Source organism: uncultured Streptococcus sp., assembly GCF_902463925.1.
Classification (GTDB): Bacteria; Bacillota; Bacilli; order Lactobacillales; family Streptococcaceae; genus Streptococcus.
Genome location: NZ_CABQHE010000003.1, coordinates 115,343 through 173,013 on the forward strand (window position 1 = coordinate 115,343; position 57,671 = coordinate 173,013).

51 protein-coding genes and 5 pseudogenes (2 of these 56 running past the window's edge) are annotated in these 57,671 nt (G+C 40.1%); 11 read left to right on the forward strand and 45 right to left on the reverse strand.

Going from position 1 to position 57,671, the window contains the following annotated elements:
- Positions 1–1,907, forward strand: partial view of a penicillin-binding protein PBP1A gene (gene pbp1a / locus RDY04_RS03475; RefSeq protein ID WP_303952148.1) — the 3' portion only. The gene continues 385 nt to the left of window position 1, outside the view; only the last 1,907 of its 2,292 coding nucleotides appear in the window; the start codon falls outside the window, past its left edge; its stop codon occupies positions 1,905–1,907.
- A 108-nt stretch (positions 1,908–2,015) separates the two neighbouring features.
- Here pbp1a and pepC read toward each other — a convergent pair whose 3' ends face one another.
- From pepC to RDY04_RS03495, 4 genes are all read right to left on the reverse strand, one after another.
- Positions 2,016–3,353 carry an aminopeptidase C gene (gene pepC, locus RDY04_RS03480; protein ID WP_303952149.1) on the reverse strand — a complete coding sequence of 446 codons (1,338 nt, stop codon included), beginning with the start codon at positions 3,351–3,353 and terminating at the stop codon, positions 2,016–2,018.
- Positions 3,354–3,454: 101 nt separating this feature from the next.
- Complete coding sequence (locus tag RDY04_RS03485) at positions 3,455–3,895, reverse strand: DUF805 domain-containing protein (protein ID WP_048788635.1); 441 nt, start codon at positions 3,893–3,895, stop codon at positions 3,455–3,457.
- A gap of 15 nt (positions 3,896–3,910) precedes the next feature.
- Positions 3,911–4,732 (reverse strand): ammonia-dependent NAD(+) synthetase, encoded by an 822-nt coding sequence (gene nadE / locus RDY04_RS03490; RefSeq protein ID WP_303952152.1) that lies wholly within the window; start codon positions 4,730–4,732, stop codon positions 3,911–3,913.
- An 11-nt stretch (positions 4,733–4,743) separates the two neighbouring features.
- Complete coding sequence (locus RDY04_RS03495; protein ID WP_303952153.1) at positions 4,744–6,198, reverse strand: nicotinate phosphoribosyltransferase; 1,455 nt, start codon at positions 6,196–6,198, stop codon at positions 4,744–4,746.
- Between the two features lie 234 nt (positions 6,199–6,432).
- Here RDY04_RS03495 and RDY04_RS03500 point away from each other — a divergent pair.
- Positions 6,433–7,270 (forward strand): annotated as a pseudogene (locus RDY04_RS03500) (IS30 family transposase); the annotation flags it as partial.
- Positions 7,271–7,600: 330 nt separating this feature from the next.
- Here the strand turns inward: RDY04_RS03500 and ldcB are convergent.
- From ldcB to RDY04_RS09590, 8 genes and pseudogenes are all read right to left on the reverse strand, one after another.
- Positions 7,601–9,337 (reverse strand): LD-carboxypeptidase LdcB/DacB, encoded by a 1,737-nt coding sequence (gene ldcB, locus RDY04_RS09580; protein ID WP_374110363.1) that lies wholly within the window; start codon positions 9,335–9,337, stop codon positions 7,601–7,603.
- Positions 9,338–9,343: 6 nt separating this feature from the next.
- A pseudogene (locus RDY04_RS09585) lies at positions 9,344–10,558 on the reverse strand (SH3 domain-containing protein); the annotation flags it as partial.
- Between the two features lie 54 nt (positions 10,559–10,612).
- Entirely contained in the window at positions 10,613–11,236 is a 624-nt protein-coding gene (locus tag RDY04_RS03510; RefSeq protein WP_126428969.1) for a hypothetical protein, read from the reverse strand.
- A gap of 13 nt (positions 11,237–11,249) precedes the next feature.
- Positions 11,250–13,388 (reverse strand): SH3 domain-containing protein, encoded by a 2,139-nt coding sequence (locus RDY04_RS03515; protein WP_303952158.1) that lies wholly within the window; start codon positions 13,386–13,388, stop codon positions 11,250–11,252.
- Positions 13,389–13,597: 209 nt separating this feature from the next.
- Positions 13,598–14,962 (reverse strand): S8 family serine peptidase, encoded by a 1,365-nt coding sequence (locus tag RDY04_RS03520; protein WP_303952159.1) that lies wholly within the window; start codon positions 14,960–14,962, stop codon positions 13,598–13,600.
- 9 nt (positions 14,963–14,971) lie between these two features.
- Positions 14,972–15,273, reverse strand: a pseudogene (locus RDY04_RS03525) (ATP-binding cassette domain-containing protein); the annotation flags it as partial.
- A 260-nt stretch (positions 15,274–15,533) separates the two neighbouring features.
- A pseudogene (locus RDY04_RS03530) lies at positions 15,534–15,623 on the reverse strand (type A2 lanthipeptide); the annotation flags it as partial.
- A 197-nt stretch (positions 15,624–15,820) separates the two neighbouring features.
- Complete coding sequence (locus RDY04_RS09590) at positions 15,821–16,075, reverse strand: lacticin 481 family lantibiotic (RefSeq protein ID WP_374110361.1); 255 nt, start codon at positions 16,073–16,075, stop codon at positions 15,821–15,823.
- 197 nt (positions 16,076–16,272) lie between these two features.
- Between RDY04_RS09590 and RDY04_RS03540 the strand changes: the two genes are divergently transcribed.
- Both RDY04_RS03540 and RDY04_RS03545 read left to right on the forward strand, forming a co-directional pair.
- Positions 16,273–16,971 carry a response regulator transcription factor gene (locus RDY04_RS03540; protein ID WP_303952160.1) on the forward strand — a complete coding sequence of 233 codons (699 nt, stop codon included), beginning with the start codon at positions 16,273–16,275 and terminating at the stop codon, positions 16,969–16,971.
- Between the two features lie 17 nt (positions 16,972–16,988).
- Positions 16,989–18,341 (forward strand): sensor histidine kinase KdpD, encoded by a 1,353-nt coding sequence (locus RDY04_RS03545; RefSeq protein ID WP_126428967.1) that lies wholly within the window; start codon positions 16,989–16,991, stop codon positions 18,339–18,341.
- A gap of 176 nt (positions 18,342–18,517) precedes the next feature.
- Here the strand turns inward: RDY04_RS03545 and RDY04_RS09595 are convergent, their stop codons facing one another.
- Positions 18,518–18,736 (reverse strand): integrase core domain-containing protein, encoded by a 219-nt coding sequence (locus RDY04_RS09595; RefSeq protein ID WP_154863795.1) that lies wholly within the window; start codon positions 18,734–18,736, stop codon positions 18,518–18,520.
- Between the two features lie 8 nt (positions 18,737–18,744).
- On the opposite strand from RDY04_RS09595, the pseudogene RDY04_RS03550 reads away from it, so the two are divergent.
- A pseudogene (locus tag RDY04_RS03550) lies at positions 18,745–18,876 on the forward strand (GTP cyclohydrolase); the annotation flags it as partial.
- Between the two features lie 99 nt (positions 18,877–18,975).
- Here the strand turns inward: RDY04_RS03550 and RDY04_RS03555 are convergent.
- Together RDY04_RS03555 and leuS are read right to left on the reverse strand one after the other, a co-directional pair.
- Positions 18,976–19,389 carry a YjdF family protein gene (locus RDY04_RS03555; RefSeq protein ID WP_003098080.1) on the reverse strand — a complete coding sequence of 138 codons (414 nt, stop codon included), beginning with the start codon at positions 19,387–19,389 and terminating at the stop codon, positions 18,976–18,978.
- A gap of 260 nt (positions 19,390–19,649) precedes the next feature.
- Positions 19,650–22,151, reverse strand: a complete 2,502-nt coding sequence (gene leuS, locus RDY04_RS03560; RefSeq protein ID WP_303952163.1) for a leucine--tRNA ligase — start codon at positions 22,149–22,151, stop codon at positions 19,650–19,652.
- Between the two features lie 193 nt (positions 22,152–22,344).
- Between leuS and RDY04_RS03565 the strand changes: the two genes are divergently transcribed.
- Positions 22,345–23,112: a DeoR/GlpR family DNA-binding transcription regulator gene (locus RDY04_RS03565; protein WP_303952165.1), complete on the forward strand. Its 768-nt coding sequence runs from the start codon at positions 22,345–22,347 to the stop codon at positions 23,110–23,112.
- Positions 23,105–23,914, forward strand: a complete 810-nt coding sequence (locus RDY04_RS03570) for a Cof-type HAD-IIB family hydrolase (protein WP_303952167.1) — start codon at positions 23,105–23,107, stop codon at positions 23,912–23,914. The genes RDY04_RS03565 and RDY04_RS03570 overlap by 8 nt, the downstream gene beginning before the upstream one ends.
- 131 nt (positions 23,915–24,045) lie before the next feature.
- Here RDY04_RS03570 and RDY04_RS03575 read toward each other — a convergent pair whose 3' ends face one another.
- The 5 genes from RDY04_RS03575 to pbp2a form a co-directional block, all read right to left on the reverse strand.
- Positions 24,046–24,534, reverse strand: a complete 489-nt coding sequence (locus RDY04_RS03575) for a phosphatase PAP2 family protein (protein ID WP_308000822.1) — start codon at positions 24,532–24,534, stop codon at positions 24,046–24,048.
- Positions 24,535–24,663: 129 nt separating this feature from the next.
- On the reverse strand, positions 24,664–25,203 hold the full coding sequence (gene nusG, locus RDY04_RS03580; RefSeq protein WP_002883644.1) for a transcription termination/antitermination protein NusG: 540 nt from the start codon (positions 25,201–25,203) through the stop codon (positions 24,664–24,666).
- 200 nt (positions 25,204–25,403) lie between these two features.
- Positions 25,404–25,580 carry a preprotein translocase subunit SecE gene (secE, locus tag RDY04_RS03585; RefSeq protein ID WP_003095130.1) on the reverse strand — a complete coding sequence of 59 codons (177 nt, stop codon included), beginning with the start codon at positions 25,578–25,580 and terminating at the stop codon, positions 25,404–25,406.
- A gap of 8 nt (positions 25,581–25,588) precedes the next feature.
- Positions 25,589–25,741, reverse strand: a complete 153-nt coding sequence (rpmG, locus tag RDY04_RS03590; protein WP_247918593.1) for a 50S ribosomal protein L33 — start codon at positions 25,739–25,741, stop codon at positions 25,589–25,591.
- Between the two features lie 47 nt (positions 25,742–25,788).
- Complete coding sequence (pbp2a, locus tag RDY04_RS03595) at positions 25,789–28,116, reverse strand: penicillin-binding protein PBP2A (protein ID WP_295493722.1); 2,328 nt, start codon at positions 28,114–28,116, stop codon at positions 25,789–25,791.
- A 65-nt stretch (positions 28,117–28,181) separates the two neighbouring features.
- Here pbp2a and RDY04_RS03600 point away from each other — a divergent pair, with 65 nt between their 5' ends.
- The 4 genes from RDY04_RS03600 to RDY04_RS03615 all read left to right on the forward strand — a co-directional run bounded on the left by RDY04_RS03600 (position 28,182) and on the right by RDY04_RS03615 (position 30,830).
- Positions 28,182–29,051, forward strand: coding sequence for an RluA family pseudouridine synthase (locus RDY04_RS03600; protein WP_303952180.1), 870 nt, complete (start codon positions 28,182–28,184; stop codon positions 29,049–29,051).
- 184 nt (positions 29,052–29,235) lie between these two features.
- Positions 29,236–29,568, forward strand: a complete 333-nt coding sequence (locus tag RDY04_RS03605; protein ID WP_211180816.1) for a TM2 domain-containing protein — start codon at positions 29,236–29,238, stop codon at positions 29,566–29,568.
- On the forward strand, positions 29,568–29,873 hold the full coding sequence (locus RDY04_RS03610) for a DUF2752 domain-containing protein (RefSeq protein ID WP_247914121.1): 306 nt from the start codon (positions 29,568–29,570) through the stop codon (positions 29,871–29,873). The genes RDY04_RS03605 and RDY04_RS03610 overlap by 1 nt, the downstream gene beginning before the upstream one ends.
- Positions 29,874–29,966: 93 nt before the next feature.
- Positions 29,967–30,830 carry a superinfection immunity protein gene (locus tag RDY04_RS03615; protein ID WP_303952183.1) on the forward strand — a complete coding sequence of 288 codons (864 nt, stop codon included), beginning with the start codon at positions 29,967–29,969 and terminating at the stop codon, positions 30,828–30,830.
- A 78-nt stretch (positions 30,831–30,908) separates the two neighbouring features.
- On the opposite strand, the gene groL is transcribed toward RDY04_RS03615, so the two are convergent.
- From groL to RDY04_RS03740, 25 genes are all read right to left on the reverse strand, one after another.
- Entirely contained in the window at positions 30,909–32,528 is a 1,620-nt protein-coding gene (groL, locus tag RDY04_RS03620) for a chaperonin GroEL (protein ID WP_303952185.1), read from the reverse strand.
- A gap of 44 nt (positions 32,529–32,572) precedes the next feature.
- The gene (gene groES, locus RDY04_RS03625) at positions 32,573–32,860 is read right to left on the reverse strand and encodes a co-chaperone GroES (RefSeq protein WP_002883604.1); all 288 of its coding nucleotides are present in this window, start codon (positions 32,858–32,860) and stop codon (positions 32,573–32,575) included.
- A 165-nt stretch (positions 32,861–33,025) separates the two neighbouring features.
- Complete coding sequence (locus tag RDY04_RS03630; RefSeq protein ID WP_303952188.1) at positions 33,026–33,829, reverse strand: ABC transporter ATP-binding protein; 804 nt, start codon at positions 33,827–33,829, stop codon at positions 33,026–33,028.
- Positions 33,829–35,769 carry an ABC transporter substrate binding protein gene (locus tag RDY04_RS03635; protein ID WP_303952190.1) on the reverse strand — a complete coding sequence of 647 codons (1,941 nt, stop codon included), beginning with the start codon at positions 35,767–35,769 and terminating at the stop codon, positions 33,829–33,831. Before RDY04_RS03635 ends, RDY04_RS03630 begins: the two co-directional genes overlap by 1 nt.
- A 616-nt stretch (positions 35,770–36,385) precedes the next feature.
- A complete protein-coding gene (locus tag RDY04_RS03640; protein WP_303952192.1) occupies positions 36,386–38,248 on the reverse strand; it encodes a proline--tRNA ligase in 1,863 nt (620 codons plus the stop codon).
- Positions 38,249–38,318: 70 nt separating this feature from the next.
- Positions 38,319–39,581 (reverse strand): RIP metalloprotease RseP, encoded by a 1,263-nt coding sequence (gene rseP / locus RDY04_RS03645; protein WP_303952194.1) that lies wholly within the window; start codon positions 39,579–39,581, stop codon positions 38,319–38,321.
- Positions 39,582–39,597: 16 nt separating this feature from the next.
- Entirely contained in the window at positions 39,598–40,392 is a 795-nt protein-coding gene (locus RDY04_RS03650; protein ID WP_303952195.1) for a phosphatidate cytidylyltransferase, read from the reverse strand.
- A gap of 12 nt (positions 40,393–40,404) precedes the next feature.
- Positions 40,405–41,154, reverse strand: a complete 750-nt coding sequence (locus RDY04_RS03655; protein ID WP_002886457.1) for an isoprenyl transferase — start codon at positions 41,152–41,154, stop codon at positions 40,405–40,407.
- A gap of 128 nt (positions 41,155–41,282) precedes the next feature.
- Complete coding sequence (locus RDY04_RS03660; RefSeq protein WP_303952198.1) at positions 41,283–41,612, reverse strand: preprotein translocase subunit YajC; 330 nt, start codon at positions 41,610–41,612, stop codon at positions 41,283–41,285.
- Between the two features lie 125 nt (positions 41,613–41,737).
- Positions 41,738–42,454 carry a YebC/PmpR family DNA-binding transcriptional regulator gene (locus tag RDY04_RS03665; protein WP_303952199.1) on the reverse strand — a complete coding sequence of 239 codons (717 nt, stop codon included), beginning with the start codon at positions 42,452–42,454 and terminating at the stop codon, positions 41,738–41,740.
- Between the two features lie 187 nt (positions 42,455–42,641).
- Positions 42,642–43,991, reverse strand: a complete 1,350-nt coding sequence (locus tag RDY04_RS03670) for a glucose-6-phosphate isomerase (RefSeq protein WP_303952201.1) — start codon at positions 43,989–43,991, stop codon at positions 42,642–42,644.
- A gap of 104 nt (positions 43,992–44,095) precedes the next feature.
- Entirely contained in the window at positions 44,096–44,911 is an 816-nt protein-coding gene (locus RDY04_RS03675) for an endonuclease/exonuclease/phosphatase family protein (RefSeq protein WP_303952203.1), read from the reverse strand.
- A 98-nt stretch (positions 44,912–45,009) separates the two neighbouring features.
- Entirely contained in the window at positions 45,010–47,196 is a 2,187-nt protein-coding gene (locus RDY04_RS03680; RefSeq protein ID WP_303952204.1) for a PTS transporter subunit IIBC, read from the reverse strand.
- Between the two features lie 153 nt (positions 47,197–47,349).
- Positions 47,350–48,288 (reverse strand): AEC family transporter, encoded by a 939-nt coding sequence (locus RDY04_RS03685; protein ID WP_303952205.1) that lies wholly within the window; start codon positions 48,286–48,288, stop codon positions 47,350–47,352.
- A gap of 162 nt (positions 48,289–48,450) precedes the next feature.
- Complete coding sequence (locus RDY04_RS03690) at positions 48,451–49,263, reverse strand: metal ABC transporter permease (protein ID WP_295494424.1); 813 nt, start codon at positions 49,261–49,263, stop codon at positions 48,451–48,453.
- A complete protein-coding gene (locus RDY04_RS03695; protein ID WP_303952209.1) occupies positions 49,256–49,963 on the reverse strand; it encodes a metal ABC transporter ATP-binding protein in 708 nt (235 codons plus the stop codon). The genes RDY04_RS03690 and RDY04_RS03695 overlap by 8 nt, the downstream gene beginning before the upstream one ends.
- Position 49,964: 1 nt before the next feature.
- Positions 49,965–50,408 (reverse strand): zinc-dependent MarR family transcriptional regulator, encoded by a 444-nt coding sequence (locus RDY04_RS03700; RefSeq protein ID WP_303952211.1) that lies wholly within the window; start codon positions 50,406–50,408, stop codon positions 49,965–49,967.
- 105 nt (positions 50,409–50,513) lie between these two features.
- Positions 50,514–51,782 (reverse strand): MFS transporter, encoded by a 1,269-nt coding sequence (locus tag RDY04_RS03705; protein ID WP_303952213.1) that lies wholly within the window; start codon positions 51,780–51,782, stop codon positions 50,514–50,516.
- Positions 51,783–52,010: 228 nt separating this feature from the next.
- Entirely contained in the window at positions 52,011–52,988 is a 978-nt protein-coding gene (dusB, locus tag RDY04_RS03710) for a tRNA dihydrouridine synthase DusB (protein WP_303952215.1), read from the reverse strand.
- Positions 52,981–53,847 (reverse strand): Hsp33 family molecular chaperone HslO, encoded by an 867-nt coding sequence (hslO, locus tag RDY04_RS03715; RefSeq protein WP_303952217.1) that lies wholly within the window; start codon positions 53,845–53,847, stop codon positions 52,981–52,983. Before hslO ends, dusB begins: the two co-directional genes overlap by 8 nt.
- Positions 53,848–53,926: 79 nt before the next feature.
- Complete coding sequence (locus RDY04_RS03720; protein ID WP_303952219.1) at positions 53,927–54,286, reverse strand: hypothetical protein; 360 nt, start codon at positions 54,284–54,286, stop codon at positions 53,927–53,929.
- Positions 54,287–54,408: 122 nt separating this feature from the next.
- Entirely contained in the window at positions 54,409–55,347 is a 939-nt protein-coding gene (locus RDY04_RS03725) for an ABC transporter ATP-binding protein (protein ID WP_303952221.1), read from the reverse strand.
- Between the two features lies 1 nt (position 55,348).
- Positions 55,349–56,389, reverse strand: a complete 1,041-nt coding sequence (locus RDY04_RS03730; RefSeq protein WP_303952223.1) for an ABC transporter ATP-binding protein — start codon at positions 56,387–56,389, stop codon at positions 55,349–55,351.
- 13 nt (positions 56,390–56,402) lie between these two features.
- A complete protein-coding gene (locus tag RDY04_RS03735) occupies positions 56,403–57,434 on the reverse strand; it encodes an ABC transporter permease (RefSeq protein ID WP_374110362.1) in 1,032 nt (343 codons plus the stop codon).
- Positions 57,435–57,444: 10 nt separating this feature from the next.
- Positions 57,445–57,671: the final stretch of an ABC transporter permease gene (locus RDY04_RS03740; protein ID WP_003098119.1), read on the reverse strand. 688 nt of this gene lie beyond the right edge of the window; 227 of the gene's 915 nt are visible here — the last part of the coding sequence; its start codon lies off the right edge, out of view; it ends in the stop codon at positions 57,445–57,447.

A 57,671-nucleotide genomic window follows, 5' to 3' on the forward strand; every position in this document is an offset into this window, starting at 1 on the left:
CCTCTATCGAGGATAAGCGTTTCTTTACCCATCGCGGCATTGACGTTTATCGTATTATGGGAGCCGCTGTTAACAACCTTCGTCATAACAGCACTCAAGGGGGATCTACACTTGACCAACAGTTGATTAAGTTAGCTTACTTCTCAACTAATACCTCAGACCAAACCCTTAAACGTAAGTCACAAGAAATATGGTTATCTCTCCAAATGGAGCGTCAGTTTACTAAACAAGAAATCTTGACCTTCTACGTTAATAAGGTTTATATGGGTAATGGTTACTACGGTATGAAGACCGCAGCTAAATCTTATTTTGGTAAAGAATTAGGTGACCTCTCAGTTGCCCAAGCAGCTCTTCTTGCTGGCATCCCACAAGCACCAACACAATATGATCCTTATACTAATCCGGATGCTGCTAAAGAACGTCGCAACACTGTTCTTAATGAAATGTATGAAGACAAAAATATTTCTAAAGAAGAGTACGAGCAAGCTAAAGCAACTGATGTATCAGATGGCCTTCTTCCACTTACGAAGAAAGCTAGCTATGAGCCATACTTAGATAACTACATCAAACAAGTTATTGAACAGGTATCTACCGATGCCAACGCTGATATTTACTCAGCAGGTCTCGACGTCTACACTAACCTTAATCCAGATATTCAAAAATATATCTGGAACGTCTATAATACTAACGACTACGTATACTATCCAAACGATAGTCTCCAAGTTGCTTCTACTATTATTGATGTTACTAATGGTCGTGTCGTTGCCCAATTGGGTTCACGTCACCAAGACGAAAACATTGCACTTGGTACCAACCAAGCTGTTCAAACAGACCGTGACTGGGGTTCTACAATGAAACCAATCACTGACTATGCTCCTGCTATTGAAAAAGGTGTTTATACAAACACTGGTACGACTGTTTACGATAATCCTTACAATTTCCCAGGTTCTTCAACACCAGTTTACAACTGGGACCGTAAGTATTACGGAAGCATTTCATTGACTTATGCACTTCAACAATCACGTAACGTTACAGCCGTTAAAGCTCTCCAAGCTGTTGGGTTGGACTATGCCCAGTCCTTCTTGAAAGATTTAGGTATTGAGTATCCAGAAATGTTCTACTCCAATGCCATCTCATCTTCAACATCATCAGCAGATCCTAAGTATGGTGCATCAAGTGAGAAAATGGCCGCAGCCTATGCAGCCTTTGCAAATGGTGGTACTTACTATAAACCTTCTTACATTAAATCAATCAAATTTGAAGACGGTTCAACAAAATCATTTGATTCTAAAGGTGTTGAAGCTATGTCACCACAAACAGCTTACATGATGTCAAGTATGTTGAAACAAGTATTGACAGGTGGTACAGCAACTGAAGCTTATGTTCCTGGTACAATCAATGCTGGTAAGACTGGTACATCTAACTACGATGACGATGAGTACTATAAAGTACAAAAAGAAAGTGGTGTCTATGCTGACCTTATGGTTCCGGATGAAACTTTCGTTGGTTATAATACTAAGTATGCAATGGCGATTTGGACAGGTTACAAAAACCGTAAAACACCAGTTTATGGTTCAGACCTTGATATCGCTAAACAAATCTACGGTGTAACAAGTAGCTACCTTAACCAGATGTATGGTGCTGGTTCTGAAGATTTTGAAATGCCTAGTGGTGTTTATAACAATGGTAGCTATGTCTTCCTTACTGGTTCTTCAACATCAAATGTTTACACAGGATCACTAGGAACATCTAGCTCATCATCAAGTTGGGACTCAAGCCAAAGCAGTGACTCATCAAGTTCACAAGATAGTCAACAGTACGGGCCTGATGCTTCAACAAATCCATCGACATCAGCCTCTAATGGCTCTGAACATTCAAATTCAAACACTGCTACAGTAGATGAGTAAAAGGAATTGAAAAGAGTTATCCATTGGATAGCTCTTTTTACAACCATAAATTTTAATGAAGCCAACTAAAAACACTGGAATTTTATCCAGTGTTTTTGAGATATCCTCTTATTTTGAAGCAAGAGCCCCCATTGGGTCCCAGGGAGCAAGTACCTGTGGTTCTGCTTCATAGGCTGCTAATTCTTCAGCTGTAAGGAAGTCTTTACGGACAACGATTTGATAAGTGTATTCATCCATCCAGGCATCAGAAGCGACAAAGTAACCTTTTTGTCCAACCTTGTCTCCCCAAGAGTTTTCAACCTTCCATTTAATTGGTTTACCATCGGCATCCAAATCAACTCCGGTCAATACCATGGCATGAGTCATGAGAGATTCACTGTAATCCAAACGTCCTGCCTTGTCTTGAGTCAAGTTAATATCCATGCTAGCTGTAAAGTCATAAACATTAGTTGCAAGAATACCTTTTTGACGGTCTGAGACTTGACCAACATCTGAACCAAACCAAATAGTCTCTCCAGCCTTCATCTGTGCAATGGCAAGCTCTTTGAAACGATCCATTGGGAGGTTAATATAACGCACACTTGGCGCACCTACAACATTACCCAACATCTCAACAGTATAAGATTTTCCGTAAGGTTTATCAGCTGTTGGAGCGTTAATAACTGACACATAGTCGCTTAGTTTAAGACCCACATATTTTTCAAAGAAAGCTTGTGGTGTGATATTTTTCTCAGATTGATAGTTGTCATCTTTATCTCGGTAGGCAAAATCAAACTGACGTGGTGGTAAACCAAGAGTCATGGCAAGATAATTGAAAATTTCTTGAAGAAGTTGTTCCTTCTTGGCCTGAACAGAAGCTTGATCGGCACCACCAGCAATCAAATCACGCAAGATTTGAGCATCTTGGCGAAGAAGCTTATTGAGGTATTGATTAAGCTCACGACTATTGCTTGAAGCTACAGATTCTGGATAAACTGATTTTGGTACAACACCATATTTTTCAAAAAGTGATACGACCATATCCCATTGTCCACCATCTTGTTGAGGGGTATCCAAAAGGAATTTAACCTTGCGGCTACCAATTTCTTGATCGGCTGTAGCAATGATTTGTTCCAAGAACCAGTTTGATTTTTCATATTTATCCCAGAAAAATGTGTGTGCTTGAGAAAGCTCGAAACTTTCCAATTTGAAGTCTGAAATCAATTTATGGCGAAAAGTATTAAGGGCCGCAAACATCCAGCAACGTCCTGAAGCTTTTTGGTTAGACACCTCATCTTTAGTCAAATCAATTGAAAAAACATGGTCATTTTCAACTTCTGATTGACGTGTCTCGATAGATTTAAGCAAGCCATTATGAGTTACTGCGTTTTCGATAGCGCCGTACTTGACATTGGCCTCATAATCTGAAAATAGTTTTTCTGTAAAATCTGTTGATAGTGAAGTCATAAGTTTCCTCCTCTTAAGCGTTCTTCCTCCCTATTTTATCACTAATTTCTGAAAATTCAATTTAAAAATAACCCTGGGTCTAACCTAGGGTTACAATAATCTTATTCAACTTTATCAAAAATCGTTTCAGGTGTTGGTTTAGTTGGCTGACACGACATGATTATGAGTACAATGCTTCCAATAGGTGATAAGATAGCCAAGACTGGTATAAGCCCCATACAACTTAGAAGCCCCCAAGCCGGATGAATACCTGCATCTCGTAAACGACGAAATTGAAGGGACAGTTGTGGGATTAGTATGATTAAACCAAAAATTATTATTGGCGACATATGTTTCAAAATCATTTTTTGTATTTCGGCTGAATCATATAATATAGCTGGGTCATTAGACACACTACTGAAGAAAGGAATGAGAACAAAACCTACTACAAGGATAGTATTAATGATGACATTAATCAAGTAAACCCACCAGTAGTCTGGACGAGTTGAACGGCCTCTAAAGTCAAAGGCACGCTTCCAAAAATCAATATAAGCTTTAATCATAACTCATTTCTCCTCTTATTTCCAAAAATCATCAAAAATGGTGATTGGCAAGTGACGTTTGTGTTGACCCTTACGCCACCAATTTTCAATGGTTTCTTGAGCCTTAGCTGATACCTCTTTGCCTTCAAGGTAGTCATCAATTTCACGATAGGTCACTCCAAGTGCCACTTCATCAGCGATTCCTGGTTTGTCCTCTTCCAAGTCAGCTGTTGGCACTTTTTCATATAGGGCCTTGTCAGCACCTAGTTCTGCAAGAAGGGCTGCACCTTGACGCTTGTTTAGACGAAAGAGTGGCAAGATATCTGCACCACCATCACCAAATTTTGTGAAAAAGCCTGTAAGGTTTTCAGCGGCGTGGTCTGTCCCGATAACTGCCCCACTATTTTCACCAGCAACCGCATATTGGGTTATCATACGTTGGCGGGCCTTGATATTTCCCTTGTTGAAGTCAGAAACGGTGACACCTGCTTTGGCAAGTTCAGCAACCTGACCATCTACAGCTTCTTTGATATTAACAGCAAGACTCACATCTGGCTTGATAAAATCAAGAGCACGTTGAGCATCATCTTCATCTGCTTGAACACCATATGGCAATCGAATGGCGATAAACTGATAGTCTTTTCCTGTCTCTGCACGGAGCTCTTCAACCGCAAGTTGTGCCAGACGGCCAGCCAATGTAGAATCTTGACCTCCTGAGATTCCCAAAACATATGTTTTAAGGAATGGATGTTTGAGCATGTAGGCCTTCAAAAAATCAACGGATTTTCGAATTTCTTCCTTTGGATCAATGTTAGGTTTAACGCCTAGTTGAGCAATAATAGTTTCTTGCAAAGTCATAATTTCTCCTTTTACTCTGACAAATCATGGGCTTTCTTACGGACATTATCAATCAAGGTCATCTTGTTATCCCAGACATCTTTAGCCAAGTCAACTGGATAATCTTGAGGGTTAAGCACGCGCTTGTACTCATTCCAAAGTCCGTCCAATTCCTTAGTCGCATAGTTCTTGATTTCATCAAGACTTGGCAAATCATAGATTAGTTGCCCCTTGTCGTAGATTGGGACCAAGAGTGGCACTGCATCGAAATCACGAACAGTCTTATTAATGTAGGTATATGTTGGGTGGAACATATTAATTTCTTCTAAAGCATTAACATCCGTGTCTGCGAAGGTGATATAGTCACCTTCTGATTTGCCCTTAGCACGACTCGTAATACGCCAGACTTGCTTTTTACCTGGTGTCGAAACCTTCTCAGCATTATTGGACAACTTGATAGTATCATGCATGACTCCCTGATCATCCTCGATTGAAACAATCTTGTAGACAGCACCCAAGGCTGGTTGGTCATAGGCAGTGATAAGCTTAGTACCTACTCCCCAAACATCAATCTTAGCCTTCTGCATCTTCAAGTTAAGGATAGTATTTTCATCAAGGTCGTTTGAAGCGTAAATCTTGGCATCAGGGAATCCAGCTGCATCCAGTTGCTTACGGACCTGCTTCGATAGATAAGCCAAGTCACCTGAATCAAGACGAACACCCAAGAAATTGATCTTATCACCAAGCTCTTTAGCGACACGGATAGCATTCGGAACACCAATCTTAAGGGTGTCGTAGGTATCTACAAGGAATACACAGTCCTTATGAGTAGATGCATAGGCTTTAAAGGCGTCATAATCGTTGCTATAGGCTTGAACAAGGGCATGGGCATGAGTACCAGAAACTGGGATTCCAAAAATCTTGCCGGCACGTACATTTGACGTTGCATCAGCACCACCAATCACGGCTGCACGTGTTCCCCAGATTGCTGCATCCATCTCTTGTGCACGACGTGTCCCAAATTCCAACAGAGGAGCATCCTCAATGACAGAACGAATACGAGCTGCCTTGGTAGCAATAAGAATCTGGTAATTGAGGATATTTAGCAAGGCAGTCTCTACTAGCTGACACTGAGCCAAGGGACCTTCCACTTGGAAAATCGGTTCATTGGCAAATACCAAATCACCCTCAAGGGCCGAATTGATAGTCAACTCGAGTTTTAGGTTGGCTAGATAGTCCAGAAAATCCTCAGGATAACCTAAATCTTTTAAATAAGCAATATCAGTTTCTGAGAAGGTCAGATTCTCAAGATAGTTGACAATACGCTCCAAACCTGCGAACACAGCAAAGCCATTTTTAAACGGAAGTTGACGGAAATAAACTTCGAAAACGGCCTTTTTATTGTGAATACCTTGGTTAAAGTAAACCTGCATCATATTAATTTGATACAAGTCAGTGTGCAAGGTTAAACTATCATCTTTATACATGGAATTCCTCCAATCGAATAGGTACTTCTTTTTTTGTTATTAATAGCCTGTATATGCTGACTATTATAGCATTTTTAAGCAATTGTCTCCACTTTTCAGAAAGTTAATTATTATTTGGATTTTCCAATTCTTCTAATGTTTGTATACCCAATTTGTAAAATGAAGCTAGACAGAAAAAGCCATCTATGTTAGGCTCAGACAAACACCACATTTGTCTGAAAGGAACTAACATAAATGACCTATACTCATCTTACCACAAACGAGCTTGTGAGCTTGTAATGATAGAGGCTTACTATCAAGAAAACATAAAAGTATCAGCTATTGTGACTTCACTTGGCAGATCAAAACAGACAATCTACAATGTCATCAATTATATGAAAGAGGGGCACTCTGCTATAAAATCAATAAGAAACGCTGTGGCAGGAATAAAACCAGTCTTACGCAAGCAGAAAAAGATTTTATCCAAACTCATTTAGTTCAAAATTGGAGCCTTGAAGCCATTAAAGGAACTTATCCAGATAGGGTTTCTTGTTCTATGAGAACTCTCTATCGACTAGCAGATCGTGGTATTCTAAAGAAAGAGGATCTCCCTTGGAAAGGCAAAAGAAAACCAAATGATCATAGCGAAAAACGAGGAAAACAAGCATTGCGCAGAGATTTACGTGAGAGAGCAGACAGTTATCCTAATTTTAAGACGGAATTCGGTCATCTAGAAGGGGATACAATTGTGGGAGAAAAACACAAAAGTGCAGTCATTACCTTAGTAGAACGCTGCTCAAAAGCCATCATCACACTGAAAACCAATGGACGGAAAGCAAGTGATATTGAGGCATCCATCAATCAATAGTTGTCTCAAGTTCCCAGTCATCTCTTTAAGTTAATAACTTTTGATTGTGGGAAAGAATTTTCTAATTGGAAATCTATTTCGAATGCACATGACATTGATATTTTCTTTACGGATCCAGGATGTCCTGGCCAACGAGGTCTCAATGAACATTCTAATGGCTTATTAAGACGAAATGGACTACCAAAACAAATGGATTTTACTAATATTTCTCAAAATTATGAGAGTGGGACAGAAATCGGTCATTCGTTAGAATTCGATTTCGTCATCCCAGCTCCGCACAGTTGAGTAGGGCTGTAAAAGCTGATGAAATCAGCTTAGTAGAGCCCACTCAACCACTGCGTCTTGCTCGACAATCCAAAAACAATTGAGAGGCTAGGACTTTTGTCCCACTCTCAAGAAATAGAATTCCTAGAAAATTATTGAATTATCAATCACCCTACCAAGTTTTTCTGAATTACTTGAAAAGTCTAACTTAATCTGACATTTTAGGAACTTTATTATGTAACTCCTAATAAAAAAAGAGCGATACCCAAGTGTCACTCCTTTTAACTACGATTAACTAACGGCAATGTATCTTCTACTACCACTATAGGCAATGTAAGAAATCCATTGATGTCCATCTGCTGTGAGAACTTTGTCATAATTGACGGAATTTCCTGCATCGTAGTATGCAAGCTCTGGACTGGAAACCTTAGGTTCTGCCTTGATAGAGGAACGGCTTGTAAAGTGGTAAGTACCTCGTTGAGTAAGGCTAGTAGTAGTGCTAGTGTTTGCTGTGCTAGATGACGTTGTATTGGTATAATCGCCACCGTCAAAGCCGAAGTATTCTTCTAAGCTTTTACCAGACTCATAAACTTCTTTGGCTTCTTTTCCAATATAGCGGATGTGCCATGCTTCTGGCATGTAACCAGTCACGGACTCTTTACCTGGTTGGTATCTCACGACAAAACCGTATTTGTAGGCGTTATTGTTGAGCCAGTCAGTTGCTGTTTTATCCTCGAGCAGATTGCCAGACCTGTCGGTCAAGTCGTAAGCAAGACCTGTTTGGTGTTCGCTGTAGCCAGCTCGTGCAGAATAACGATCTGCTGCGGCATATCCGTCTCTATTGGCATAATTTTGATAAAGCGTTTTTTGAGTGTCATAACTTCTAAAACCGCTGTAAGCACGACCAACGTTAAACCCTTGGTTAATCATGTCATTGCGCAGACGGACAAAGGCAGCTTTGGCTGTGGCATCTTCGCCAGGATTATAAGATGGAGATAATGGGTACTTCTTGTTGGCGATGATAATGTCGTCGTATTTACCCTTAATGCTATAGTAAGAGCCATTAGATGTCACTTTGTTTGAAGTCGTTTCAGTTGTAGATTCTCCTGCAACTGTGGTTCTTGTCGCAGCGATACCTTTCAAGCTGCCATCGTTTTGGACATAGTACAAGTGAGCATTGTATTCACCAGTGTTATTTTTGTGGTCACTAATCTTAACCGCCACCTTGTAATCACCAGAGTTTTGCTTAGTCGCATCATACCAAATGATATCATCTTGTCCACCTTGGCTTGACCAGACAGGCACTTTCACTGCTTTGACACCTTGGGTGTCAGAGACATTGCTGACAACAACATCAAAGCCTTTAGCAGTCACATTTTCCACCTTGATGTTTCCTGTTACAACACTAGGTTTACTTGCTGTTGCTTCTGCTTTAGGTGTATCTTGTCCCACTTTGTTAAGCGCTACATAGCGACGAATACCGCTGTAGCTGACGTAAGAAATCCAGCTGTAATCATCAGCAACTAAGGCTTTATCATAGTTGACACTTTCACCCTTTTTAAACTCAAATTGTACTGGACTTGAAAGTTTAGCTTCGTTGTGTACTTCTACAGTATTTGTGAAGGTATACTTACCACTTGATGGGAGGCTTGGTTTAACTTCCTTCATTAAAGTAGTTGATTTTGCCTCTTCTTTTTGGGATGTTTCAGCAGAAGTTTTTTCGACTTTGTTGAGAGCAACATAACGGCGAGTTCCACTGTAGCTGACATAAGAAATCCAATTGTAATCATCGGAAGTTAAAACTTTGTCATAGTTGACTCGATCACCTTTTCGGAATTCAAACTGTACTGGGCTTGAAATCTTAGCATCATTACGTACATCAGCTTTATCAGTGAAAATATAAGTACCATTTGCAGGCAAAGTCGATGCTTCTGACTTGGTAGTAGTTGCTGGTTTACTTTCTTCTTTTTGTGGTGTTTGAGTCTTTGGAGTATCAACTGTTGCCTTTTCTACTTTGTTAAGTGACACATAACGACGGATACCGCTGTAGCTAACATAAGAAATCCAGTTGTAATCATCGGAAGTTAAAACTTTGTCATAGTAGACTCGATCACCTTTTCGGAATTCAAACTGTACTGGACTTGAAAGTTTAGGGTCATTGCGTACTTGTGCTGTATCTTGGAAAACATAGGTTCCAGTAGCAGATTGTGGTTTGCGGTTCTTGCTTGTTTCAGTGCTTTCAGGTTCTGTCACTTCTTCAAGCACCTTAGTTAGTTCTCCTACCTTAGCATAGCGACGAATACCACTGTAGCTGACGTAAGAAATCCAGCGAGCATTCTCAGCGTCTAAGACTTTATCATAGTTAACTTGGTTACCTTTGTTAAAGTAGAAAGAGACGCTACTATTGGTACTTGGTGTGGTATACACGGCTGTCTTTTCAGTGAAAGTGTAGCGACCACTAGCTGGCAATTCTGGACCAGTGATGACTTCTTTAACGACTTTGTCTTTGACTGGTTCTTCGGGAGTTTTGCTTTCTTCCTTAGAAGTATCGTCTTTTGTAGTCGTTGCAGTTGGTGTTTCAGCCTTCTCAGGTGTTTTTACTGTTTCAGAATCACTTGGTTTAGTAGTTGTTGGAGTAGTTACTGGTGTTTCTGTTGGTTTTGTGCTCGTAGGCGTAGTCGCAGGTGTTTCTGTTTTTAGAGCAGAGTCATCTTTGAAACTATAAGTTGTACCTGCTGGTAAGCTGTCTTTGTTGGTAATAAAGGAGTCTGCAGTTGGTGTTTGTCCTTGACGGACTGTTTGTGTGCGAACAGTTGGTTCATTCTTATCAGCGTCAGTTTGTCCAGCAACAGTATAGTGGACTTGTACTTCATCTGTTGAGCCATCTGGATAAGTAACCACAACAGTCTTGGTGACATCAGTAGATGAGCTTGCAGGCGTCACACTGTCAGACACAGCTGATGCTCGCGGCTGTGTTGAGGTTGTACTTTCTGTAGTTGATGGCGCTGTCTGGGCAACTGTAGAGGGTTGTGCTTGAGTGGTAGTATCTACTGTAGTAGCAGGTTGAGTTGGTGCAACATTTGTTGAAGTTGTTGTACTTTCTGCAACTGGTGCCGCTGTTGTTTGGTCAGCATGTGCGACTTGAGCGTTTGCCATATAGGCACAGCCAATCAAGACAGATGCTGCACCAAAAGCGTATTTGCGAATGGAATAGCGTTGTTTTTCATGATGATAATTAACTTTATTCATGATGTTTTTACCTCTTACATTCTTCGATATAAGTATCGTCCTTTTCTTTTTCTATCAATGCCCTACATCTGAATAAGCAATGTAAAATCGAACTTCTTGGTCACGATTTTTTTGAACAAAGCTGTACCAATTGTCACCATTAGCGAAGATGTATTTATCCCATTGTATGTCCCCTTGAGGTTGCACATAAGCAACACCACCGTCTTTGTTAGGTTCAGTATAAACAGGGGTGTCCTGTGTCAGTGTCAAAGTACCAGAAGTGGCTTCCCAACCGCCATAACCTGTTTTCGGATCAGATTCAGAAGTTGTGGTTCCAGCTTGATTAGCACTGTTACCTTGACTTGGAACAGGTTGAGATGGTGTTTGAGCTTGCGCTTGTTTTGGTGCTGTAGTTGTTGCACTAGAAGCGGCACTGGAAGCGACACTAGCTTCACTACTTTTAGCCTCGGTACTAGAGTCTACTTGCGTAGAACTAGAGGAGCTACTTGATTTCTTTGAAGAGCTCTTTGTCAAACTCTTACTGCTAGAGGATGACATTTTGCTGGTCTTTGTATCCTTACTGTAGAAGCCACTTTTATCTACTTTACTACTACCACAACCTTTTAATAATACAAAAGCAAGTAAGATAACCAATACGGCTGCTAGCAAACTTGTAACGATTTTAATTGTTTTTTTCATCATAATCACCTATCTATGCTACTGCTACGCTGATATATCGTCTGTTGCCTGAGAATGAAACGTAGCTAATCCAATAATGGCCATCAGACAAAAGTACCTTGTCGTAATTAACACCGTCTCCGGCATCGTAATAAGCCAGTTCTGGTGAGGACATTTTAGGTTCTGCTTTTATACTAGCATGTCCTGAGAAAGTATATCGCCCTTTATCAGGGATAGAAGGTCTTACAACTGCTTTTACAATAGTCGTGGTACCACCTACTCCAACCATTTTGCCGTCGTTTTGAACATAGTACAAGTGAACATTATATTCTCCTAGAGAATTTTTGTGATCACTTGGATTCACGGAAACTTTGTAAGTTCCATCACCTTGCTTAGCTGCAACATACCAGATAATATCATCTTGTCCATTTTCGCTTGACCAAGTTGGTACTTTTACTTCTTTGACACCATTAGGACTTGAAACATTTGAAATGATAACATCAAATGTACCCGTTTGGTCGTTTTTATTTGTGATGGAAATTGTTCCTGTTGGTTCAGCTCTACTTGGAGCCACTGGGGCCGTAGAGGTTCCACTAGTTGTTGGTTGAGTCGCTACTTGATTGATAGCGATATATCTGCGAGCTCCTGAATAAGAAACATAGGAAATCCATTCATAGTTATCGGCTACTAATGTCTTATCATAGTTAACAGAACTTCCATTGTCGTAGTATGCAATGTCAGCACTGGAAATTTTAGGTTCTGATTTGATCCCTTTTCGGCTAGTAAAACGATAAATACCTGAACTTGGTAAAGAGCTAGTCGCTTGACCACTTGTACTTGGAGTAGTGACTGGAGTCGTTGGTCGGGTCGCTACTTGATTGATGGCAATATATCTGCGGGCACCTGAATAAGAGACATAAGAAATCCATTCGTAATTGTCTGCTATTACAGTCTTATCATAGTTAACAGAGCTTCCATTGTCATAGTAAGCGATATCTGCGCTAGAAATCCTAGGTTCTGACTTAATCCCTTTGCGATTAGTGAATCTATAAGTACCTGAACTTGGCAAAGAACCACCGGTACTTGTTCCTGCTGAAGGTGTTGTACTGATTGGAGTTGAAGGCGTACCACTTAAATCTTTGAAGTGAATAAATCCCGCGGGTTTAGAAGTAGGTTGTGTTTGGGTGTGATATGTGTAGTCCATTCCTCCATTTCTAATCCAGTTATACTCTTCAACAACAATGTTACCTCCAACAATCTCAGCGACCCAAGCTACGTGTCCGTAACCACCATCAGTATAGTAAGCTACAGAACCCACTGCTGGAGTGTTATCTACTCTATATCCTAGGCTTCTTGCAACAGCTCCCCACTGTGCTCCATTTCCCATAGCTCTTGGAACTTCAAAGTGGTTAACATTATGCAAGCGATTAGCTACAAATGAGGTGCAATTTCCTGTGTAATATCCCCAAGAGTCCACAGAGTTGGGATTATTTCTCCAAGAAGCAGGGTAGTCATCACCGATAGCTCGTCCTGATCTTGTATTAGCACCATCAGATAATTTGCTATTTTGATTTTGATTCAAGAAATCTTCAACAGTTGCTAAATCATCATCCAGACTTCCTTCGTCATCTACTTTTGTAGTAGCTTTATCTGTGCTTTGATTATCTGCAGGAGTCGTAGGAGCTTCTACGACTTCAGATACCTTGTCTTCAATATTTTCTGTTTTAACTTCTTTGCTAGACTGATCAACTGATGGTGCAGCTGGGGTAATCTCTTTTGTAGTATGTCCTTCTGCAACACCATTTGAAGTGTTTGTAGATAAATCAGTCCTAGTTGCTTCAGCATTTACATGAGAGTCCTCAGATACAGCAGAACTATTTAAACTGCTCCCTGTTCCTTTGGTAGCCTGCGCTACTTCTTGATTAACAGTTGGTGTTTCTTGAGTAGTAGAAACTGCTTCTGTAGTTATAGATGTTGTCGTGCTACTACTATCATTAGTCACACTTCCAACTACTTCTGTAGTCGTTACATCATTGGTGTTGGTCAACTCATCTGCAGATGCTCCTTTAGGTGTTCCCAATAAGAACATCCCAATGAGCACCGAAGCTACTCCGATAGAATACTTTCTGATTGAGAAACGTTGGCTTCGCGTCATCCAAAATAATTTTTTCATAGTTTTGTACTCCATTTAAAATGTTTAAACGAACGCATTTAGAGTTTATTCAGAAATTTAGCATACAATAAAGCAAATTCAGAACAACTCTTTATTATTGATATGTGATTATACAACTATTGTTATTTATCCCTAGGATGATGCGAGTCAATATCAAAATCATCCTCTATGATAAGCACTTGATTCATATTAATACCTTCATTAATTGATTATTGAACAAAATTTGTAATGTTCAGCATTCTAAATGAATTGCCATTTCCATCATGACTCAGCCAGCTATTGTCATACAAGATTTTGATAGCTTCATCAGGCTGATTTTTCAAGTGATACTTTTCCATAATTAATCCCAAGGCAGCAGATACTTTTGGTGCTGCGATTGATGTTCCATACGCATAAGTGAACTGTCCTTGAAGTGTTGGAACAATAATCCAATCTCTTTCAAATAATCTCTCTGCCATCCATTTGTCGTATCCAACTGCTGACAACTCTTTAGAACCGCCTCCAGTTGCGTAGATATCCACTTCAGAACCTCTGTTTGAGAAACTAGAAATGCGATCATCAGCGTCCACTGACCCCACTGTAACAACATTATCTAATTCAGCAGGAATATCTTTTACTGAACCATTAACCTGAGCGTAGTCCTTGCCGTTTGAGCTACCAAGGTGATATTTCAATTCCGCTTGATTGTCTAGATTTAATCCTTCATCGCCTACAGAAGCAACAACTACTGAACCTTGCTTATGGGCAAAATTAACGGCCCGTTGATAAATGTTAATGAGTGCTGTTTTATCACTTTCATCAGTCGAATTTTCAAGCAGATATTCTCCGAAACTTAAATTGATGACATCAACATCATCTTTAGCCGCTTGAATCAATGCTTTTAAAATCCATTGATCTTGGGCATTTCCCTCGTCAAAAACACGATACATTCTCACCCTCATGCCAGGAGCAATTCCGAGGTAACTACCGTTTGAGGATATCTGACCGACAACAGATGTTGCATGACCTGTTTTGTCTAAAACATTTTGGTCATCGACAAGACCAGTGGTCGCATCAGCTGCGAAGTTTTTCACGGAAATAATATTAGAAGATATTTCGGAGTTATCGTTTGTAATCCCTGAATCAATAACTCCAATCGTCGCTTCACCTGAAGATTTATGAGTAAACTTAGTCCCTGTGCTAATGCTCTTTTGCATATCCCATTGATTTTCCCAAAAATCAGAATTATCATTCGTATAGACTTGACCTTTATAAGAATAGCTAATATTGGGTTTAACAGTTAGCTTATCATCCTCCACAATCTCTTCAATCTTACTGCTTTTTTCCTCTTTCACATCCTGCTTACTTTTCTCTGTGGAGATGGTCATGAAATTTATCTCAGGGATCTTGTCAGTAACTGTGATACCTTCTTTTTCAAATGCTTTCTCCATATCGTCAACTGATTGAGTTTCTCTTAATAATACATTGTACCGAGTTGTTTCAATGTCAGTTGCTTGAACACAACTTGGTGAACTACCAACAAACAATAATATTGACAATACCGTGCTAGCTAATAATAAATCTCTTTTTTTCATAATCACCTATTTTTGAAAAACCAGTAGATTTTCATAACCTGTTAAATTAGGATAATATGATGGTTCTTCAATCATCTAACCGATTTGGTTTAAATACTGTTTATTTTTTGTGATGTTTTCACCATTAATAAGTATTTCTCCTGAAGTTGGCATAACTAACGACAAGATCATTTTCATTGTTGTTGTTTTACCTGCACCATTTAGACCAAGAAAACCATAGATTTCGCCCTCTCGAACAGTAAACTTTTCTAGTTCCACGGTAGTAACTTCTACACTTTAGAAAGCTTGTGTAATTCAATAATATTTTTCATTTTTAACCTCATGTAGCCCAATAATAAAAAATCTATCCTTTTAATTCTGTTTCTATACTGTAATTGTAAATTGACCACCTAAAGATAACATTAAGATACAAGAAATTTTCCCTTAAAGTTTCGAATTAATAAATTCTCGATAACTTATATTTTAGTTTTTAATAATACTTCAGGAAAATATCTCTCAATGAATGTTCTAGGAAAGGCGTCAAACTGACTGTACAAAACTTCTTTCTGATTCATAAGCTAACCTCTTTCAATTAGTAACATGTAAAAATTACTTGTAAATTTTTCCAGTGACATTCAGCAGAGATTGTATTTACTCCGTGCCCTTTACCACTGCCTAAAAGACTATCTAATTCTTAAACTTGAAATTCTTATAATGCCTCAATAGCTTTGGTACGAATTTTATTTTCATCTTAACTACCCCACTTTTTAATATTAAATTTAACGCATATCTATGCTACTTTATACAATAATTTTAAAATTACTGGTTAAAGAAAAGTTTAAGAAAAAATAAAGCTCTAATTTTGCTCTCTTATTATCCCTAATACGATAACAATAGAAAAGTACCACCTTTAAAAGAAAAAACAAAAAGAGGTTTCCCTCTTTTTGTTGCAACATCTAAGATAACCAGACTCATAACATTAAGAACAACAAGTGAATAAAATTGGAATGAATTCATACGATATTCGTGTGAAATAGTTTTAAACACTCCATTTTTCCCAGCACCAATAATTTGATCTAGCTCTTCTAGGCTAATTTCTTTAATTGAATCAACAGCTTCATATTTATTTTGCATAATGCCACCTCTTTTTCGAACCTTGATAGACTGGTTATCTTATTTATTACGAGTTCATTGTAAGACAGGAATACAAATTTATGATAAAGAAAACTTAAAATTATTTTTAAGAATTTTAAATGTCTGAATTTTTTCTTCTGTGACATTATAATTACTTAAATTTATGGTATAATTAAGAAAATTTTTGGAGTTAATATATGAATTTTGAAGTTCAATTACTAAAGAAAAGTATACTAATCGTCGATGATGATGAAGCGCTAAGCGAGTCTATAAAAGAAGTTCTTGCTAGTCGTGGTTTTCAAAATATTCATGTCGCTTACAGCATCAGTGAAGGGATTAATGTTTTCTCAGTATCACATATTGATCTTATTATTTTAGATGTTATGTTGCCAGATGGTGAAGGATATTTACTTTCAGAGTATGTTAGAGAAAGTTCCGATGTTCCTATTTTATTTTTAACCGCTAAAAATAATCCTGACGATGAAATTCGAGGACTTGACTCCGGAGGAGATGACTATGTTACGAAACCATTTTTACCTAAATCTTTAACTTATCGAATTATTGCACTATTAAGGAGGGCATATAAAGATGAGTCAGAAATAATTGAGTTAGATAACTGTACTATAGATTTAAGTAGCGCAAGTGTTAAAAAAAATGATGAAATTTTGTCATTGACACTTACAGAGATACAAATTCTCCGAAAATTATATGCTAATAAAAATTATATCGTCTCTATTGAAACAATTTGTGATACTGTTTGGGGACTTGGTAGCTATGGCTGTGAAAAATCTCTCATGGTACATATTCGAAATATAAGAGGAAAAATCGAAGACATTCCTTCTAGACCAAATCACCTAATTACCATCAAAGGTCTCGGTTATAAGCTTGTTATATAGATAATTGAGGGATAGCAATGAATATCTTCAAAAAAATTATACTAAAGTTTATTTTTATTATCATAATTGATATCGTACTACTAATTACTGCCTCTAATTATATTCGCAGCCAACAGTCTGCCTCAAATATAGTTGACAAGATATCCAATGGAATTACTTTTTCTAATGGAAACTATGTAGTAAGTTCAGCCGCAAAAAAGTTAATTGATAAAGATAATTTATGGATAATGGTTATTGATAAAAATAGTGGTAAAGAAAAATTCAATGTTAATAAACCTAAAGAAATAGCCAGTCAATTTAATTTTACTGATGCTATTAGATTCTCTAGATGTTATCTAAAAGATTATCCTGTATTTACTCAACTAAAAGACGACAACGATGATATATATATTATCGCATTTCCAAAAGACAGTATTATACAATACGGCAATAATTACTTTGAATTGAATAGAATCCAAATCATTCCGATTATCATCCTATCAATTATATTTGCTAATATTTTATTTTGTCTCTTACTATATTGTCACAGCCTTACTTTCTTTAACCGAAATATCAAACCAATTATTAACGCAATTAACAACTTACCAAGTGGTATAAACACTCAAGTAAAATCTGTAAAAGAGCTAGATAAATTGACTCTTGCTGTTAATTCTGCAAATCAACAATTACGTGAAAACGAAAATTTTAAAGAAAATTGGATTTCAGGAATAGCTCATGACATAAAAACCCCACTCTCAGTTATCATGGCTAATACATCATTAGCCATTGAAAAAACAGACAATGATGACCTATTAAAAAATTTGAAACCTACACTAGTTGAGAGTCACTATATTCAAAATTTGCTAAACGATCTCAACATATTCGCTAGACTAACAAACGGTAATTTTAAATTAAATCAAGAAATAACAGATATTATCCCCTTCTTTAGGGAAATAATCATACAAATTATTAATGAAGAGATTTGGAATAATTTTAATTTTGAGTTTATTCCTGATAATAAATTGTTGGGTAAAAAAATGTACATTGAAAAATCTTTGATGTCTAGAGTTATTCACAATCTCATTTATAATTCTGTATTGCATAACCCTTCTGGTTGTAATATTCAGATTGTCCTTAACTATATTTCTCGTAATAAATTTTCAGTTATTATACGTGATAATGGAATTGGAACCTCTACAGATAGACTTAAAAATATTAATAAAATTGAGGAATTTAATTTTGATATTTCTGGGGCTCGCAGAAGTGGTATGGGACTAAAAATTTCTAACCAAATTGTTGATTTACATGGAGGTAGTATGATTATCACAAGTGAACAAGGAGAATATTTTCAAACAGAAATTATCCTTCCTATTGAATCACCTACCTTATAGTACCCAGTCATTCCATTTTAAATAATTGAGTTTTGGAATTCTGTCAATATTTTGGACACATTTTAGGAGAAAAATTTGAAGGCTAGCGCCCTTCGGTTGCTGGACTCCTTCTACGAGATCATAAAATGAATTTTATAAGCGCGTAGAAGGAGTGCTATTAACTAAGCAATTTGTTTTTAAAATTCATTCGGACAAAGATAGTTCAGTTTGCTGTGGCGCCTCCTCGAATTATAAAAACCTCCGATATACTTAAAAATACTATCGTAACAGGTCTGAAAATCTTTATAACCAACATTAGCTTCGGCGTAAATACACTCCTTTTTGATCGTTGCGTGAAATGACTCTATACAACTATTGTCATATGGGCATCCCTTAGCACTATAGGAATGTTGAATACAGTGGTGTTCAAGAAATCATTGCACACGATCCATTCTATCAAAATGAGATTGCCCAATATGATATCATTGAATTTGAGGCAAGTAAGTATTGTCCGGAATTTGAAACTATCATCAGTAAACCTTTTGACGACAAGTAGGTTTATTAGGAATCTATATACAAAAGGAATTTTCAGCACAAGTAAAAACAGCTCTTTTTATACGAAAAGAGCTGTTCTATTTTATGAAAGAGAAAGTCACTAGTGACCTTTGTGCTTCTCCCTACGTTTTTGCTGTTTGCGTTCAAATTTCTCTTGTTTGAGCAATTGCTTTTGGACACTAGATTGATGTTTTGAAATCTTTTTCCTTTCCTCATACTGCAACTGCAATAGTTCTTTCGACTTGGAAGAAACTTTCTGATTTACTTGTTTCTTCACCATTCGCTGTAATCGTTTAGGATTCTTGATTTTTACATGTTGGTTAACTATAGCTTCTGGACTAAAAGATAATTGAGTAAACTGAGTCTGTAAGATCTCTAGAATTTCATCATCTTTTGGCTCCTGACCAAATGTCACACGACAAACTTGATAAGTTTCTCGATACACTTGTTCGAACAAACCATGCCAAAATCCATCTTCAAAATAAACTGTCAATCCAATTGAAATTGTTTCCACGACAGCACCTCCTTAAATCTATCCCTAAGAATGGACAACCAAGGAGGAAGGTTACTGATAGGCTCGCCTACGTCTGGACTACCAACCAGAACTGTGTTTTTATCTTAGTTGGGACTATTATAGCATACAGCAATACAAAAAATCCTCCAGAGCTAAGCTCCGAAGGATTCATTTTTTATTTTACAACAATGTTAACCAATTTAGTTGGCTTCAATAGTCTAGTGGACTATTGAAGGTGGCAGCTAGGGCTAATAAACTCGTTATTTAACGACGATATTAACGAGTTTATTAGGGACACTAATCACTTTCACAATATCTTTACCATCAATCTCTGCTTTGACTTTTTCGTCAGCCAGAGCGACTTCTTGCAATTCTTCTCGTGACAGGTCTTTCGCGACCATGAGTTTAGCACGGACTTTTCCTTTGATTTGAACGACGATTTCAATTTCGTCTTCAACCAATTTGCTTTCGTCCCATGTTGGCCAAACCACATAAGAGATAGACTCGCCTGTTGCTGCCACTGTTTGCCAGAGTTCTTCTGCCAAGTGAGGAGCAAATGGGGCAATCAATTGGATAAAGCCTTTGGCATAGTCCACATAGAGTTTGTCTTCCTTATTAGCCGCATTGACAAAGACCATGAGTTGGGCAATGGCTGTGTTGAATTTCATCGACTCGATTTGCTCTGTGACAGCTTTAACGGTTTCGTTATAAACCTTATCAAGAGCACCATTGTTTTCCGCAACGATTTCTTTACTTGTAATCAAACGGTAAACACGGTCAAGGAATTTACGGCTTCCTTCCAATCCTTCTTCAGACCAAGCGATTGAAGCATCGAGTGGTCCCATGAACATTTCATAGACACGAAGGGTATCAGCACCGTATTGTTCCACCACATCGTCTGGGTTGACAACGTTCTTGAGGGATTTAGACATCTTGGCTGGTGCTTGCTCCAATTCTTCTCCTGTTTCCACATGGAAGAAGGAACCGTCACGTTTTTCAACCTTGTCAGTTGCCACGAGAGCACCACGGTGGTCACGGTAGCTTGTTCCCAAAATCATTCCTTGGTTAAAGAGTTTTTGGAATGGCTCTTTAGTCGGTACAACACCAAGGTCATAGAGGAATTTGTGCCAGAAACGAGCGTAAAGCAAGTGAAGCACGGCGTGTTCTGCACCACCCACGTAGATATCGACTGGCAACCATTGTTTGAGGAGGTCCTCGTCAGCCAATTTCTCTGTGTTGTGTGGATCGATATAGCGGAGGTAGTACCAGCTTGAACCTGCCCATTGTGGCATAGTATTCGTCTCACGACGACCTTTGACGCCATCTTCACGAGTCACTTCAAGCCAGTCTGTCAAGTTAGCCAATGGGCTTTCACCAGTACCTGAAGGGCGGATGTCCTTGGTTACTGGCAAGACAAGTGGCAAGTCACTTTCTGGCACAGCTGTTGAAGTTCCATCTTCCCAATGAATAATTGGGATTGGTTCACCCCAGTAACGTTGACGGCTAAAGAGCCAGTCACGAAGACGGTAAGTGATTTTTTCTTGACCAAAGCCTTTTTCTTCCAACCAAGCCACGATTTTAGCAATCGCTTCTTCTTTGTTGAGACCGTTCAAGAAGTCAGAGTTAACGTGAAGGCCATCTTCTGTATAAGCAGCCTCTTCAACGTTTCCACCTTCCAAGACTTCTACGATTGGAAGGTCAAACTGTTTTGCAAATTCCCAGTCACGCTCATCGTGGGCAGGTACGGCCATGACAGCTCCTGTTCCGTAGCTGGCAAGAACATAGTCCGCAATCCAGATTGGGATTTCTTTCCCATTGACAGGGTTGACGGCATAAGCACCAGTCCAAACCCCTGTTTTTTCCTTAGCAAGGTCTGTACGAGCCAAGTCTGATTTAAGGCTGGCTTGATGTTTGTAGTCAGATACAGCCTCAGCTTGTTCAGGTGTTGTGATGGCATCTACCAAGTCATGCTCAGGAGCCAAAACAGTGAAGGTCGCACCAAAAAGAGTATCTGGACGTGTCGTAAAGACTGTGAATTCCTTGTCTGTCCCTTTTACTTTGAAAGTGACATTAGCACCAGTTGATTTCCCAATCCAGTTGCGTTGCATGTCCTTGATAGACTCTGGCCAGTCAAGATCATCCAAGTCATTGAGCAAGCGCTCAGCATAGGCAGTGATTTTGAGCATCCATTGGCGCATTGGTTTGCGGACAACTGGATAGCCACCACGCTCAGATGTCCCATCTGGAAGAACTTCTTCGTTGGCGATAGCTGTTCCCAATTCTTCAACCCAGTTTACTGGCACTTCAGCTTCATAAGCCAAACCTTTTTCGTAAAGCTTAGTGAAGATCCATTGCGTCCATTTGTAGTAGTTCGGATCTGTAGTATTGACTTCACGGTCCCAGTCGTAAGAGAATCCAAGCGCATTGATTTGACGTTTGAAGTTGGCAATGTTTTCTGCTGTGAATTCCGCTGGATCATTACCTGTATCCATAGCGTATTGCTCTGCAGGCAAACCAAAGGCATCCCATCCCATTGGGTGAAGGACATTGTAACCTTGCGCACGTTTGAAACGGCTGAGGATATCAGTCGCTGTGTAGCCTTCTGGGTGTCCTACGTGAAGACCCGCTCCAGATGGATAAGGGAACATGTCAAGCGCATAAAACTTAGGTTTTGAGGCATCTGTTCCTGTCTTAAACGTGTGATTGTCAGCCCAGTATTTTTGCCACTTAGGCTCGATTTCTTTATGATTGTAAAAACTCATGGTTTCTCTCCAATATTCGTAATGCTTCTATTATAGCATTTTTGAAGGATTTTTAAAGATGATAAGGGAACTTTAAGAGGCAAATTCACCTGAATCTATTTTGCAGCTTTTTCATTCTTTTTAAGTTTTTTTGCGTTTTTGTGTAATAAAAAAGCAAAAAGATGCTATACTAGTATCAGAAAGAAGGTGACTCATGTATCAAGAACAACGATTAGAGAAAATATTAACACTTTTGGAGGAGCGAGGAAACCTATCTGTTAAGGAAATGGTTGACGCATTAGGTGTTTCCAAAGACACTGTCAGAAGAGATTTCGACTGCCTCAGCCAGAGAAATCTGGCTCAGCGTACCCATGGTGGCATTCTCCCAGTAAAAAATACCACTGTTCTTGGCTTCCAGGAACGTCAGAAAGGACTCACTGAAGACAAGAAAAAAATGGCAGAACTAGCGCTTAGCTTGGTCAAAGACCAATCTCTCCTCTTCTTCGATGTCTCTACCTTGATGCTTGAAGTTTCACAAAAATTGACTAAGAGCGTAGCTGTCTACTCCCACTCTTTGGACAATGCCTTGGTCCTAAGTGGCAAAGAAGGAATCGACTTTCATCTCTTGGGAGGGCGATTTTACAGCAAAAACCGCTTCTACTATTCGCTTCACGAAGCCCAGCTCTTGCAACATCTACAATTTGACTTAGCCTTCTTCGGAGCGGCTAGTCTCAGTCAAGGAGTGGTCAGCTATGAAGATGAAGAGGACGTTGCTGTCAAACAACTGGCCATGCAAGTTGCTAGAACCAAGATTCTTATTGCTGAATCTGATAAATATGAAAAGCATTCCAAATATATCTTGGGCAAGATTGAAGACTTTGACTACTGGATTACAGATAAGGAACCTGATCCTGATTTGGTCGAGGCTCTTAAAGATAAAGTAACGATTTTATATGATGGAAAGGATAGCGACTATGAGTAATATTCGTTTGATTATCAGTGACATTGATGGCACTATTCTCACTAGTAACCACCAGGTGGATGAGCAACTGATTGAAGTAATGCCAGAGCTTGAAAAAGCAAATATTCCCTTTGTTTTAGCTTCAGCCCGGTCACCACTAGGGATGCAACCAATTGCTCATAAACTGGGACTTCATAACAACCCCATCGCCTGCTACAACGGTGCCTTAGTACTTGAGGGTGATCGTACTATCATCCAACACCCTGTGGATAAAACTGAGATTCAAGAACTTCTAAGCTACTTATCCACAGATTATCCAAGTGTCTCTGTGAATATCTACTCTGGCAAGAACTGGATCACCAACCAACTAGACAAATGGTCTCAGTTGGAAGGAAGTATCACGGGTGAATCTCCTATCATTAAGGAACTGCAAGACACGGTCTCAGACTCAGAACCACCTATCCACAAGCTATTGTTGATTGATGAGCCTGAAGTTATCCAGTACCTTCACCAAAAACTCCTAAGCATGGATTTTCCACAGACAGCCTTTTACTTGTCCAAAGATAACTATCTTGAAGTCACTGCCAAACACGTTTCTAAAGAACACGCTCTCCTTGAAGTTGCCAAATATTATGACCTTCCTCTTGAAGAAGTCATGACCATCGGAGATAATTTCAACGATAGTCCCATGCTAGCTCTGGCTGGTCTAGGAATTGCCATGGGCAATGCACCTGAAGGGGTTAAGGAAACTGCAAACTTAGTAACGGCTTCAAATGATGAGCATGGTGTTGCTCAAGCCATTACAGAACATGTCCTAAACTAAGCTAATCTCTAATGGTGGGAACAACCTTTAATTGCCATCTCGAATGTTAGAACGAAAGGAAAGGTGCTCTAGAGGTGCCTTTCCTTTTTCAACGAAAAAAGCCTTCCTCTCTCGAAGAAGACCCAAATTTTCTAAAGATAAAGAAGGAGACCTACAAGAATCCCAATGGCATAGCCTGCCAAAACATCACTAGGATAGTGAACACCACCTAGCACGCGCAAAAAAGCTAGAGCCCCCGCCAGAAAAAGCATAGCCCCACCTAGCCAGGGGTTAAGCATCAGTGCCAACATAGCAATGACAGTCGCTGAGAAAACATGCCGACTGGGAAAGGACTTACCCAGACTGTCCTTCTTAATAAGGGGTTGAATAGCCCAGGTCTGGTATGGACGTGGGCGATTATAGAGGCTACGACCAAGAGAAAGAAGGAAAAAGCCTCCCCCCATAATAAGCATTGTCGTAAAAAGAACAAACCAGCCATTCCTTAGCCAAACCAAACTAATAAATATAGGAAAAAGCAGGTAAAAAGTCCTGGTTATAAGCTTGTTCAACCCTTCTAAAACCTTAGCGTAAGGACGCAATGGACCGCTAATCCCATCGTAAAATTGTTTATAATTCATCATCATCCGTTAGAAAAAAGGGAGTGACACAGAACTAAATTTCAAAAATCTAGCTTCTAGCCTCTCCCCTCAAGTTTAATGAGATAGTCTTCCAAGGTTGAAGTCTCTTAGCCCAACCTCTTTTTGTCTATCTTAAAGTTCAGCAATCTGGTAAAGTTCAAGTTCAGCAGCTGTTTCTGAACCAAACATATTAATCATGATTTTAACCTTGTTGTTTTCAATTTCTACAACACGGCCTTCTTGACCCATAAAGGCACCATCGATGATTTGAACCACGTCACCAACCTTGATATTAGTATCAAAGACATCAACGGTTTGACCCATTGAAATCAAGATTTGACGGATTTCTTCTTCCAAAAGTGGTGTTGGTTTAGAACGGTTACCGTGAGAACCAACGAAACCAGTAACGTTCGGAGTATTACGGACAACGAACCAGGCTTCGTCTGTCATTACCATCTCAACAAGAACGTAACCAGGGAAGCGGTTTTCTTCCACTTCTTTAACTTTACCATTTTTCTCAACATTGACCGTTTGAGTTGGGATTTCAACACGCAAGATATTTTCAAGCATGTTATAAGTTTGAGCACGTTGCAAAAGATTTTCTTTAACTTTATTTTCGTATCCTGAATACGTTTGAAGGACGAACCAGCCCTTGTCGAATGAATCTAGCATTTTAGGATTCCTTTCTTTGTTCTAAATGACATTTAAACACCATTGACCATCAATCTTCGAGGCGCAAGCGTTAAATGTAAATGAATGCTTATATTTTAATTCAAAGCGTAATAAAAAAGCCTGGTGGCCCTTGTTCTCGCTTTTATCTGCATTTATTATAACAAAAAAGAGCAGGCATGCCCACTCTTTTTATGTTTTCTTTAGAAAAAGTTAATCAGTGCTGACATAGCGCGACTCAACAATTCATCAAACGCATAGATGATGACAGTGAAGAATGCAGTATACTCAAGAACCGAACTAAAATCGTGCCAGCGTTGTTTACGGTCTGGCCAAGTCGTGTCTTTCAAGACTTTGAAAATACTTCCAGTTTGTCTCACGGTGTCTCCTATCTTGTTTCCTTATGAAAGGTATATTTTTTACAATGTTTACAAAATTTGTTAACTTCTAGTCGTGTTGGTTTGGGAGTACTACTAACATTAATTGAGTAGTTTCGACTCCCACATTCAGCACACGCTAGGCTTGCTTTTTTCTGTGCCATAACGCCTCCATTTTTTTATCTTACCACTTTTAAATGCAATTGACAAGCTATCTGAATAGACCTGAGAAGGAGTCTGAAATCTTATCCCATAGACTGCTTGCTTGATCTTTTACATCATTGACAACGTCTGAAGCCTTGTCTGTCCATGACTTGTTACTGCTATTACGAGAGTCATTTGGATCTGCCGTATAGTCTAGTGTTTGACCATCAGCCGCATAGGCATTTTCAACGGTAAACTCATTACCTGGTGTATTTGGCAAAACATCTGCAGCGATATAGCTGAAAATAGTTGAAGCCGTTCCTGAGCTTGCTCCTGTTAAGTAGTGATTCTCGTCAGTCTTATCAAAACCAATCCAAGTCGTCATAACCACATCAGGAGTATAGCCAATAACCCACTGGTCACTGGTCAAATCCTTGTTAAATTCAGCCTGAACAGTACCTGTCTTACCTGCCATGGTATAACCTGTGTAGTTGGCATTCACAGCAGAACCATTTGAGAAGGTACCAAGCATCATGCTGGTCATCTGGTTAGCTACTGACTGGCTGATAACACGCTTAGACTTCTTACTATGGGTAGCGATAATGTCACCACTAGCATTTTCAATTTTAGTGATGAAATAAGCCGTATTCATCTCACCACCATTAGCAAAGGTCGCATAAGCCTGAGCCATTTGAAGAGGACTAGCTGTCACACCACCACCAAGTGAAATTCCCAGTTCTTCTGGAACATTGTCAAAATTAAGACCGAATTTTTGACCGTAACTAATCCCTTTTTGAATACCGATTTGATTAAAGAGGTAAACTGCTGGGATATTGTAGGAGTTGGCCAAAGCTTGATACATAGGCACATCCTCTGTCTCAACACCACCGTAGTTGGTTGGGGTATAGCCATTATAGTCGATTGGTTTATTAGGAAGATCCTTGTTGATGCTCCATCCTGAAGCCAGGGCTGGGGCATAGACCACTAAAGGTTTGATGGTCGATCCAGGACTACGTTTACCTTGGGTTGCATAGTTAAAGTTACGGAAGGTTGTATCACTGGTACCACCTACACGACCTACTAGACCACGGACCGCTCCAGTTGTTGGATCAAGCGCTACACTAGCGGACTGGGCTGTACTACCATCACTTTCTGACGTTGGGAAGAGATAGGTATTTTCATAGGTCTGCTGCATATTAGCTTGTGAGTTGGCATCCATCTCTGTGTAGATTTTGTAGCCATTTTTTACGATTTCATCCTCACTCAAACCATAAGTTTTCGTAGCTTCTTCAATGACGGCATCAAAGTAAGACGGATACTTGTAGTCATCGCCAGTCCCTTGATAGGTATCATTCAGGCGACTAGCCATATCAACTCCTGCAGCGCTGTCGGCATCTGCCTGACTCAACTTCTTGTCATCAACCATGTTAGAGAGAACAGTATTTCGACGGTTGGTCGCATTTTGGATATTATCGATTGGGTTATAAATTTCAGGTCCCTTAAGCATACCCGCGAGAGTAGCTGCTTCATCAACAGTTAGATTGGCAGCACTTGTCCCGAAGTATTTTTGGCTAGCATCTTCAACACCCCAAACACCATTCCCGAAGTAGGCATTATTGAGGTACATGGTAAGGATTTCTTGCTTGCTGTATTTCTTGGTTAATTCCAAAGAGAGGAAGAATTCCTTGGCCTTACGAGTGACTGTCTGTTCTTGTGTTAAGAAGGCATTTTTAGCCAACTGTTGGGTAATGGTCGAACCACCACCAAAGCGTCCCATAGATACAATGGCCAATAGGAATCGCTTGACGTTAACCCCGCTATTTTCATAGAAGGTACGGTCCTCAGTTGCTATAACAGCATTCTCTAGACTATCACTAATAGCATCCAGCTCCACATAAGTCCCTTTTTGCCCTGACAAAGAACCAGCTTGATTGCCTTCTTTGTCATAAATAACCGTAGTAGCCTTCAAGGCATCCTGAAGATCTGAAACATTGGTCGTCTTAGCGATATAGAAGAGGTAGGAACCTACTGTCAGAACTAGCACAGCTACCATGATAAAGAGAATTTTACCAATATGATAGCGACGCCAGAAACGGCGAATAGGATTTCTTGGCGAAAGCGTAAACTTACTCAAGAACGCCTGAACCTTACCTAAAGGTTTGGTGGTATCAATAGGTTTCTTTTGCTTAGAACGTTGATAACGTGACGTCTCTTGACTTTCCTGAGACATATCTAGGTCTTCAACGGCTTGTTCAACCTCATCAGGTTTCTTAGCAAAGAGTCCCTTTATCTTATTTTGTAAATTCTTCGATTTTTCAGCAGGCTGGGAATCCTTCCCCTTTCCGCTATTTTCTTCTTTAAAAAGTTTGTTTTTTAGATTATCAAAAAATGTCATAACCCTATTATACCAAGTTTTTACAGGTTCTGTCCTCTTTTAAACGTTCATGATATAATGAAACCATGACTTTACACGTAGAAATTATCAACCCCTATCCTGCAGGGACTGTCAAAGACTTACTAGAAACTAAGCTCCTCATTCCTCGTAAGATTCGTCATTTCCTACGCACGAAAAAGCACGTCCTCATCAATGGAGAAGCTATTAACTGGCAGAGTCCTGTTGAAAAAGGCGATAGGATTAGCCTGACCTTTGACACAGAGGACTACCCTAATAAAACTATCCCTATGGGAGACGCTAATTTGGTAGAGCCTCTCTATGAGGATTCGCATCTCATCGTGGTCAATAAGCCTGAAGGGATGAAGACGCATGGCAATGACCCCACAGAAATCGCTCTTCTGAACCATGTTTCGGCTTATTGTGGACAAACCTGTTACGTCGTTCATCGACTAGACATGGAAACTAGTGGGGCTGTGCTTTTCGCTAAAAATCCGTTTATTCTCCCTATTCTCAATAGACTCTTGGAAGATAAGAAGATTCAGCGTCAATACTGGGCTTTGGCTGAAGGTAAATTCCAGACCAAGGATACTGTGTACAATGACAAGATTGGACGCGACCGCCATGATCGTAGAAAACGGGTGGTTGATCCTCGAAAAGGGCAGGTTGCCTATACAACCGTCACGCGCCTCAAAGCCTTCAAAGGAGCTAGTCTGGTCAACTGTCAACTAAAAACCGGCCGAACCCACCAAATTCGTGTGCATCTGGCCCACCATGGGCATGCCATTCTGGGGGACCCTCTTTATAGCCACCGCCCCGCATCTCGACTCATGCTCCACGCTCACACCCTTAGTTTCACCCATCCCTTAACACTCGACAAAATCACTGTTAAGGCGAGCTCAGACAGTTTTGAACAAGGGTTGAGAAATCACAAATAATAGAAGTAGGCTCATTCTCAAGCATAGTGCGAAAGTATTATCCTAATGATCCTCTAGTTATGACACAGTGGAAGCTTGCAAATAAGTTGCTTTTATTGACTTCAAAAGCCTTGACCGCCTTGAATCTCCCCTTACAATATGTTATCCTTTACATATCATTTAAAATTTGAGGGGTATTTAATTTATGAATCCAGTCGACCAATGGCTAGCAATTAACGCTAAGTATTTCCCAACAGAACAAGTTCAGTACATCCGCCAACGTCTTGAGGCACTTCCTGAACAACAACTTTCAATGCTTTACTCAATCAGCTTCCAAGATCCTACGATTATGCTTGTCATCTCACTTTTTGGTGGTTCTCTTGGCATCGACCGCTTTATGTTGGGACAAGTTGGTCTCGGTGTTGGTAAACTTTTGACAGGTGGTGGATGTGGTATCTGGTCAATTGTTGACTGGTTCCTTATCATGGATGCTACTCGCCAATCAAACGCTCAAAAACTCTTTGCAGTTATCGGCTAATGAAAAACTATTTTACACGCTTGTGGGCCTACCACCAGCGTTTTTTTAGATTATATCTCTTAGTTTTAGTGGCAGTTTATGGAGTCTACCTTTTACATCTTCCAACACCACTCAGTTTAATTCTAAGACCATTTGGCCTTAAAGGTTGGAGTGCAGGCCTAACACGCGCTAGTGTTAGACTCTTACACCTAGATTGGCAAGGAGCCTGGGACTATAATCCACTGATATATCCTCTAGTGGTCTATATCCTAACCTATTTCTTTCTCTTTCCCATCTTTAGTAACAAGAAGATTATAGAGAAATAAACACTCCTATCCAACTCCCATTGCACATCATTAACACTATTGCTATAATTGTAATTATCAAAATTTATAATCAAAACAAATGGAGGTAAAAACATGAATCAAAAAGATTGGATTGATTTTTTCCAAACAGCTAACGGACGCAATCCAAGTATCCAAGAAATGGCTGACGCAGCCAAGAGAGGTGAGTTTGTCCGAGAAAGCTCTAAAAGACAGAAACAATCTATTGAAGTAAACAAACCTGAAGAAATGGTAGAAACCAAGGAACCCTTGGCACCTGTCGAACCAACCAAAACTGATGAAACAGTAGAAACAACACCCTCTAAAGAAGTCACAGAAAGTGTTGAACCTTCCGTTGAAATCTATGGTGTCGCTGAAGAACCCTTAGTTGATTCTAGTATCGATGAAAGACAAGCTTTCCAAACTCCTAACCTAGGTCAAGAAACTCCAACAGCCAACTCTCAAGAACAAATAAATCCAATACAAGACACTACTAATAAGCCTTTAAATTCCTTTACCGACCAAGCTAATACAAGCTTCCCACAAACAAATCTCCCCCTTAACAAGCCTTGGAAAGATCCAGAAAAGAAATCCCGAACAAACCTCATCATGATAGCCATCGCTTCCATCCCAGTTATCCTTTGGGCTCTTGGATGGTTCTTACTTGGAGTTATTGGAGACGATTCTAGTATGGGCTTAGGTTTGACATTTTGGACTTTGATTGTGGGGCTACCAGCAATCATTATTAACATCCTACCAGCACTTCTAAACAAAACTAAAAAGAAATGGCTAATCTTTCTTTTATCAATACTGTTAAGCTGGACTTTCATTGGATGGATCATCTTGCTTATTATTTCTATCAATACGAATAAGGAAGCAGAACGCATTAGACAGCAACAAATGATGATGCATATGTCAGGTAAACAAGGAAGTTCTGATATGTTTAACCCTTTTCACTAATTAACAATAAATAATAGAAAAGAAAACCCAGGAAAAGTTTCTCTCGACTTTTCCTAGGTTTTTTTACTTTCTTAAATCTTAGTAACCCATCATTCCTGGATCCATAGCTGGCGCTGCTGGAGCCTCTGGTTCAGGCTTGTTGGCAACGACTGCTTCAGTTGTCAAGATAAGACTAGCTACTGAGGCGGCATTTTGAAGGGCAGAACGTGTGACCTTAACTGGATCAATGATTCCTGCTTCAACCATATCTACCCACTCACCGTTGGCAGCGTTAAAGCCTGTACCAACTGGGCTGTTCTTCAATTTATCAATGATAACTGAACCTTCATAACCGGCATTATAAGCAATTTGACGAACAGGTTCTTCCAAGGCGCGGAGGACAATATTACGTCCTGTAGCGTCATCACCTTCAAGATCAAGTTCAGCAACCTTAGCAATGACGTTAACTAGGGCTGTCCCACCACCTGCTACAATACCTTCTTCAACAGCGGCACGAGTAGCATTAAGAGCATCTTCGATACGAAGTTTCATTTCTTTAAGAGCTGTTTCAGTGGCTGCACCGACCTTAACAACTGCAACACCACCAGACAATTTAGCCAAACGCTCTTGAAGTTTTTCACGGTCAAACTCAGATGTTGTTGTTTCCAATTGAGACTTGATGAGATTAACACGGTTAGCAATCGCTTCTGCGCTTCCTGCACCTTCAACGATAACTGTGCTATCCTTATCCACAGTTACTTTCGAAGCTTGACCAAGTGCTGCCATAGTTGCATCCTTAAGCTCAAGACCAAGGTCCTCAGTAATAACAGTTGCTCCTGTCAATACGGCAATGTCTTCCAACATCGCTTTACGACGGTCACCAAAGCCAGGTGCCTTAACAGCAACAACGTTGAAAGTTCCACGTATCTTGTTAAGAACAAGTGTAGGAAGAGCTTCACCATCCACGTCATCAGCAATGATCAAGAGTGGACGACTTGTCTTAAGCACTTCTTCCAATAGTGGAAGGACATCCTGGATATTTGAAATTTTCTTGTCAGTTACAAGGATAAATGGATTTTCAAGGTCAGCGACCATTTTTTCATTATCAGTAACCATGTACTGAGAAAGATAACCACGGTCAAACTGCATACCTTCAACCACTTCGAGTTCTGTCTCCATACCACGAGACTCTTCAATAGTGATAACACCGTCATTACCAACGCGTTCCATTGCTTCTGAAATGTATTCACCAACTTTTTCAGAGCGAGATGAAACCGCTGCGACTTGAGCAATAGCTTCCTTATTGGCAACTGGTTGAGCAATGGTTTTAAGCTCTTCCACAGCTGTAGCTACAGCTGCTTCAATCCCACGACGGATACCGATTGGATTAGCACCAGCTGTTACATTTTTGAGACCTTCACGAACAATAGCTTGAGTCAAAACAGTGGCTGTAGTTGTTCCGTCACCGGCAATATCATTAGTTTTTGAAGCCACTTCGCTGACAAGCTTAGCACCCATATTTTCAAAGTGATCCTCGAGTTCAATTTCTTTAGCAATTGTCACACCATCATTAGTGATAAGAGGTGAGCCAAAAGCTTTTTCCAAAACCACGTTACGACCTTTAGGACCAAGCGTTACCTTAACTGTATCAGCCAAAGTATCAACACCACGGACCATTGCTGCGCGTGCATCTGATGAAAATTTAATATCTTTTGCCATAGTTACTCCTTCTTTATCTTACTTTATATCTGATTAGCATAAACCTAAGCTAGGACTGCTAAAATATCTGCTTCACGTATAATTGAAACGGAATCATCTCCGTCTTTAACATTGACACCTGCACCATTTTCAACAAGCACTTTATCGCCTGCTGCAACACTAGGTGCAATCAATTCACCAGTAAGAGTACGGATTCCTTCACCTACTGCCAAAACCTCAGCAGTCTTTGTAGCTTCATGACTAGCTCCTGCCAATACAAAGCCACTAGCTGTTTTTTCTTCTGTTTCTTCAAAACGGACAACGATACGATCGCCCAATGGTTTCAATGCCATACCAATTACCTCCAAATGTTATTGTTATTAGTAACGTGTGAAACGTTATTTTTAGCACTCATAAACCATGAGTGCTAATCCATATATTTATTTTAGCACTTGGTCAAAAATAGTCAAGAAAAAACTACCCAAAATCTAAACTTTGGATAGTTTCTTTCTAGTATATTAACCGAGTACCAATGCATCATCATTGAGAACTTGTCCACTATTTTTGTGGAAAAGATCCATAAGTTCTGCAACAGTGAGGTTTTTCTTTTCTTCACCTCGCACATCTACGACGATTTTACCATGGTAGAGCATGACTAGACGGTTCCCATATTCGATGGCATGTTCCATATTGTGGGTAATCATAAGAGTTGTCAACTGTTGTTCTTCAACAATCTTACGCGTCAGATTCATGACCATGTCACTTGTCTTAGGATCTAGGGCTGCTGTGTGTTCATCTAGCAGCAAAATCTTTGGACGAACCAAGGTCGCCATAGCAAGTGTCAAGGCCTGACGTTGTCCACCTGACAAGAAATTAGCATCAGTCTTCATACGATTCTCAAGACCAAGACCAAGATCTACCAAGGCTTCCTTGAATACTTGACGTTCACTTTCAGTAATAGACTTTTTAAAGAAGCTACGTTTCTTACCACGACGATAGGCGATTGCCATATTTTCTTCGATAGAAAGGTTTGTCGCTGTCCCCATTCGAGGATCTTGGAAAACACGGCTAATGTCTTTAGAGCGCTCATCTACAGATGCTTTCTTAATAGATTGCCCCTCCAACAAGATATCCCCCTCATCAATGCTAAGAACACCAGCAATTGAATTCATCAAGGTTGATTTACCAGCACCATTTCCCCCAATGACAGAGATAAAATCTCCCTGCTCAATGTCGAGATCCAAACCACGAAGGACGTGATTTTCATTGACTGTGCCTTTTTCAAAGGTTTTATGAATCTGTTGTAAACGAAGTAAAGCCATTACTTGTCACCTCCTGGAGTCAAGGATTTGTTAGGTTTGATTTTCAATTTTTGTCGTACTTCAGGCACATAAAGGATAATAGCAAGCAAGATGGCTGAAGCTAATTTCAGCATTTGAGCATCAACGTTCATGGCAAGGATAATAACCAAGACCAGACGATAGAGAACAGCTCCGACAACAATTGACCAAAGACGTTTGCCAAGTGGTAAATACTTAACGATAACCTCAGCCAAGATGATTGCAGCCAAGCCATTTACGATTGTACCAGTACCCATATTCATATCCGCATAGCCATTGTTTTGAGCTAGGAGAGCTCCTGATAGGGCAATCAAACCATTGGAAATCATGTAGCCAAGAATCTTCATACGGTCAACCTTGATACCATTGGCTTCACCCATGGCAAGGTTATCACCTGTTGCACGAAGAGCAAGTCCAACCTGTGTATTAAGAAGAACAACCAACATAAGTACTACCAGACTAACAAAGATTAGTCCTAATAGAATCACACCATTCAGCTTAGATAGACCAAGATCCATCACCATAGTCACCAGCGTGTTATGTCCTGAAAGAGAGACATTGGCACTACCAAGAACCAAAAGGTTAACCGAATAGAGCCCTGTTAAGGTAATAATCCCTGTTAAGAGTGCTGGTATCTTCATTTTCGTATGCATAAAGCCAGACACCGCTCCAGCAAGCATACCAGCCACAAAACCACCTAAAGTCGCAAAGATTGGGTTAATCCCACGGATAATCATGATAGTTGTCGTAGCAGCACCAAGTGGGAAGGCCCCCTCAGCTGTCAAATCAGCAAGGTCCAAAATACGGAAGGTAATGAAGACCCCAATAGCCATAATCGCCCAGAGGAGTCCCTGAGAAATGGCTGTTAGCACCACATTTGAAAATCCTTTTTTAGAAGACTTATTAACCTTAAGCTTAATGACACCCTTATCTTTTTTAGCAATTGGTTTGTCATCTTGCGTTGATGTTTTAGATTCCTCGTCACTAATGCTAGAAACATCAATGCCAAGTTCTTTAGCCATGTCATGGTTTACCACAACATTAAGTGTTTTAGGATACTCTGCATCGACATCCTTGACCTTCTCACCTCGGAGAACACGGCCTGCCAACTTACCTGTTTGACGTCCAAGCGCTTCATAGTTAGTTCCATAAGTGAACAGGACACCTTTTTCTACACTACCAGCGTCACTACCAACAACTGGAACCTTAGTCTCTTTAGAAAGATCTACCAAGGTATTAATAGCACTAACAATGGTATTGTCAGTTGGTATGAAGATGACCTCAGTCTGACTCATCAAGCTCTTGGCTGTATCTTGGATATCATTGGTTGATGAAATTCCTTTGATAACCGTTTCAATACCAGCTTCCTTGAAGTATTTCTTGGCTTCTTCAACCTGAACTTCTGAGTTACGCTCGCTGGTCGTATACATAATCCCAACTTTTTTAGTGTTTGGAAAGACCTTTTTCAACAATTCAACCTGTTTATTGATAGGAGACATGTCACTTGTTCCCGTCACATTTCCACCAACATTGTCCATAGACTTAACCAATTTAGCTGAGACAGGATCTGTCACTGCCGTAAAGAGAATTGGCTTGTCCTTTGTCAAACTACTCAAAGACTGGGCTGCTGGGGTTGCGATAGCCAACATGACATCATTATCTTCAATAAGCGACTGAGAAATCGTCTGCAAGTTAGACTGATCTCCTTGTGCATTCTGATAATCGATTTTAATGTTCTTACCATCGACATAGCCTTCCTCTTTGAGTTCTTCAATGAACCCTTTACGTGTTGCTGACAAGGAAGGATGCTCTACATATTGGAGAACACCGACGTGAACCAAATCTTTATTAGAAGTATTGGAGCATGCAACCAAGATGACAGCTGTTATAACAGCCATCATACTGACCAAGAATTTCTTCATCTTGTACACCTCTGTTTTTTTATTTTATCTATTTCCAATTTCCTTTTATGTTCTTCTGAAGCGTTGAAGGCACAGGGAAAACAACAGTTTCATTGCCCACGAAAAATCCTCAAGTCTTCAAGAGCATCCCCGAGTGATACAATCACTCTATTTATCACGTCAAAAGTAAGCTAAAGCTTGCTGTTTAAAGAACAATTCTAGCTTAGAATGAGAAATTAAAAAATGGACCACGGCATGGAAAAACCAGCTAGGACAGGCCCAACTGGTTCTCTGCATCTTGACTAGCACAAGCTAGCTTATGTCACCGGTTAGACCTCTTCATCTAATCGGCTAATCCATCACAAAATGCTTTAGCTTCATAGATACAAACTTATTGACGCTTGTATCTTGAAACACAAACGTCCTATCTAAAGAAACTAAAGTAATAAAAAGCTTTAAGATTTCCCCAGTGGGTGGCTTTGTTAAGCATGTAATGTCTCCGTAGTTAAGATAGATTTAAGTTTACACTATTTAGACAATTCTGTCAAATTGGAATTTATCTCCTTTTTCTCAATTAATCTTTGTCGTTTAAAAAGAAAAATCTCTTCCCACATCTGCAAGAAAAGATTTTTTAGTATTAAGCATCTTGTTCAGTTGTTAAGATAGCAAGTGTTTCAATCAAGTTATCGGCATTTACTTCAATAGTGTCACCTGTTGCCTTGATTTTAACTTCGACAACACCTTCACTGGCCTTTTTACCAACTGTCACACGGATTGGAAGCCCGATAAGGTCACTATCAGAGAATTTCGAACCAACACGCTCATTACGATCATCTGTCAAGACATCATAGCCTTCAGCCATAAGAGCAGCTTCCAAACGTTCTGTCAAAGCATTGGCTTCCTCATCCTTAGTATTAACTGTAATCAAGTGAACATCATAAGGCGCCAATTCTTTAGGGAAATTAATACCCCAAGCATAACGGTATTGACCTTTTGGTGTCTTGTTGACAAAGAGACGTGCATGTTGCTCAATAACCGCTGATAATATACGGCTTACACCGATACCGTAACATCCCATGATAATTGGAACTGCACGACCATTTTCGTCAAGAACGTTAGCACCCATACTTTCAGAGTAACGTGTACCAAGTTTAAAGATATGACCGATCTCGATACCGCGCGCAAACTGAAGGACCCCTTGTCCGTCTGGAGAAATTTCACCCTCTTTAACTTCACGAATATCTACGTATTCCGCCTTGAAGTCACGCTCTGGGTTAACCCCTGTTAAGTGGTAACCATCTTCATTGGCTCCAACGACCGCATTAGCCACGTCTTGAACCTTACGGTCTGCAATGATACGAACATTTTCAGGAAGGTTAACTGGACCAAGAGAACCGAAGTTAGCACCAAAGACTTGACGTGCTTCATCTTCTGTAGCTGGTTCAAGGAAATCAGCAGCAAGGTAGTTTTTCAACTTCACATCGTTAACCTGATCATTACCGACAAGAAGAGCCACCACTGGTTCATCATCAGCAATGAAAAGCAAAGTCTTGATTGTTTGTTCTTCTGGAACATTCAAGAAAGCAGCAACTTCATCAATTGACTTGCAATCTGGTGTTTCAACACGAGTCACTTCTTCTTGAGTCACAACCTTAGTCGCTGGTGTGTAGGCGTTTGTTGCCATCTCGAGGTTAGCTGCATAGCTTGACTCTGTAGAATAAGCAATCGTGTCTTCACCAGATACCAACCATGATGTCAATTCTTGCTTGATTTCTTCCAAAACATCTTCTGGAATCTCATCCAATGAAGCAATTGACTTGTCAAGAACTACCCAACGGTTGAGGTCTGTACGCTCAGGAGTGACCGCCATGAATTCTTGAGAATCCTTACCACCCATGGCACCACCATCACCGATGATTCCCTTAAATTCAAGGCCAGCACGTGTAAAGATAGCTTCATAAGCCTTACGATAGTCTTCGTAAGTTACATCCAAATCTTCGTAATTTTGGTGGAAACTGTAAGCATCCTTCATGATAAATTCACGCGTACGAAGAAGACCATTACGAGGACGTTTTTCATCACGATATTTAGATTGGATTTGATAAAGGTTAAGTGGCAATTGTTTGTATGATTTAACCGCATCGCGAACCAAGACTGTAAAAGTTTCTTCGTGAGTTGGACCGAGAATAAAGTCAGATTTATCACGATTTTTTAGTTTATAAAGGTCTTCACCATAAGTTTCATAACGACCTGATTCACGCCACAAATCTGCTGTCAAAAGCGCTGGCGCCAACATTTCAACCGCACCGATTTTTTCAAACTCCTCACGCATGATGGTTTTAAATTTCTCGATAGCACGATTTGCCAATGGCATATAAGCATAAATACCAGCAGAGACCTGACGCACGTAACCCGCACGTACCATAAGGGCATGACTAATAACTTGAGCATCACTTGGCATTTCACGAAGTGTTGGAATCAACATTTTACTTTGTTTCATTATTTACATACTAAGGAGGCTGGCCCGTGGGTCAAGTCCCTTAGACTTCCTTTCATTTCTTTGTTTCTAATTAAAAGAAAGCACGCATAATATCATTCCAAGTCACTGCAATCATAAGAACAACCATGACCGCAACACCTGCGAGTGTGATATAGCTTTCAATTTCTTGATTAAGTGGTTTACGACGAATAGCTTCAATAATATTCATAACAATTTTACCACCGTCAAGGGCTGGAATTGGAATAAGATTGAAAATCCCTAAGTTGATAGAGAGCATTCCCATAAGGTTAAGAATGGAAATTAAGCCATTTTCTGAAGCCTGGGCAGACATCTGGAACATAGCAACCGGTCCACCAAGTTTATTCAAACTAAAGTTGGTGATAAGCCCCTTAAATGCCACGAGAATTTTAAAGGCCCCTTCCCAAGCCATTTGGAAACCACCAAAAATCTTATCTTTAAGACCTGTCTTTAAGGCAGGAGAGACACCTAAAAAGTAGCTACCTTGATTTTCCTTAGGTTTAACAGAGACCGTTTCTTCCTGACCGTTACTTCTCTTAACCGTCACAGAAAGGCTGTCACCTTTGGAGAATTTTTGAGTATTCTCTGTCAATGCTCCCTTCAAGCTGTCCCAATCCGTAACCTTATCTTTATTGATAGCCTCGATGGCATCACCATTTTTCAAGCCTGCCACCTGAGCAGCGCCTCCATCGGTTACCTGGATACGGTTGGTAGATGTATCTTGAACACCACCTTGAACAAAGGCCAAGATAATAAAGACAAGCACCCCAAGAATGAAGTTATTCATAGGACCAGCAAAGTTGGTAATTAAACGTCCCCAAATGCTTGCATTTTGATATTGGACATCCTTAGGAGCGATACGAAGTTCTGTACCATCCTCCTCAACGATAGTGGCATCATGATCAACCTCATAGGTCTTGGTCTCATCTAGGACAAGACCTGTAATAGTCAACTTATCTTCCAAATCATAGGCAGTGACGTTCATAGGCAAAGCCGTCTGGTCAACCTGACGATCTGAAAGATTGATACGTCTTACCTTACCATCTGATCCAATCGTTAGACTGGCAGGGCTACCTGTTTTAATCTCAGTTGTATCTTCACCCCAACCAGCCATACGGACATAACCACCCAAAGGGAGGATACGGATAGTATAAACGGTACCATCCTTACCTGTATGTGCAAAAATTTTCGGTCCCATACCAATGGCAAATTCACGCACCAGAATGCCTGATCGTTTGGCAAAGAAGAAATGGCCAAACTCATGGAAGACGACAATCACACAGAAAATCAGTAAAAAAGTAATAATAGCTTTCATTTAGACACCACCACCCTTAAAAAAGTCCTAGTAAGTGCATGATTGGGAAAACGAAAATCCAGCTATCACAACGGTCTAATATGCCACCGTGCCCAGGAATAAGATTACCTGAGTCTTTAACACCAAAGTGTCGTTTAATAGCTGATTCAACCAAGTCACCAAATTGACCGAAAATACTAAAGAGAATCGTACAGATAAGCAACCAGAAGAAACTATGCGGTGCATAGACATTATGATTAATCAACCCAAATAGTAATGCTACAATGATTGCGGATAAGATACCACCAACACTACCTTCAATGGTTTTATTAGGTGATACTTTTGGCAATAGCTTATTCTGACCAAATTGACGACCAAAAAGGTAAGCTCCAATATCTGTTGCCCAAACAATAAAAAGAGCAAAGAGAACTTTTTCCCAACTATCCAAACGTGCCGCAATGAGATTTTGAAAACCAAAACCAACATAAAAGGCAGATGCAATTGGATAAGCTGCATCATCAAAAGAATAATGGTCGCTATTAAGGACAGTCCCCGCTAGAATCAAAAATGAAATAACAGCGAAACCTGTCACACTAGCATTTGTTGGAAGACTGATAAAATACTGATCAATCGGCACAGCCAAGATAAAAGCTGCCACCATTGATAAAATACCCTCGATAGAGAAAATCTCCAAGTGCTTCATGCGAAGCATCTCAGACACTGCAACCATGGCCATGGCTCCAACCAAAAGTTGGAAAGGAAGACCACCGATAAAGAGCAATGGGAGGAAAATGCCTGCTGCCACACCCCCACCAATTAAACGTTCTTGCATGAGAGGTCCTTTCTAGACACCACCGAAGCGACGGTGACGTTTATTGTAGTCAGAGATGGCTTGACGTAGCCCTTGTTGGTCAAAGTCTGGCCAGAAAACATCTGTGAAGTAAAACTCACTATAGGCAGATTGCCAAGGCAAGAAATTACTAAGACGAAGCTCGCCACTCGTACGGATAATCAAATCTGGATCACGGTAGAGGTAAGGCAATTTATCTGTCATCAAATGCTTAGCAATGAGATCCTCATCAATAGCTTCAGGACTGAGTTTGCCTGCTTCAACCTCTTTAGCAATCGCTTGAACGGCAGATACAATCTCCGCACGACCACCGTAGTTCAATGCAAAATTGAGTACCAAACCGGAATTATGTTTTGTCTGCTCAACTGCCTTTTCAAGAGCATCTAAGGTTTCCTTAGGCAGGCGACTATTATCTCCGATTGTCAAAATGCGAACATTGTTTTTATCTAATTCTGGTACATACTTGTTAAAAAATTCAACTGGCAAATTCATGATGAATTTCACTTCATCTTGTGGACGTGACCAGTTTTCAGTTGAGAAGGCATATACTGTCAATACCTTAACTCCAAGTTGTGACGCTTCGATAGTTACCTTTTGCAAGGCATCCATCCCAGCCTTATGCCCCATCACACGTGGTTGTAGACGCTTTTTAGCCCAACGGCCATTTCCATCCATAATAATACCGATATGGTTAGGAATATTATCTAGAACCTCTTGATGAGATTTTTTTCTAAATTTAAACATGGAATATCCTCTAAATATAGTTTACCCTTTATTTTACCACATTTTCAGGGGTTCTGAACAGCTTTTAATACCGATAAGATTAGAAAACGCAAAAAGACCAGGATGTAACCTAGTCTCAAATACACATCTTACTTTTCATCAGCAGACTCAATTGCTGAATCTTCTTCGATAATTGTCTTTTCAGTTGTTTCTGTAGTTGGTGCTGGTGTGATTACTTTCATGATTGAACGACTCAAATCAAAGGTCAAGAAGACACCTTCTGCATCCAAAACGATACGGTTATTTTCTTTGTCAATCTCATCAACAATAGCAATCAAACCACCGATTGTTTCAACTTCAGCACCCTTAGCAAGGCCTGCAAAACGATCTTCCTGTGCCTTTGCTTGGCGACGACGGCTGAAAGCTACATAAGTAACAATTGCGACCACATAAATGGCCAAAACTAGCATCATATTCATATTTCGTATTCCTCCAATAATTCACTTGGCTACTACTATATCAGATTACGTTAGGACAAGCAAGGCAAATCCTTATACAGACCACATAAAAACACTTTCTACAAGACGGAAAGTGTTGAATGAGATTACATATCTGCTACATTGTGGTAAACCTTTTGAACATCATCATCTGCTTCAAGAGCATCAATAAGTCCTTCGAAAACTTCAAGGTCTTCACCTTCAAGAGTAACCTCAGTTTGTGGAATCATTTCAAGTTCAGTTACTTGGAACTCTTCTTGTCCGTTAACACGGAGAGCTTCCAAAGCTTTGTGAAGATCTGTTGGCTCAGTATAAACAGTGATAGTACCATCTTCTGCTTCTACATCTTCAACTTCTACATCTGCTTCAAGCAATTGTTCAAAGATAGCATCTGCATCTTCACCTGCAAATACGATAACACCTTTTTTATCAAACATGTATGAAACAGAACCTGAAGCACCCATGTTACCACCGTTTTTACCAAAGGCAGTACGTACGTTAGCAGCTGTACGGTTAACGTTTGAAGTCAAAGTATCTACGATAATCATAGAACCATTTGGTCCAAAGCCTTCATAACGTCCTTCAACGAAAGTTTCATCAGTGTTACCTTTAGCCTTATCAATGGCCTTATCAATAACGTGTTTTGGCACTTGCGCTTGTTTAGCACGCTCCAAAACGAATTTCAAAGCTGAGTTTGATTCTGGATCTGGTTCACCTTGTTTAGCAGCCACATAAATTTCGACACCAAACTTAGCGTAAACCTTTGAGTTGGCACCATCTTTAGCAGTTTTTTTAGCAACGATATTAGCCCATTTACGTCCCATGGGATTCACCTCTTCTAAGAGATGTTCTGACATCTCTGATTTGTTTTTTCTTTTTTGAAAATAGCAAAACATGCTAAATTCACAATCTCTTACATTATAACACTTTGACTGCCGTTAGTAAAATTGAAATAAAGACGAAGTGCTAATAACAGAAAAAAGACCAGCCAAAGCTGATCTTATCTGAGAATTACAAGCGAGCGTTAAGTTCTGCTCCAAGTTCTTCAAATCCTGGTTTACCAAGAAGGGCGAACATGTTTTTCTTGTAAGCTTCTACACCTGGTTGGTTAAATGGATTAACAGCATTCAAATATCCTGAAAGAGCGATAGCAAGCTCAAAGAAGTAGATGATATATCCCAATGTGAAGGCATCTTGTTCAGGGATAGTGATGAACATGTTAGGTACGTCACCATCTGTATGAGCAAGAAGAACACCGTCTGTTGCTTTTTTATTAACAAAGTCAACATCTTTACCTTGGAGGTAACCAAGTCCATCAAGGTCTTCATCCAATTCAGGAATAACAACGTTCTTACGTGGTTTTTCTACACGAACAACAGTTTCAAAAAGGTTACGTGTACCTTCTTGAATGAATTGACCAAGAGAGTGCAAGTCTGTTGAGAAGTTTGCTGATGTTGGGTAGATACCTCTTTGGTCTTTACCTTCAGATTCACCAGCCAATTGTTTCCACCACTCAGCGAAGTATTGAAGTGATGGTTCGTAGTTTGCCAAGATTTCAGTTGTGTAACCCTTACGATAAAGGATGTTACGAATTGCAGCGTATTGGTAAGCTTCATTTTCAGAGATTTTAGATGAAGAATACTCTTTACGTGCAGCGTTAGCACCTTCCATAAGGGCTTTGATATCAGCACCTGAAGCTGCAATTGGCAATAGACCTACAGCTGTCAATACGGAGAAACGTCCACCGATGTCATCTGGAACAACGAAAGTTTCCCAACCATTAGCATCTGCTTCAACTTTAACAGCACCTTTTTGGCGGTCAGTTGTTGCGTAGATACGTTTGTTTGCTTCTTCTTGACCGTATTTCTTAACAAGGAGTTCCTTGAAAACACGGAAAGCAATAGCTGGTTCAGTTGTTGTACCTGATTTAGAGATAACGTTAACTGAGAAGTCTTTATCTTCAACATACTCAAGCAAGTCTGCAAGATAAGTTGATGAAATTGAGTTACCAGCGTAAACAATTTGTGGTGCTTTGCGTTCTTCTTTTGTTTGAAGGTTAGCAAAGTGATGATTCAAGAAGTCAATGGCTGCTTTGGCACCAAGGTAAGAACCACCGATACCAATAACAACCAAAACGTCGCTTTCTTCTTTAATTTTTTCAGCAGCTTTCAAGATACGGTCAAACTCTTCACGATCGTAGTTCTCTGGAAGGTCACGCCATCCAAGGAAGTCAGCACCTGGGCCTGTTCCTTTGCGAACCATTTCGTCTGCTACTGTTACTTGTGCTTGAAGGTTATCTACTTCGTGTGGTGCTACAAATTTATCCAAAACTTTTGAATAGTCAAATGTAATATGAGCCATTAGTCTCTCCTTATAAAAATTCAATTATAGCTTCTAGTTTACTCTTTTATTTATCTTTTGACAATATTTTTTTACCCTTATTAGGTCATAATAGGATACAGTTTCTACTTAAATGTTAATTCTGCTTCAAGACCGTAGTGGTCACTTACCAAAGGTTGATTATTGCCGTCAAAAATCACACTAAGGCGCTCTACTGTCCAATCTTGGCTAGCAAAGACATAATCGATACGTAAAGGCTCTTCATTGCCCTTCCAGCCATCGATACCTGGTCCAACTGTATAGCTACCAGTTGTTTCCTTAGCTACTTCAAAACTATCTTGAAGATTGAGTGAGCTAGCCAAAATGGCTTGATGTCCTTCGCGACCTGCTGGGTTGTTAAAGTCACCTGCTAGGATGAGCGGTTTCTCAATAGCTTTGAAACGTCCCTCAATACGTGCCCACTCCTCTTGGAAACCTTTGTCCCACCATGAAAGGTGAACACTAGCAACAGCAACTTCTTGGCCATCTACAGTTGTCTCAGCCACTGCCACACGGCGTGTATGATAGTCTGTTGGATCATCAACATCTGATACCAAGATTTCACTCGCTGTCAATGGTTGGCGTGACAAGACAGCAACACCTTCATTAAGGTGATCATAACCAATGTGATTATAAGCCCACGTCCAATGATATTGAAGGCCCTCTTCAGCTAATTTTTCCACAAGCAAACGGACAAAGTGATCTTGGTGGATTGATGTTGCTGATGGTAGCGCATGATAGTAAGCATCCGTTTCTACAGCTACCGTCTCTATTTCCTGATTAACTTCTTGGAAACAAATGATATCGTATTGAGCCTTAAGGATTTGTTCCTTTAGGGTTTGGAATTTTCCTTCTGCATCTTCTTCCATCCAACTATGGGTATTTAAGGTTAGAAATTTCATAATCTTATCCTTTATCTGACTTACATATAGAAATGATAACAAGGTCTTTTACAAACAAAACAGCCCAGGGGCTGTCTGCTTGATTATTATTTAACAAATTAAAGTTCTACTTTTGCAACTGGAGCATTAGCTACCAATTTCCCTGTATGTTCTACTTTAACTGATTTAATCGCGTCAGCATTAGTAAAGACAACTACTGTAGAAGTGTCACGTCCAGCTTCACGGATAGCTGCAAAATCTGCTTCTACTAAGAGATCACCAGCAGCAACAGTTTGTCCTTCAGTAACTTTAACCTCAAATGGTTTACCTTCAAGACTAACAGTATCAAGTCCTATGTGAACCAAAACTTCAAGTCCATTATCTGTTACCAAACCAAGAGCATGTTTTGTTGGGAAGATACTTGCAACTTTACCAGATACTGGAGAAACAATCTTACCGTTTTCTGGTTTTACAGCGAAACCGTCACCCATCATTTTTTGTGAGAATACTGGGTCTTTTACATCTTCAATATTGATAACTTGACCATCTGCAACTGAGTGAACATCTTCAGTTACACCTTTGAATTGAGCTTCTGCTTTTTGAACAGCAGTCATTTGACTTGGAAGTGTTTCAGGAATAACTTCACCTGAATCAAGTACATCTTGGATATCAGATTTCAATACGTCTGCTTTAGGACCATAGATAGCTTGAACCCCTTGTCCTTTCATGACAAGACCCATAGCTCCTTCAGCTTTCCATTGTTCTTCAGTTCCGACTTTATCAGCTTCTTTAACAGTAACACGAAGACGAGTCATACATGCGTCAACGTCGACAATGTTAGCACGTCCACCAAGAAGGTTGATGATGTTGATAACTTGTGAGCTTGCTGAGCTTGTTCCAGCACTTGCTGAGCCAGCAGATTCTGATGAAGCATCATCACCTTGCTCATAGTTACCGTTACGTCCTGGTGTTGCGTAATCAAATTTCTTAATCATGAAGTTAGCGATGAAGAACATGATAACACCAAAGAGTACAGTTACCCAAATAAAGTTTACGATATCCATCGCCAAACCTGCGTTAATAGCGAGTGGTGTACGTGTCAAGAATTCGATAGAACCGAATGAGTGAACACGGAGGTGAACGATGTCAGCCATTGCAAAGGCAGCACCTTGTACAAATGCGTAAATGATGTAAAGTGGAGTAGCTACGAACATGAACATGTACTCGATAGGTTCTGTTACCCCTGTCAAGAATGTTGCAAGCGCAGTCGCAGTCATCATACCTTTGTATTGATGTTTCTTATCATCATCAACGTTACGGTAGATAGCTACCACCATACCCATCAAGATACCAAATGAACCAATCATTTGACCAACTTTGAAACGAGCTGGTGTATAGGCTTCAAGAAGGTGTTTATATTGATCTGGATGCGCACCTTTAAGGTTAGCAAGGTCAGTAACCCATGCGAGCCAGAGTGGATCTTGGCCCAAAACTTTAGTACCTTTTGCAGCACCAGTCAAGACTTCATAAGTACCACCCAATTGAGTGTAGTTAATTGGGATAGTCAACATGTGGTGGAGACCAAACGGCAAGAGAAGACGTTCCAATGTACCGAACAAGAACGGTGCCAAAATTGGAGCAGTTTCTTTCGAGTTAGCAATCCACATACCAAAACCGTTAATTCCAGATTGGATAACTGGCCATACAATAGCAAGAACGATAGCTGCAATAGCTGAACGAAGAATAACTACGAATGGTACGAAACGTTTACCATTGAAGAATGATAAAGCTTCTGGCAATTTACGGAAGTTATAGTATTTGTTGTAAGCAGTAGCTCCGATGAAACCAGAGATGATACCTACAAATACACCCATGTTAAGGGCTGGAGCTTCCAAAACACTGATGAAGTAGTCAGACACCTTGATTGATTGACCAAGAAGTGTGTGAACTGTAGCACCCTTATCAGCAAGAATATCTGAAGTAACACCAAAGATTGAACCAGTCAAGCGGTTAATCAAGATAAATGCAAGACCTGCTGCAAAAGCACCTCCTGCACGTTCCTTAGCCCAACTACCACCAATGGCAAGGGCAAACAAGATGTGAAGGTTACCGATAACCCCCCAACCAATTTGCTCAAGAAATCCACCCGTAATAACGAGAGGTGCCACGTTTGGATTAATCATGGCAATCGTTTTACCGATAGAGATCATAAGACCTGCTGCTGGCATAACCGCGATAACAACCATGAGGGCTTTACCGAATTTTTGCCAGAACTCAAAGCCAAAGTTTTCTTTTAGCTTATTCATTTCATTTCCTCCTACGTTTCGATGCAAACGCTTGCATAACTTATATAATTATTATAGCATCTTTTTATGATTTGTAAAGCGTTTTCGTAATTTTTTTTGATTTTTTTTACAAATTTAAAAACCCCCAGAAAAACAGGGGTTACTTGATTATTTTCAAGCCATCAGAACCATCAAAATTGGGATAACAACCATGGTTGCAAGGGTAGTCTCAGTAACCATAACAGCAGCGTAATCACTATCAGCTCCATAGAGTTTAGCAACTACTGGTGCATTGGTCATGACAGGCATGGCGGACTGGATGATAAAAACTTGTTTCATCAAAATTGGGAGAGGTGCCCAGTAAACAATGGTAGCCATCAAGAGAGGAGCAACTACAAAGCGTCCCAACAAAATCAACACCTGGTCCTTTTTAAGAACCAACTGCTTCACACCTGCATTTGACACTGACAAACCGATGAAAATCATAGATAAAGGAGTCGTCAAACTACCCAAATACTGCAAGTCGCTGGCTAAAAAAGTTGGTAATTTAATATGAAAGATAACAATAATAAGACCTAACATGAAACCCATTAGAGGGGGAGAGAAGATCTTTTTCAGACTTGTTTTTAAATCAAATTCTGCCTCTCCTTCCCCATCTCGCTGAATAAGGTAAGTCCCCAAGGTCCAGAAAAAGGTCGTATTGCACATATAATAGATAAGAACATAGGGAATACTAGCATCGCCAAAGAGGGCTTGATTGATAGGGAGCCCCACAAAAATGGTGTTCGAATTAAAAAACATGGAAATAAAGAGACCACGACGCTCCTTTTTTACTGCAAAAATGCCAGCCACCGCTGTCGCAATCCCAAGCAAAATCACCATGGAAAGTGCAGGAAAACGCAACTCTGGCAACATCTTGATCAGGTCTGTCGCTGTGAAACGCTGTGTGATCGTATAGAGCATGTAACAAGGCAGGGCAATTTGAGTGACCAGCTTAGCTATAAGACCACGTGACTTGTCATCAAACCAGCCTTTTTCGCCCATAACAAATCCCACTAAAATCATACCCAAGATGACTAGTATTCCCGATATACTCGTTAAAAAGATTTCCATGTTTTCTCCTTTTTTGCTACTGTTACAAATGATAGTGGACACCAGAAAAATCTAATCATTTTTCTGCCTAGAAATCTACCATTATTGGTTTAACTCAAATCTAAAAAACTACTTTAGTATATCACAAAAAGAGCTCGATTTCTCAAGCTCCTTTTCTATTATTTACTCTGCTTTTAAGAGAGGTTCAAAGATTGATACCAGACCAAAGAAGGCGATGAAGATAAGGGTAATAGTGGCACTAGCAGGTGTTTCCCAATAATAGGAAATAAAGATACCAGAGAGCATTCCAACCAAACCAATACCAATAGCCCAGAAAATAACGGACTTGAAAGTCTGACCTATTTTCATACCAATAGCTGCTGGAAGAATCATGATGGTGGAAACCAAAAGTGATCCTGCTGCTGGAATCATCAGGGCAATCGCTATCCCTGTCACAATATTGAAGAGGAGAGACATGAGACGAACTGGTAAGCCATCTACATGGGCAGTGTCCTCATCAAAAGTCAAAAGATACATAGGACGAATAAAGAGTAGAGTCAAGACCAGTACAATAGCCGCAATGACAAAGAGGGCACGCACCTGCTCTGGGCTAATCGTGATGATAGAACCAAAAAGATAGCTATCCAGACTCATACTACTGCTACCCGCCTTGTTACTAAGAATAAGAGCCACTGCCAATCCCATTGACATGAGGATAGCCGTTGAAATCTCCATATAATGCTTGTAACTAACCCTGAGATATTCCAAAACCAAAGCTGCAATAACCACAACCACTAGGGTCATCCAAGTGATTGATTGTCCCAAGAAAATCCCGACAGCCACCCCAGCTAGGGACACGTGACTCAAGGTATCACTCATCAGACTCTGACGACGAAGAATTAAGAAGAGCCCCAAAATTGGCGAAAAGATACTGATAGCAATCACGGCGAGAATAGCACGTTGCATAAAATCATAGGCTAATAATTCACTAATCATGTTTATGCTCCTCTCCATCCTTTTCATGGACATTGAAACAACGCCAAGGCAGTTTCTGATTACGAACCAGATGGATATTACGGTCCGTATATTCCTTGACCTCTTCTGGGTCATGGGTAATCATCAAGACAGACTTGCCATGCTTGTGAGCCGAGTGGTGCATGAGTTCGTAGAAAGTATTGGCTGTCCCTGCATCCATACCCGTCGTTGGCTCATCCAAGACAAAAATATCTGGATCTGAAGCGAAAATACGAGCAATGACGGCACGCTGCTTTTGACCACCTGAGAGATGTCCAATCTGCTTGTGACGATTTTCCCACATACCTACAGACTCTAGAGCACGTTGAACATGCTCTAAGTCATGTTTGTTCAAACGACGGAACCAGCCCTGACGAGGGTACCGGCCAGACTTCACAAACTCGTAGACCGTGCTCGGAAAACCTGCATTAAAGCTGGCAATTTGCTGGGGAAGATAGGCCATACGAAGCTTTTTACCATCTTTATTGATTTCAGAGATGGTTACAGTTCCCTTCTTAGGCTTGAGAATTCCTAGGGTAGCCTTAATAAGCGTTGACTTGGCAGCTCCATTTTCCCCAGTCAGGGTCACAAACTCCCCAGAATCCAAGTGATAGTGAATATTATCCAGAACGGGCTCCGCATCATACTGGAAGCTCAGTCCTTCAACCGTAATATAACGCATCTTATTCCTCGATTTTTTCTTCTAATTTCGTCAAGAAACGCCCTATAATCTGACGTTCTTTACTATCAAACTGCTCCAATACAGTGCGATAGACACCTAAAGTCTCTTGGTGGTGTTCCTCATGCTCCTGGGCAATAGGTTGGGCTTCTTGTGTCAGGACAAAATAGGTTAGCCGTCCATCATCCTTGTCTTTCTTAGCCTCCAACATGCCCTCTTTGACCAAGGTCTTAACAGCCTTGGTAACAGCAGCTTGGCTAACATTGAGGGTCTTAGCCAACTCAGAATTGGTCTTTCGTCCCTCAGACAAAAGCATGAGAATATGCTCCTGGGTATTGGTCAACTTAACCTGACTACGGCACTGACCAATGAGGAACTCATGCTGATTTTCAGCCTTAAGCAAGATTTGGTTAATCAATTGATTGACTTGTTCTTCTAGTTCTAGCATTACTTTCTCCATTTACTTAACCAGTTAATTATATCGAAAACACAGAGGTTTGGCAAGAGGAAATAAAAAGCCCAACCGCAGCTAGACTTAAAAATGATAATAGGTTTAAGATACTGACCGTGTCTTTTCCTTCCAAAAGCAGGTGTAACCTATATTAAATACCGCCAATAGAGCCAAGAAAGTCCATGATAAAGTGGCACCCAAGGACTGGTTTAAAGCCAAAATCATAGCTGCACCCAAGGGGACAGTCGCTGTGACAATGGTTGAAAAGATACTAAAGACAGCGTTCTGCCGCTCTTCAACAATGGAGAAGATGACGATGGTATCCGATTTTGGATTGGAAATGGCTGTCGCATAAGAAGAAAGAAAAAGCAAGGTAAAGAGGACCATGGGATTGTGCCATACAAAGATACTGATGATCATTAACAATGCTAGACTATTCTCAAAAAGTAGGTTGGACCTAATGGACCACTTGCGGTAAAAATCGAGCGGAAAAAGTGATCCTAAAAAGAAAGCAACCAATTCGATAGACTCAAAGACTGTGATAGTCACAGCATAAGACCCCAACTGCAACTCCTTGACCGACAAGAGATAAATCATCAACAGAGTGGTCATGGCTGACGAAAGCAAGTTCATACTAGAGTAAATCATGACCAAATTAAAAATAGAGGACTGGGATTTGAGAAAGGTGAAATTGGTTATGGTGTCCTTAACGAACTGACAAATCTGGGCTTTTAAGGATTCTGCTTCTTGTTCTTCGGACTCAGGTGCTGGTTCATCGAGATAGTCAAAAAGTTTTTGCCCTCGTCGCAAGACTAGATAAGAAGCCAAGAAAACCAAAACATTAATCAAGGCAAACCAGAAATAATTATGAGCTAGCAGAGCAATAAGCATGACACCTACGCTCTTTCCCGCTAAGGTGACGATATTAGACATTCCCTTGCGAAAAGAGATAGCTAAGGAAAAATTCTCCTCAGCCACCACCCGACGATTGAGGGAAAGATTAAGATATGCGGTATAATTACCAATAATATCACTCATAAAGTTGATAGCTAGGACAAAGACGAAGACCCACCACGTAGGCTTAAGCAAGGTTAGCATCCCAAAAAAGACATATAGACTCATCTGCAACCAGCGCACCAGTTTCATAGCCTTAAAGCTATTTGACGCTCGATCAGAGACATAACCCACAATAAAATCAAACACATAGGGAAGCGAGGTAATCAAACTCGCCAACCCCACCGCCAATTCTGGATTGGGGAAAGTAGCCGCATAGAGAACCGAAACCAAGTCAAACAAGGTGGTCCCAAAGATACCTAACAAGATGGACAGGGTCAAAACCCTATAAGGCTTGTGTTGTAAAAAAAGCTGCATTTAAACCTCCTGATGGGTAAGAAATAGATTAAACATAAATTGATACTCATGAGTTACATCTCTCTCCTCATTATTAGGATAATAATCATAAATATGTAATCGATTCTTTTCTCTTAACTCTAATATTGAAGAGTTAGACAGCTGTCTCATCGCTTTATTCGTCAGATTACAAGCAATTTATTATATATGAGCCCTATTAGAGTATATACTAACAGGGCTCTTTCTATTTTATCGTAAAGTCGCAAAGATTTTTTCGACCTGAGCAACAGACTCGGCACGTGAGACTTCACCACGGACCTTAGCTGCTCCTGCTGTTCCACGAAGATAGTGTGGTGCCAGACCACGGAATTCACGGACAGCAATCATCTCACCTTTAAGGTCCACCAAACGTTTGAGGTGGTCTTCAGCGATGTCCAGCTTCTTATCAAATGGAAGATCTGGCAACTCTTCTCCTGTTTCGAAGAAGTGGTTAATTTGCGTGAAGATATATGGATTGTTCATAGCTGCACGCCCCACCATAACGGCATCAACACCAAGTTCTTCAATCATGAGTTTAGCGTCTTGAACGCTACGAACATCACCATTTCCGATAAATGGAATCTTAGTGATTGCCTTAGCAACACGGGCCAAAGTCTCGTGATCACAGTGACCTGTATACATCTGCTCACGAGTACGGCCGTGCATGGCAAGGGCAGAAACACCTGCAGACTCAGCTGCAAGAGCATTTTCTACAGCCAAATCACTGTCTGACCAACCTGTACGCATCTTAACGGTCAAAGGAATATCGAGTACTGATGTTACTTCCTTGACGATGTGGTAAATCTTGTCTGGATCCTTAAGCCACTTGGCACCCGCTTCATTTTTAACAACCTTATTGACCGGACAACCCATGTTGATATCAACGATATCAGCCTTGGTATTGGTCTGGATGAAGTCAGCTGCACGCTTCAAACCTTCAGCATCACCACCGAAAAGTTGGATAGACATTGGATGTTCATTTTCATCAATATGAAGCATATGGAGGGTCTTCTCATTATTGTAGAGGAGACCCTTTTCAGAGATCATCTCCATCACAACAAGACCAGCACCAAATTCCTTGGCAATAGTACGGAAGGCAGAGTTAGTCACACCCGCCATAGGAGCTAGTACTGTACGATGAGGAATCTCCACATTTCCAATCATGAAGGACGAATTAAGTTTAGTCATTGATGAGTTCCTCCAAGTCAGCTTCTGAAAATTCATACTTGGTTTGGCAGAATTGGCAGACGATTTCAGCCCCATGATCCTCGTCTTTCATGGCTTGAAGTTCATCCTTACCAAGCGTCAAGAGGGCATTTTCAAAACGTTCGCGTGAGCAATCACACTCAAAGCTAAGCTCCTCTTCAGACAAACGTTTAAAAGGTTCATCCCCATAAATGGCATTCAAGAGGGCTTCAATATGATCATCAGATTCCAAAAGCGTTGAAATGGCAGGCATCTCCTGGATGCGTTTTTCGTAACGAGCGATCTCTTCTTCGCTAGCTCCTGGCAAGACCTGAAGCATGAAACCACCAGCAACCTTAACCTTGTCCTCTTCGTCAAGAAGTACATTAAGACCAATAGCAGATGGCGTTTGCTCAGATTCTGTCAAATAGTAGGCAAAGTCTTCACCGATTTCACCAGAAATCAGTGGTGTTGATGACGTGTAAGGATTACCAGTTCCATAATCGATGATTGAGACAAACTGTCCTTGCCCCATGAAAGGCCCCACCAAAACTTCACCAGTCGCTGTTTTCTTGATGTCCACACCTGGATTTTGGATGTAGCCCTTAACATGTCCTTTGGTATCAGCTACAGAGATGATATGACCAAAAGAGCTATTTCCGATAACCTTAACCGTAATTTTGCTTTCACCTTTTTGGTTAGCAGCCAAGATTTGGTTAGCAATAAGGGTACGCCCCAAGGCAACTGTCGATGATGATAGAGTATTGTGTTTTTCTTGTGCGGTTCTAACAGTTTTTGTGCTATCAAGAACATAAGCACGGAAAGAACCTGATTCTGAAATTGTTTTAATTAATTTATCCATAGTGATTCTATTATAACACAAAAAAGAGGGTGGAAAAATCGTAAACGCTCGGCGTTTCTCTTCCACACTCTCTATCAAATTACCATGAAAATTCGGACAATTTTTCCCTCAAACTTGCTATTTTTCTATCGTCAAAATGGTGTCTTTGCCTTATTACAGGTGGCAAATTCTCCAAATACTCCATATAGACGCTGACAAAGAGATTATAGTCATTAGTCGTCAAACGCTTGAGGTGACTATGAATGAAGGTAGTTGCATGATCATACTGTTCATGGATTAACAAGTCGTCAATGTAGTCATTGCCATCAATCGTGTGACCTTGCTCGTCCTCCACCTGACCTAAATCAATACCCAGAGTCTCAAATTTAAAAGCCTTACTGACCACATTAGCTGTCCCACGAATTTGATTGAGTAGCCAGTCACTGTTATACACTCCCATATTAATCCCCTTTCACTATTGCTCTGTCATCTTTATTATACTGTTTTGCCTATGTGTTATAAACGTTTACTCACCTAAAAAATAAAAAGGAGGTGACTAAGGAATCACCACCTTTTTACAGTTTAATTAGCCTTGGCTTCTTCTTTATAATTTTTAGCCTCTTCTTCCGTAGCATAAACAAAATGCTCTGGTCGGATTTCATACATTTGTCTATTTTCACCATCATTTTCAATAGAGGAATCGTAAATCAAATGCTGACGCTTACGCTCTCTTTCTGGATCCGGTTCTGGAATTGCAGATAATAGACTCTTTGTATAAGGATGAATCGGGTTATGATAAATCTCATCTGCTGGTCCTACTTCAAGAAGTTTACCCCAATGCATTACACCAATACGATCGGATATATATTTAACCATTGATAGGTCATGGGCAATAAACAAATAAGTTAACCCCTGTTCATGTTGCAACTTCTGCATCAAATTAACCACTTGTGCTTGAATAGAAACATCCAAAGCAGAAATCGGTTCGTCTGCTACAATAAAATGAGGATTAACCGCTAAAGCACGCGCAATACCAATCCTTTGACGTTGACCACCAGAAAACTCATGAGGATATCTTGATAGGTGATCTTCATTTAACCCTACCAAATCAATGAGTTCTTTAACCTTAGCTTCACGCTCTTCCTTAGATTTAGCCAATTTATGAATATCAATGCCTTCAGCAATAATATCACGGATTTTCATGCGTCCATTAAGACTAGCTTGAGGATCTTGAAAGATCATCTGAGCTGTCTTACGGAAATCATGAAGATCTTTCCCTTTTAAACTTGATATCTCATTACCTGAAAAAGTAATAGTACCCGAATCAATATCAGAAAGTTTTAAAACAGAACGCCCAATGGTTGTTTTACCTGATCCAGATTCGCCAACTAGGCCAAAAATTTCGCCCTCATAGATATCAAAGCTAACATCATCAATAGCCTTAACTTCGTTTGATTTTCCTTTATTAAAAGTTAGAGACACATTTTTTAGTTCTACTAACTTTTTACGTTCTTGTGTCATCTTATTTCTCCTTCATCTTTGACCATTTTTCCCATCGTTTCAATATTGGTGAAGGAGGGGTTACTTTAGGAGCTCTTTCATCTAAAAGCCATGTTGCTGCAAAATGCGTATCTGATACTTTAAACATTGGCGGTTCTTCCTGATAATCAATATCTAAAGCAAAGACATTTCGAGCAGCAAAAGCATCACCTTTAGGAGGATAAAGCAAATCTGGAGGAGTTCCTGGAATAGCTTCTAGGCTGCCAGATTCTGTTTCTGTTGTAGGCATAGAGTTAAGGAGTCCCCATGTGTATGGGTGTTGTGGATTATAGAAAACCTCATCCACAGTCCCATATTCCACAATTTTACCAGCATACATAACTGCCACACGATTAGCCATCCCAGCGACAACACCCAAGTCATGAGTAATAAAAATAATGGATGACTCACGCTCTTCTTGGATTTTTTTCATCTGATGAAGAATTTGTGCTTGAATCGTAACATCTAAAGCTGTAGTAGGCTCATCAGCAATCAAAATTTCAGGATCTGCAGCTAGAGCAATGGCAATTACTGCTCTTTGACGCATTCCTCCTGACCATTGGTGAGGGTAGTCATTTATATGTTCTTCGGCATTAGGTATACCGACATCTTTCATTAATTGTAAAGCCATATCTAAGGCTTCTTTCTGAGATACTTTGGTATGAATCATGATAGGCTCAGCAATTTGGTGTCCAATTTTCATAGTAGGGTCAAGGCTGGTCATAGGATCTTGAAAAATCATAGCAATATCATTTCCACGAACTTTAACCCAATCTTCCTCCTTCAAGGCTTGCATATCACGCCCTTTAAAGGTAATGTCTCCTGTTACCTTAGCGTTTTTAGCTGATAGACCCATTAGCGTCCTTGTCGTTACAGATTTTCCTGAACCAGACTCACCAACAATTGCCAGTGTCTCACCTTTTTTCAAGTCAAAATTGACATCACGAATCGCTTTTACTTCTCCAGCGTAAGTATGAAAATTAACATGGAGATTTTTTACACTTAAAATCGTTTCTTTCATCATTATTACGCTCCTATTAGTTTTCTTTGTTAGATTTAGGGTCAAATGCATCACGCAAGCCGTCCCCTAAAAGAATGAAGGCAAGAGAGATAAAAACAAGAGCCAAGGCAGGAATTACCACCTGATAAGGGTAGTATTGAAGATTCTCAGAAGCATCCGTAATCAACGAACCTAAAGAAGCTGTTGGTGGCTTAACCCCCAAATTGATAGCTGATAGAACTGCCTCGTACATAATAGCACTTGGAACGGTCATCATAATTTGAACAATAATGATACCTGAAATATTTGGTAAAACATGTTTAAAAGCTATCTTGAATTTATTTTCACCCAAAGCACGTGAGGCTAAAACAAATTCACGTTCTCGGTAGGATAGGGTCAAATTACGAACTTGACGCGCCATAGACGTCCATCCGACAATGGCAATTGAGATAATGATTGACAACACACCACTACCCAAGAGAAGCCCTAACATCGTTACTATGACCAAGTTAGGGATAGATGAGATAACCTCAATAACACGTTGCATGAAGAGGTCAATTTTCCCACCTAAGAAACCTGACACCAGACCATAGGTTACTCCAATAATCAAATCAATTAAAGTAGCAACGATGGCAATTAAGAGAGAGATACGTATACCAACAATCACACGTTTCGCTAAGCTACGTCCTAGATTGTCAGTTCCCAAAATAAATTTATCGTCTTTTGGAACTGATTGATCAGAGTACACATCATTAGGCTCCGTATTACCTGAAAAGACAATACTACCATTCCAGAATGGTAAGCTATCTGATAGTTTAGGTGGTAAATTACGATATGTCTTAACTTCACCACCATTAAAACTATTAGCATCCTTGGCATTAACAAAGAAATTTGAGCCAATCGAAAAGACCAGTAGAATAGCTAAAAACCAAAGGGACATGGTCGCCAGTTTATTTTTTTTCAGACGTCTCCAAGCATCTTGTGTAAAAGAGAGAGTCGGTTTTTCAATTTTTTCTTGTGATTCAGTATTTCCAGCACCAACAAGTTTGAATAGTTGTTTTTCTTCCATGATACTCTCCTTACTTCAGACGGACACGTGGATCCACGAAACTAGTAATGATATCTGTCAATAGGATAGCTACCATAAGCATAACGGCATAAACGATAGTGGTTCCCATAATGACAGGATAATCTTTTGTTGGAATAGAGGTAACAAACTGTTGACCAATCCCAGGAATTGAGAAAATCTGCTCTATAAGTGCTGAACCTGTTAGAATATTAGCAGCCATTGGACCGATTAAGGTAA

Excerpts from the sequence above, each read along its gene's own strand:
- RDY04_RS03630 (WP_303952188.1), bottom strand. The coding sequence starts at position 33,829 with ATGGCTTTACTTCGTTTACAACAGATTCATAAAACCTTTGAAAAAGGC.
- RDY04_RS03600 (WP_303952180.1), top strand. The coding sequence starts at position 28,182 with ATGACTTTACACGTAGAAATTATCAACCCCTATCCTGCAGGGACTGTC.
- RDY04_RS03675 (WP_303952203.1), bottom strand. The coding sequence starts at position 44,911 with ATGAAATTTCTAACCTTAAATACCCATAGTTGGATGGAAGAAGATGCA.
- RDY04_RS03700 (WP_303952211.1), bottom strand. The coding sequence starts at position 50,408 with ATGCTAGAACTAGAAGAACAAGTCAATCAATTGATTAACCAAATCTTG.
- RDY04_RS03690 (WP_295494424.1), bottom strand. The coding sequence starts at position 49,263 with ATGATTAGTGAATTATTAGCCTATGATTTTATGCAACGTGCTATTCTC.
- RDY04_RS03520 (WP_303952159.1), bottom strand. The coding sequence starts at position 14,962 with ATGAAAAAAAGAGATTTATTATTAGCTAGCACGGTATTGTCAATATTA.
- leuS (WP_303952163.1), bottom strand. The coding sequence starts at position 22,151 with ATGAGTTTTTACAATCATAAAGAAATCGAGCCTAAGTGGCAAAAATAC.
- RDY04_RS03615 (WP_303952183.1), top strand. The coding sequence starts at position 29,967 with ATGAATCAAAAAGATTGGATTGATTTTTTCCAAACAGCTAACGGACGC.
- RDY04_RS03635 (WP_303952190.1), bottom strand. The coding sequence starts at position 35,769 with ATGAAGAAATTCTTGGTCAGTATGATGGCTGTTATAACAGCTGTCATC.
- RDY04_RS03605 (WP_211180816.1), top strand. The coding sequence starts at position 29,236 with ATGAATCCAGTCGACCAATGGCTAGCAATTAACGCTAAGTATTTCCCA.
- hslO (WP_303952217.1), bottom strand. The coding sequence starts at position 53,847 with ATGGATAAATTAATTAAAACAATTTCAGAATCAGGTTCTTTCCGTGCT.
- RDY04_RS03680 (WP_303952204.1), bottom strand. The coding sequence starts at position 47,196 with ATGAATAAGCTAAAAGAAAACTTTGGCTTTGAGTTCTGGCAAAAATTC.
- rpmG (WP_247918593.1), bottom strand. The coding sequence starts at position 25,741 with ATGGCACAGAAAAAAGCAAGCCTAGCGTGTGCTGAATGTGGGAGTCGA.
- rseP (WP_303952194.1), bottom strand. The coding sequence starts at position 39,581 with ATGAAAGCTATTATTACTTTTTTACTGATTTTCTGTGTGATTGTCGTC.
- RDY04_RS03705 (WP_303952213.1), bottom strand. The coding sequence starts at position 51,782 with ATGCAGCTTTTTTTACAACACAAGCCTTATAGGGTTTTGACCCTGTCC.
- groES (WP_002883604.1), bottom strand. The coding sequence starts at position 32,860 with ATGGCATTGAAACCATTGGGCGATCGTATCGTTGTCCGTTTTGAAGAA.
- RDY04_RS03665 (WP_303952199.1), bottom strand. The coding sequence starts at position 42,454 with ATGGGACGTAAATGGGCTAATATCGTTGCTAAAAAAACTGCTAAAGAT.
- RDY04_RS03540 (WP_303952160.1), top strand. The coding sequence starts at position 16,273 with ATGAATTTTGAAGTTCAATTACTAAAGAAAAGTATACTAATCGTCGAT.
- RDY04_RS03685 (WP_303952205.1), bottom strand. The coding sequence starts at position 48,288 with ATGGAAATCTTTTTAACGAGTATATCGGGAATACTAGTCATCTTGGGT.
- RDY04_RS03545 (WP_126428967.1), top strand. The coding sequence starts at position 16,989 with ATGAATATCTTCAAAAAAATTATACTAAAGTTTATTTTTATTATCATA.
- RDY04_RS03570 (WP_303952167.1), top strand. The coding sequence starts at position 23,105 with ATGAGTAATATTCGTTTGATTATCAGTGACATTGATGGCACTATTCTC.
- RDY04_RS03725 (WP_303952221.1), bottom strand. The coding sequence starts at position 55,347 with ATGACACAAGAACGTAAAAAGTTAGTAGAACTAAAAAATGTGTCTCTA.
- groL (WP_303952185.1), bottom strand. The coding sequence starts at position 32,528 with ATGGCAAAAGATATTAAATTTTCATCAGATGCACGCGCAGCAATGGTC.
- nusG (WP_002883644.1), bottom strand. The coding sequence starts at position 25,203 with ATGCTAGATTCATTCGACAAGGGCTGGTTCGTCCTTCAAACGTATTCA.
- RDY04_RS03610 (WP_247914121.1), top strand. The coding sequence starts at position 29,568 with ATGAAAAACTATTTTACACGCTTGTGGGCCTACCACCAGCGTTTTTTT.
- RDY04_RS03670 (WP_303952201.1), bottom strand. The coding sequence starts at position 43,991 with ATGGCTCATATTACATTTGACTATTCAAAAGTTTTGGATAAATTTGTA.
- nadE (WP_303952152.1), bottom strand. The coding sequence starts at position 4,732 with ATGACTTTGCAAGAAACTATTATTGCTCAACTAGGCGTTAAACCTAAC.
- dusB (WP_303952215.1), bottom strand. The coding sequence starts at position 52,988 with ATGACTAAACTTAATTCGTCCTTCATGATTGGAAATGTGGAGATTCCT.
- RDY04_RS03510 (WP_126428969.1), bottom strand. The coding sequence starts at position 11,236 with ATGAAAAAAACAATTAAAATCGTTACAAGTTTGCTAGCAGCCGTATTG.
- RDY04_RS03735 (WP_374110362.1), bottom strand. The coding sequence starts at position 57,434 with ATGGAAGAAAAACAACTATTCAAACTTGTTGGTGCTGGAAATACTGAA.
- pbp2a (WP_295493722.1), bottom strand. The coding sequence starts at position 28,116 with ATGACATTTTTTGATAATCTAAAAAACAAACTTTTTAAAGAAGAAAAT.
- RDY04_RS03695 (WP_303952209.1), bottom strand. The coding sequence starts at position 49,963 with ATGCGTTATATTACGGTTGAAGGACTGAGCTTCCAGTATGATGCGGAG.
- RDY04_RS09590 (WP_374110361.1), bottom strand. The coding sequence starts at position 16,075 with ATGCAAAATAAATATGAAGCTGTTGATTCAATTAAAGAAATTAGCCTA.
- RDY04_RS03730 (WP_303952223.1), bottom strand. The coding sequence starts at position 56,389 with ATGATGAAAGAAACGATTTTAAGTGTAAAAAATCTCCATGTTAATTTT.
- RDY04_RS03575 (WP_308000822.1), bottom strand. The coding sequence starts at position 24,534 with ATGATGAATTATAAACAATTTTACGATGGGATTAGCGGTCCATTGCGT.
- RDY04_RS03720 (WP_303952219.1), bottom strand. The coding sequence starts at position 54,286 with ATGGGAGTGTATAACAGTGACTGGCTACTCAATCAAATTCGTGGGACA.
- RDY04_RS03660 (WP_303952198.1), bottom strand. The coding sequence starts at position 41,612 with ATGAATATGATGCTAGTTTTGGCCATTTATGTGGTCGCAATTGTTACT.
- RDY04_RS03565 (WP_303952165.1), top strand. The coding sequence starts at position 22,345 with ATGTATCAAGAACAACGATTAGAGAAAATATTAACACTTTTGGAGGAG.
- RDY04_RS03640 (WP_303952192.1), bottom strand. The coding sequence starts at position 38,248 with ATGAAACAAAGTAAAATGTTGATTCCAACACTTCGTGAAATGCCAAGT.
- RDY04_RS03495 (WP_303952153.1), bottom strand. The coding sequence starts at position 6,198 with ATGTATAAAGATGATAGTTTAACCTTGCACACTGACTTGTATCAAATT.
- RDY04_RS03485 (WP_048788635.1), bottom strand. The coding sequence starts at position 3,895 with ATGATTAAAGCTTATATTGATTTTTGGAAGCGTGCCTTTGACTTTAGA.
- RDY04_RS03655 (WP_002886457.1), bottom strand. The coding sequence starts at position 41,154 with ATGTTTAAATTTAGAAAAAAATCTCATCAAGAGGTTCTAGATAATATT.
- pepC (WP_303952149.1), bottom strand. The coding sequence starts at position 3,353 with ATGACTTCACTATCAACAGATTTTACAGAAAAACTATTTTCAGATTAT.
- RDY04_RS03515 (WP_303952158.1), bottom strand. The coding sequence starts at position 13,388 with ATGAAAAAATTATTTTGGATGACGCGAAGCCAACGTTTCTCAATCAGA.
- RDY04_RS03650 (WP_303952195.1), bottom strand. The coding sequence starts at position 40,392 with ATGCAAGAACGTTTAATTGGTGGGGGTGTGGCAGCAGGCATTTTCCTC.